The sequence below is a fragment of the Kitasatospora sp. NPDC114501 genome, from assembly GCF_055633695.1.
The window spans coordinates 57,672-108,813 of record NZ_JBVKDS010000002.1 but is presented as its reverse complement, the minus strand read 5'-3'; the positions used below and the strand labels follow the sequence as shown (position 1 = coordinate 108,813).

The following is a 51,142-nucleotide window of genomic DNA, read 5'->3' as shown; positions in this document are numbered from 1 at the left end:
CACCTCCCCTCGCTGTCTCGCCGGGACGGGGTACCGGGCTCGGCCGGCTCCGGCGTCCACCCGTGGACCGGGTGGGCGCCGGGGAGCAGGCACTGCCCGGGGCTCTTGGCGGCGGCCAGCGCCAGCAGGGCGCCGGCTGAGCCGGTGGCCAGGTCGGTCGAGAGCCGGATCAGCTGGTCCCCGTGCAGGACGCTGCCGTCCTGGTGCGGGGCCAGGTGCAGCTCCACCAGCCGGAGTTGCTCCTCCGCCTCGGCCCGCCAGTGCGGCAGGCGGGCGGCGACCTGGAACAGGGTGTAGGCGAGCCCGGCGCGGCCGTTGAACAGCCCGCCCTGGACGACCACCCGGACCGCTCCGGCCCGGGCCGCGGCCTCCAGCACCCGGTCGGCGCCGAGGGTTTCGGCCTGGGCGGCGGGCAGGGCCAGGACGGCGAGCGCCACTCCGGCGGATCCCTCCGCCAGGTACGGCAGCAGCCGGCCCGAGCTGTACGTCTGGAGCATGTCGTCGACCAGCCGGCCGTGCCGCAGGTCGCAGCGGACGGCGCGCTCGGCGGCCTCCGCCCAGGCCTGGTCGCCGGTGAGGCGGGCGCAGCGGGCGAACAGCACCGCCGGTCCGGACCAGCCGCGCAGCAGCCCCGGCCGGTCCAGCAGCCCGGCCTCGCCGATCCGCCCGGCGGCCTTGGCTGCCAGCGCGAGCGCCTCGTCGGTCGCACCGGCCTCCAGCAGCAGGTGGGCGACGCCCGTCAAGCCGCCGTGCAGGCCGAGTGAGGCGGGCAACGGGCCGGCCAGCAGCCGGTCCACCACGTTCGGGGCGTCCGGGTGCCCGAGCCGGTGGAACAGCCAGCCGGCTCCGGCCAGCCCGTCGTACAGCCCGGCGGGCGTGTCCGCCGGGGCGCGCCGCACGGCGGCGGCGAGCCAATCCAGGTGCTCCTCGTCCGGTGCGGCCCCGGCCAGGTGCCGCGCGAGCAGCACGCCGGAGGAGCCGTACGCCAGCCCGAGCGCACCCCCGGGACGCAGCCCGGCGGCGTCGCCGGGATGGAGGCGGTCCTCCCGCCCGGGGGTCGCCGACCGGTCGATGCCGCGCAGCAGCGCCGCGGCGGTGAGCCCCGCCGGGGTGTCGGCCGCGGGCCCGCCCCCGAGGTGGGGGCGCAGCGCCGGGGAGAGGGCGAGCCGCTCCGTCATCCGCTCGACGAAGCCGGCGGGCACCGTCGGGAAGGACTCCGAGACGAGGTCGAGGAGCCCGGTGACGACGGCCGGGTTGCGCCTGGTGAGCGTGGTCAGCGAGACGAAGGCGGCGAGCTGGCAGCAGCCCAGCGCGAACAGGTCGGCGTCGCGGGCGTCGGTGATCGCCGGGTCCGTGAAGCCGGGGGCACCGAGGGTGCGCCGGCGCGGGGTGTCCAGTGGCGTCGCGAGTTCGAAGTCGATCAGGGCGACGGTGCCGTCCGGGCGGATCATGATGTTGCGGTGGTGGAGGTCGCCGAACGCGACCCCCTCCCGGTGCAGCGCCGCGACGCACTCCTCGACCAGCGCGAGCCGGGTGGTCGCGAGCCCGGCGAAGTCGGCCAGGGCCCGGGCGTCCGGCCGGTGCCGGGTGAGCGGGTACTCCCGGCCGAGCCAGGCGCTGAAGGACTCGCCCGGGATGTACTCCATCACCAGGTAGTGGTGCTCCCAGCTGGTGAAGTACTCGTACAGCTCCGGCACGAACGGCAGGTGGCCGATCCGCTCCAGGACGTCCCGCTCGACCAGCAGCCGGGCCACCGCGTCCGTCTCCGAGGCGTCCAGCCCGGCGTGCGGGCGGGCCTCCTTGATGACGACCTGCCGGCCGTCCTCGTCCTCGGCGAGGTAGACCCCGCCGGCGTTGGAGAAGTGCAGCGCCTTGACCACCCGGTAGCGGCCCAGCCCGGCACCCGCCTCGGCGGAGGCCGCGGCGATCCGCTCGGCCAGGAAGTCCGGGGTGGCGGCCCACTCCGGGACGGTGAAGCGCGGGCGCCGCGCGTCCGGCACCAGCCGGCCGTCCGGGTCCTTCACGGCGGGCACCCTGGTGCCGTCCGGCAGCTCGCACCACATCAGGGCGAACCCGCCGTAGCGCACCGAGACCGGGCCCTGGTTCCACCGCAGGTCGGACAGGACGTACGGGCCCGGGCGGCCGCCCAGCGCCTCGTCCAGCTCGGCGAGGACCGTCTCCAGCTCCGCGGCCGTTCGCGGGTAGACGGTGACGGCCTTGCCGCTGGCGGACCGGTCGGCGTACTTGGCGTTCGTCACCGCGAGCACCAACCGGCTGCGCAGGTACTTCCAGGGCAGCCCGAGCCGGCGGCACACCTGCCAGGCCGTCTCGATCGTCTCCTCGGCGGATTCCGGCGTGGCGCTGACGTGGACCTTCCAGCCCTGCTCCGGCAGGTCCGGGGAGCCGGGAGGTGCCAGCACCTCCCACACCCCCTGGGTGCGGCTGCGCCAGCCCTCGGGCAGCACGCCCCCGCCCGGCGCGAACCGGGAGTCCCGGTCGTCACACCGGTCCAGGGCGTCGTACCACACGGGGTCGGCAATCGCATACGACTCGTACTTCGCGTCCATTTCGCCGCCCGCCCCCTTTCCGCATTCCGCTGAAGCCCATTCCGGTCCACGCCCGAATTCTCGAACTTCCGGCGCCCCGTTCCGACAGGAACCATCCTTCCCTGACGCTCCGCCATGTGACAACGGTGTTAAGCGGGAACTGAATCCGGCACAGACCAGGCGGAATCCGGGCCATCACATCGGACCGGCCGAAAGCCCGTGCGACCATGACGCCATGAAGACGCGTGTCGTGATCGCTGACGACCAGGCGAACGTCCGCCAGGGGTTCCGGCACATCCTGGCGGCCCAGCCCGACATCGAGGTGGTGGCCGAGGCCGCGGACGGCCTGGAGGCCCTGGAGGCCGTCCGCGCCCTGCGGCCGGACGTCCTGCTGGTCGACATCCGGATGCCGGAACTGGACGGGCTGGAGGTCACCCGCCGACTGGCCGGCATCACCCCCGAGGTGAAGGTCGTCGTGGTGACCACCTTCGACCTCGACGAGTACGTGCACACCGCGCTGCGCAACGGCGCCTGCGGCTTCCTGCTCAAGCATTCGGGCCCGGCCCTGCTGGCCGAGGCGATCCGCTCGGCGGTGGCCGGCGACTCGCTGATCAGCCCGCAGATCACCAGCCGGCTGCTGCGCCACTTCACCGGTCCGCGCCGGGTCGACCGCTCCCCGGTCGAGCCGCTGACGAGCCGTGAGGAGGAGATCGCCGTCCTGGTCGCCGAGGGGCTGACCAACTCCGACATCGGCGCCGAGCTGTTCATCTCGCTGAGCACCGTGAAGACCCACCTGGCCAACCTCCAGCGCAAGTTGAAGGCCCGCAACCGGGTGGGCATCGCCACCTGGGCCTGGGAGTCGGGCCTGACCGAGCGCGGCTGAGCCGGCTCGCCCGGGGCCGGCCGCGCGCCCCGGACACCTCACCGCAGCGCCCGCGGACGGCCCTCGGTCCACCGCGGCGCCGCGCCGCCGACGTGCCGGACCTCCCCGCCCGACGCCGCCTCGCCCCGCAGCAGCGCCCGCCCCAGCGACGTGGTGGTGTGCAGCACGCCGTTGCCGCAGCGCCGGGTGTCGATCAGCCCGGCCGCCCGAAGCACGGCGGTGTGCTGGCTGACCGCCGAGGCCGTCACGCCGAGCCGGCCCGCCAGTTCACCGGTGGTGCCACCGTCCAGCACTGCATGGAGGACCGCCGCCCTGGTCCGGCCGACCAGGGCGGCCAGCGGCTCCTCCCCGCCGCGACGCGCGGGCTCCGCGGCCTCCGGCACGCCCGCCGGCACCGGACCACCCGTCCGGTCGGGACGCATCGCGAAGAGCAGCGTCGGGGCCTCGTCCGGCTCGTCCCGCCGGGGGCGGAGCAGCACCCCGGCGCCCTGCAGGAAGAGTGACGGCGCCAGCCTCAACCCCTTGCCCCCGAGGTCGAGTTCGACGTCCCGCTCGGAGGGGACCTCCAGGACCGGGGCGTTCCAGCGGATCTGCGGGTGCAGCGTGCCGAGCAGCGCGTCCACCCCGCCGCGGCCGGCGATCCGACGGCGGACGTCCCGCTCCGCCTCCAGCCGGGACCGGACGTCCGCCCAGCAGGGCCGCAGCGCCACCCGGTGGAACTCGCGGACCGCCGCGGCGACGTCGGCCCGCCGGACCAGCGGCTCGGCCCCACGCCCGGACGCCATGATCCGGCCATTCGCCCACACTCTCAGTACGTCCCGGAAACCACCGTTGGCTCCCGAAAGGCGACGCAGCCGTTCGGCCAGCACCGGCTGCCCGGCCATCTGCCTGCGGACCGCCCGCTGCCAGGGGCCGAAGAACTCCCCGCCGTTGCGCCACGCCTCCAGTGCCAGCACCGCCTCCATCTCCTGGTCGACATTTCCGGTAATTCGTACACGAGCCAGATCTTCGACAGACATGGCAATGCGAATCACAGGCTGGTCCCCCGCTCGGGGTTCTGCGGTCATGACGGCCCAGGGGAACCCCCGCTCCCTGATCGCCGTACGTCATCCTTGCCCGCGCCGAGGCCCGCCGCCATCGGCCGATCGGCCCATTCGATCTTCCGGACCGCCGGATCAGCCGCCCCCGCATGTGCCGAACGGCCTGGTCCGGCCCGTGAGCAGGCTCCGAACGCCCCACCGGCAAGCCCGGAGCCCCACCGGCAAGCCCGCCGACGGGCCGGGAACTCCGGCACCGGCAGGCCCGGAACGACGCGCCGACCGGCCCGGTCAGCCTCCGGGCCCCGCCTCGCCCTCCGTCGGGAGCACCGCCGCCACCCGCCAGCCGCCCGCCGGCCCCGGTCCCGCCGTCAGCTCGCCGCCGGCCGCCTCCACCCGCTCCCGCAGGCCCGCGAGCCCGAAACCCCCGCCCTCCCGCTCCGCCCCGCCCAGCGCACCGCCGGCACCACCCGTGCCACCCGTGCCACCCGCACCATCTGCACCACCCGTACTGCCAGCACCACCCTCGCCCCCGGAGTCCCCCGCCCCGCCCGGCGCCCCGTCGTCGGTGACCGTGACCCGCAGCGCCGACCGCTCCCCGTGCCGGGTCGCACCGACCTCGATCGCCACCTCCCGGGCCCCGGGCGCGTGCCGGCGGACGTTGGTCAGCGCCTCCACCACCAGCCGGTAGCCGAGCCCGCTGACCGCCGCCGGCAAGTCTGCCAGCTCGGCCTCGGCCGGCGCCTCCAGCCGCACCCGCGCGGAGCCGCTACGGGTGAACCGCTCGGCCAGCGCGGGCAGTTCGCTCAGGTCGCGGCGCAGACTGCGCCCACCGGGCCCGCCCGCCGCCGCCCGTGCCGTCCCCCCGGCCGCCGCCGGGTCCGCGACCGCGGCCCCGAACCGCCCGCGCGGCTCCGGGTCGCCGTCGTCCGCCGCGAAGACCTGCACGGTCCGGTCCATGGTGATCAGCGCCTGCCGGCCGGCCGCCTCGATCCCGGCCAGCAGCTCGACCACCTTCCGGGGGTCCTGCTGGGCCAGCACCTGCGCGGCCTGGGCCAGCACCACCACCCCGGTGACGTCGTGCGCGGCGAAGTCGTGCAGGTCGCGGGCCAGGTCCAGGCGCTGCGCCCGCCGTTCGGCCGCCACCGCGGCCCGGGCCCGGGTGTCCATCGAGCGCAGGTAGCAGCCCACCCCGACCACCGCGCAGGACAGCAGGGCCGAGGTCAGGCAGAGCTTGGTGGTCACGGAGGGCGGGGCCGGCGGGTCGGCCCACACCCCGATCCGCAGCGGCACCAGCGCCACCGCCACGACCAGCAGCGCGCCGTGGCCGAAGGCGGCCGCCGCCGGGGGCCTGCGCACCGCGGGGACGATCAGGGCCAGCAGCGCCACGGTCTCCAGCAGCCACCAGGACTCGATGGCGCCGGACGCCGGTCCGCGGTAGCCGGCGGTCACCAGCAGCGAGACGACGCCGGCGGTCAGCACCGCGGGACCCACCGCGCGCACCCGCCCCGGGGCCCAGAGCGCCGGGAACAACCCGGCCACCACCGTCACCACGGCGGAGCCGACGATCAGCGGCCCCGGGTCCCCCAGCCCCGCCGCCCCGGCCGCCAGCACCCCCGCCGCCGCCGTTCCGTACCCCACCCTGCGCACCACGGAGTGCCACGACCACGTCATGGTTCGGGATCCTACGAAGCCGGGCGGTCCGGCAGGGCGGCTTCGCCGAAGGCCGGTTCCCCGCGGGGACCGGCCTTCGGCTCACTCCTTCGGGGCCTCCGGCTGCTCGACGAAGTCGACCTTCTTGAACTGCTTGTTCATCGACTTGGCCAGGAACCAGGTCGCGACGCCCAGGGCGGCGAAGACGACGAAGCCGAGGAGGCCGGGGGTGACCTTGGCGTCGTCGACGGCGAGGTCAGCGGCGAGGTGGACGAGGTTCACGGAGGCGCTCATATCTCTATGGTGGCCCGGCTCACGCGGAGCCGGGCCATCGGGGGGTCGTTCAGTCGCGCGTGTCGGCGGCCTCGGCCGCCAGGGTGGGGGTGCGCAGGCCGGCGAACAGGTCGTCCTCCGGCAGGTCCACGTCGACCAGGGTACGGGCGAGCTCGTAGTCCTCGGTGGGCCAGACCTCCCGCTGGACCTCCAGCGGGACGCGGAACCACGGGCCGTCCGGGTCGATCTGGGTCGCGTGGGCGATCAGCGCGCGGTCGCGGGTCTCGAACCAGTCGCCGCAGCGGACCCGGGTGGTGATCTCGCGCTCCTTGCGGCCGCTCTTCTCCCAGCCCTCGATCCACTCGCCGTACGGCGACTCGTGGCCGTGCTCGGTGAGGTACTCGTGCAGGGCCCGGATGCGGCCCATCGGGAAGCCGTGGTTGTAGTACAGCTTGAGCGGCTGCCAGGGCTCGCCGGCCTCCGGGTAGGCGTCCGGGTCGCCCGCGGCGTCGAAGGCCAGCATGGTGATCTTGTGGGTCATGATGTGGTCCGGGTGCGGGTAGCCGCCGTTCTCGTCGTAGGTCGTGATGACCTGCGGCTTGAACTCGCGGATCAGCCGGACCAGCGGCTCCGCCGCCTCCTTGACGTCCTGGAGGGCGAAGCACCCCTCGGGCAGCGGGGGCAGCGGGTCCCCCTCGGGCAGACCGGAGTCCACGAAGCCCAGCCAGGCCTGCTCGACACCGAGGATCGCCCGCGCCTCGTCCATCTCCTTGCGGCGCACCTCGTGGATGTTCTCCTCGATGTACGGGTCCCCCTGGAGCTTGGGGTTGAGGACCGACCCGCGCTCGCCCCCCGTGCAGGTGGCCACCAGCACGTCCACGCCCTGCTCGACGTACATGGCCATGGTGGCCGCGCCCTTGCTGGACTCGTCGTCCGGGTGGGCGTGCACCGCCATCAGTCGCAACTGCTCAGTCAACGCCTTGCGTTCCTTCCACACTCGTCGGGCGTTCCGCGGAGTCCGGGTCCGCCCACCGTACGAACCGCTCACAACGGGACCGCGTCGCCGCGGGGCCGGGCCGCTGAACGTCTCCGGCGCGGCCGAGCCCTGCCCCCGCCGGACCGGCCGCGGGCGTGCCCCTCCTATAGTGACGGACTGGAGGAGCGTCGCATTCCCCCGCAGCACCCCGCGCGGCCCCTCCCCCAGGAGAGGACGGAGTCCGATGAGTGCAGACACCACCGCCACCGGTCTGCCCGAGGGGCGTTACGGCCGCGGTGGCGACCGTGACCCGGACCGCCGCCTGAAGGTGGTCGGCGCGGTCTGCGGCGTGCTCGGCCTGGGCCTGGTCGCCTGGCTGGGCGGCTCCTACCTGCTGCGCGAGTCGAAGATCAACGGCTCGGTGCCGACCTTCCAGGTGCTCTCCGACTCCGAGGTCCAGCTGCACCTCACCGTGCGCAAGGGCGACGGGCAGGCCGGCACCTGCACGGTCCGCTCGCAGTCCGACGACCACGCGGTGGTCGGGGTGGCCGACTTCCCGGTCCCGGCGGCCGGCTCCAGCTACGACGCGGTGGTCACCCTGCGCACCACCTCGCGCGGCACCACCGCCGAACTGCTGGGCTGCACCCCGGCCAAGTAGCGCGCCCCTGACGACGCGCCCGAGCGGCGCACCCGGCACCGTCCCGCGCCGAGCGGCGCGCACCCCGGGCGACACGCGCCCCGGGCCGCCCGCCCGCCCCCGGTAGCGCGCATATTCGATCCGGACAGCGGGCATCCGTAGAGGGTCCCGCACTCCGTTGCCGTACACCCCGGCGTAACGCCGCCGTCAACGGCACGCAAACGGCCCTCCCGCTTGTCAGCGGGACTTGTTAGGCTCGTGGTTTCGCCCCTTCCGCACCGGATGGTACGGGAGCGGGCGTTGCTTTGTAGTTGAGACCGATATCACCACCGACCCTGCTGACGACTCACACCCTCAGCACAGCCCCAGCACCTACGAGGAGCACCTGTGACCCAGACCAGTGAGAACGTGACCTGGCTCACTCAGGCCGGCTACGACCAGCTCAAGGCCGAGCTGGATCACCTGACCGGGCCCTGGCGCATCGAGATCGCCCAGAAGATCGAGGCGGCGCGCGAGGAGGGCGACCTCAAGGAGAACGCCGGCTACCACGCGGCGAAGGAGGAGCAGGGCAAGTACGAGCTGCGCATCCGCCAGCTGACCCAGCTGCTGGAGCGCGCCAAGGTCGGCGAGGCGCCGGCCGACTCGGGCGTGGTGGCCCCGGGCATGGTCGTCACGGTCGCCTTCGACGGCGACGAGGACGACCTCATGGAGTTCCTGCTCGCCTCGCGCGAGGTCGCGGGCTCCGACACCCTGGACGTCTACTCGCCGCAGTCGCCGCTGGGCCGCGCGATCGACGGCAAGAAGATCGGCGACGAGGCCACCTACGAGCTGCCGAACGGCAAGCCGGCCATGGTGAAGATCGTCAAGGTCGTGCCGCACGCCGGCTGATCCGGCCGCACGACACACACGAGGGCGGCCGCGGAAGTCCGGGACTTCCGCGGCCGCCTCGCACGTTCCGGACGGTGTCCGGTCAGGCGGTGGAGGAGCGGTACTTGCGCACCGCCAGCCAGGAGAACACCGCGGTGATCACGACCGACCACAGCACCGACACCAGCGCCGCGTGCTGCATCGGCCAGGCGTTGTCCACCGGCCCGATCTGGTTGCCGAACAGCACCCGGCAGGCCTGCACGGTGGCGCTGAACGGGTTCCAGTACGCGACCCCCTGGAGCCAGCCCGGCATCGAGGTGACCGGCACGAAGGCGTTGGACACGAAGGTCAGCGGGAACAGCCAGATCAGCCCGGCCGAGGTGGCCGCCTCGGGGCTGCGCACCGACAGCCCGATCAGCGCGCCGATCCAGGAGAAGGCGTAGCCGAGCAGGAGCAGCAGCGCGAAGGCGCCGAGCGCCTTGAGCGCGCCCTCGTGGATCCGCCAGCCGACCAGCAGTGCGACCAGCGCCAGCACGACCAGGGTGAACGCGGTCTGGCACAGGTCCGCGAGGGTGCGGCCGACCAGCACCGCCGACCGGGCCATCGGCAGCGAGCGGAACCGGTCCACCAGCCCCTTGCTCATGTCCTCCGCGATGCCCGCCGAGGCGCCGGCGACGGCGAAGGTGACGGTCTGGGCGAAGATGCCGGCCATCAGGAACTGGATGTACGTGTCCGAGCTGGAGCTCGCGCCGGGGATCTTGATCGCCCCGCCCATCACGTACGAGAACAGCAGCACGAACATGACCGGCTGCATCAGCCCGAAGACCACGATCTCCGGGATGCGGGTCATCCGGCGCAGGTTGCGCTTGGCGACCACCCAGGAGTCGTGCAGGGCGGCGGCGGCCCCCCGGCGCTGCCGGGGCATCGCCGGGCCTATGGCGTGCTCGGTGGCGGTGCCCATCTCAGCTCTCCTTCCCGGCCGCGACGGCCGCCTGCTCGTCCGGGCCCGACCCGTTCGCGCCGCCCTTGCCCCGGCCGCGTCCGTCCGGGCCGGGGGCGCCCTCCTCCTCGGTCCGCTCCTCGGCGACGTGGCCGGTGAGGGTGAGGAAGACGTCGTCCAGGGTCGGGCGGCGCAGCCCGATGTCGTCCATCTCGATCCCGCGGGAGTCCAGTTCGCGGATCGCGTCGGCGAGCACCCGGGCGCCGCCGCTGATCGGCACGGTGATCCGGCGGGTGTTCCTCTCCACCGTCGGCTCGCCCAGCGCGTAGCCGGAGAGCGCGGCGACGGCGTCGGCGACCAGGCCGGGCTCGTGCACCACGACCTCGATCCGCTCGCCGCCGATCTGCGCCTTGAGCTGGTCGGCGGTGCCGCGGGCGATCACCCGGCCGTGGTCGACCACCGCGATGTCGTGGGCGAGCCGGTCGGCCTCCTCCAGGTACTGGGTGGTGAGCAGCAGCGTGGTGCCCTGCTCGACCAGCGTCTCGATGACCTCCCAGAGCGCGAGCCGGTTGCGCGGGTCGAGCCCGGTGGTCGGCTCGTCCAGGAACATCACCGGCGGCCGGACGACCAGCGCGGCGGCGAGGTCCAGGCGCCGGCGCATGCCGCCGGAGTAGGTCTTGGCGGTGCGGTCCTTGGCCTCGGTGAGGTTGAACCACTCCAGCAGTTCCAGCGCGCGGGCCTTCGCGGCGCGGTTGCTCATCTGGTAGAGCTCGCCGACCATGGTGAGGTTCTCGAAGCCGGTCAGGTACTCGTCGACCGCCGCGTACTGGCCGGAGAGGCCGATCAGGCTGCGGACCCGGTTGGGGTGCTTGAGCACGTCGACCCCGGCGACCACCGCGCGGCCGGAGTCGGGACGGAGCAGGGTGGTGAGGACCCGCACGGTGGTGGTCTTCCCGGCGCCGTTCGGGCCGAGCAGCCCGAGCACCGTTCCCTCGGGGACGTCGAGACTGACGCCGTCCAGGGCTCGTACGTCGCCGAAGGTCTTCACCAGGTTCTCGGCTTGGATGGCTGGCGCCATGGCCTTGCCTCATCTCCTCGAACGTTATGGGGCGATCTGTCCCACTCTGCCCTGTTTCCGGGCATGCGGGCGACTCGATTCCCGACCCGTGGGACCAGAACGCGATGTATCGCGAGTCTTCCAGTACGCGATATATCGCGTCAAGGGGAGCGGGCTCACTCGGAGACCACGTACCCCGCGTCCCGCAACTCCCCCACCACCAGCGCGCAGTGCTCCGGCCCCTTGGTCTCCAGGTGCAGGTCCACCTCCACCTCGGTCAACCCCAGCCGCGGGTCGATCCGCACGTGCGCCACGTCCAGCACGTTGGCGTCCACCCTGGTCAGCACCCCCAGCAGGTCCGCCAGCGCGCCCGGCCGGTCGGCCAGCCGCACCCGCAGCGACAGGTAGCGCCCGGCCGCCGCCAGCCCGTGCCGCAGCACCCGCTGCATCAGCTGCGGATCGATGTTGCCGCCGGACAGCACCGCCACCACCGGGCCCTCGAAGGAGTCCGGCTGCTCCAGCAGCGCCGCGATCGGGGCCGCCCCGGCCGGCTCGACCACCAGCTTCAGCCGCTCCAACCCGAGCAGCAGCGCCCGCGACAGCGCGTCCTCGGAGACCGTGCGGATGCCGTCCGCCAGCGTGTTGACCACCTCGAACGGGATGTCGCCGGGGCGCCCGACCATGATCCCGTCCGCCATGGTGGCGAAGTGCTCCAGCGACACCGGCCGCCCGGCCGCCAGCGAGGGCGGGTACGCCGCCGCGCCGGCCGCCTGCACCCCGACCACCCGGACGTCCGGCCGCAGCGGCTTGACCGCCGCCGCGATCCCGGCCAGCAGCCCGCCGCCGCCCACCCCGACCAGGATGGTCCGCACCTCCGGGCACTGCTCCAGGATCTCCAGCCCGACGGTCGCCTGGCCGGTGACCACGTCCCAGTGGTCGAAGGGGTGGATGAACACCGCGCCGGTCGCGTCCGCGTACTGCTGCGCGGCCTGTAGCGCCTCGTCCACGGTGGCACCGTGCAGCCGCACGTCGGCGCCGTAGTCCCGGGTGGCCGCGACCTTCGGCAACGGCGCCGCGACCGGCATGAACACCGTGGAGCGCACGCCCAGCAGCGCGGCCGCCAGCGCCACCCCCTGGGCGTGGTTCCCGGCGCTCGCCGCCACCACCCCGCCGGCCCGCTGCACCGGCGAGAGTCCCGCGATCCGCACGTACGCCCCGCGCAGCTTGAAGGACCCGGTGCGCTGGAGGTTCTCGCACTTCAGGTGGACCGGTGCGCCGATCAGCCCGGAGAGGTGCCGGCTGCCCTCCATCGGGGTCACCCTGGCGACCCCGGCGAGCATCTTCTGGGCACCGCGGACGTCGTCGAGGGTGATCGGCCAGTTGCGCATGGCGTCAGCCTACGGGCGGGGGCGGCGGCAATCCGGGATGCCGGTCCTGTTCCCGGGCCCGCCCGGCCCGCGTACCCTGCTGGTTCTGAGCCTCCCTCACCGCACGACGATCGTGAGCCGCGATGACGACGACCTCGCCCCAGGCCACCGACCGCACCGACCCCGTGCACACCCAACTCCAGTACCAGCTGGCGGTGTTCGCACGCCGCATGGAGCAGGTCCGGACCTCCGGCGGCGGGGTCGGGGCGCTGGACCGGGCCGCCTACCTGCTGCTCGACCGGCTGGAGCGGCACGGGCCGGCCAACGTCAAGGCGCTGGCCGAGGCGCTGGGCGTGGACTCCTCCACGGTGACCCGCCAGGTCGCCCCGCTGGTCGCCGCCGGGCTGGTCGGCCGGGTGCAGGACCCGGCCGACCGTCGTGCCGTACGACTCGCGCTGACCTCGCACGGCGCTGGCCGGCTCACCGAAGTCCGGGACGGCCGGGCCGAGTTGACCCGCCGCCTGGTGGCCGACTGGCCGCCGGAGGAACAGCGCGCGTTCTGCGCCCTGCTGGCCCGCTTCAACCTCGCGATGGAGTCGTACACGGCTGACCAGCAGGGCCAGTTCGGGGCCGCTGGGCCCCACCGGACTTAGCCGAGCGCCTGCTTGAGGTCGGCCAGCAGGTCGTCGATCGACTCGATGCCGACCGAGACGCGCACCAGGTCGGACGGCACCTCCAGGGCCGAGCCCGCCACCGAGGCGTGGGTCATCCGGCCCGGGTGCTCGATCAGCGACTCGACGCCGCCGAGCGACTCGCCGAGGGTGAACAGCTGCGCGCGGTTGCAGACCTCGACGGCCGCCTCCTCGCCGCCGGCGACCCGGAACGAGACCATGCCGCCGAAGGCCTTCATCTGCTTGGCCGCGATGTCGTGGCCGGGGTGCTCGGGCAGGCCCGGGTACAGCACCTGGCTGACCTTCGGGTGGCTCGCCAGCAGCTCGGCGACCTTCTCCGCGTTGGCGCTGTGGCGGTCCATCCGGACGCCCAGCGTCTTGATGCCGCGCAGCACCAGCCAGGCGTCGAACGGGCCGGAGACGGCGCCCATCGCGTTCTGGTGGTAGGCGACCTCCTCGCCGAGGGCCGCGTCGGCCAGCACCAGCGCACCGCCGACCACGTCCGAGTGGCCGCCCATGTACTTGGTGGTGGAGTGCACGACCGCGTCCGCGCCGAGCGAGATCGGCTGCTGGAGGTACGGGCTGGCGAAGGTGTTGTCGACCACCAGCAGCGCGCCGGCGCCGTGCGCGATCTCGGCGAGCGCGGCCAGGTCGGTGATGCCCAGCAGCGGGTTGGACGGGGTCTCCACCCACACCGCGCGGGTGTTGGGGCGCAGCGCCTCGCGGACGGTGGCCAGGTTCTGGGTGTCGGCCACCGAGAACTCGACGCCCCAGCGGGTCAGCACCTTGGCGAACAGCCGGAACGTGCCGCCGTAGGCGTCGTTGGGGATGACGATGTGGTCGCCCGGCTTGAGGACGGTGCGCAGCAGGGTGTCCTCGGCGGCGAGGCCGGAGGCGAAGGCGAGGCCTCGGGCGCCGCCCTCCAGCGCCGCGAGGCACTCCTCCAGCGCGGTGCGGGTCGGGTTGGCGCTGCGGCTGTACTCGTAGCCGCCCCGCAGGCCGCCCACCCCGTCCTGCTTGTACGTGGACACCTGGTAGATCGGCGTGACGACGGCCCCGGTCTGGGGGTCTGCTTCCTGACCCGCGTGGATGGCGAGAGTCTCGAAGCCCTGAGGAAGCTGGTGCTCGGTCATGGCTCCGAGCCTAGTGTGCGAATGCCGCCATGCCCGCACGAACCGGAAACCGGGACGAATCCGCAGGTGGGAGCGGGGGTGCGGTGGGCCGCCGCCGCGCCGTCCGGGGCCCGGGGCGGCTCCCGGAATCCGGCGGCCGCCGTCCGCGTTGGACCCTGCGCCAGGATTCCCGACCCGCTGGAGCAGGCCGTGCTGTTCAACCGCCACCAGACCTCGCTCGTCCCCGCCGACCAGGCGCTGCCCGGCCGGCCGACCCCGGCCTTCACCCTGACCGAGCCGCACACCGTGCTCGGGCACCCGCTGCCCGGCCCGTACCCGGAGGGCCTGGAGGTGGCCGACTTCGGTCTGGGCTGCTTCTGGGGCGCCGAGCGCACCTTCTGGCGGCTGCCCGGCGTCTGGACGACGCTGGTCGGCTACCAGGGCGGCCACACCCCCAACCCGACGTACGAGGAGGTGTGCAGCGGGCTGACCGGGCACACCGAGGCGGTCCGGGTGGTGTACGACCCGGCGGTGATCTCCTACGAGCGCCTGCTGAAGACCTTCTGGGAGGCGCACGACCCGACCCAGGGCAACCGCCAGGGCAACGACGTGGGCACCCAGTACCGCTCCGCCGTCTACACCCACTCCCCCGCCCAGGCCGAGGCCGCGGCGGCCACCCGGGACGCCTTCCAGCCGTCGCTGACCGCGCTCGGTTACGGCCCGATCACCACCGAGATCGCCCCGGCCGGCCCGTTCTTCCCGGCCGAGCCGTACCACCAGCAGTACCTGTCGGAGGCCAAGAACCCCAACGGCTACTGCGGTCTCGGCGGCACCGGCGCCTCCTGCCCGATCGGCGTGGCCCGCACCCAGGGCTGACCTCCCGCCCCGGGCCCGCCCCCCTGGAGCGGCCACTCAACGTGACCCGTCCCCGATCGGGGCGCAGACTGGAAGGGCCAGCAGGGCCGGCCCGGCCACCCGCTGGTGGCCGGGCCGTCCTCGTGGGAGAGGAGTGCGCCATGTCCGGTCTCTACCAGCGGAACTTCGACGATCCCGAGGAGGTCCGCCCGTTCGAGGAGGGCAAGGGGGAGCTGAAGCTGGTCAACCTGGACGGCGGCCCGGTGGGCCGGGCCGTGTTCGAGCCGGGTTGGCAGTGGTCCAAGCACGTGAAGCCGATCGCCGGGACCGACAGCTGCCAGGCCGCCCACGCCGGGTACGTGGTCTCCGGCCGGATGAAGATCGTCATGGACGACGGCCAGGAGGCCGAGATCGGCCCCGGCGACTTCATGGTCTGCCCGCCCGGGCACGACGCCTGGACGGTGGGTCCGGAGCCCTGTGTGATCGTCGACTGGCAGGGCTTCGCGGACTACGCGAAGCGGTGAGCCGATCGACGGCGGACCGGTCGACGGCGGACCGGTCGGCTCAGAGCACGGCCGGCGGCTGCTCCTCGGCACCGTCCACCGTGTGGCCGGCGCGACCGGCCAGCAGCCTGCCGTCGGTGTCGTAGGCCCCGACGGCGGGCGCCTTCCAACCCGGCTCCGGCGGGGGTTCGACCATCGGCAGGACGGCGTAGTAGCCGACCCAGTCCTTCATGCCCGCGGTGATGAGCAGGGTGGCGACGGTGACCCGGCCGCCCTCGAAGACCATGATCCTGGCCGGGTTCGGGCCCAGGTAGAAGCCGTGCACGAGGAGGCGGTCGGACGTCCGGCTGAGATCCATCAGGATGCCGGGCCCTTCGACCGGCATCTCGGGGCCGCTCAGGTCGACGCACGACAGGCCCTGGTAGTCGTCGGTCGTCCGGTCGACGGCGTCCTGGCAGCTCTTGGTCGCGGTCACCGACAGCCGGAACCCGGTGACCGGCTCGACCTCCTGCCCGGCGGCGACCCTCCACACCGGCGAGAGCGGCGGCCTGCTCGGGGTCGCCTGCGGGGCGGCGGGGGTGACGGCCGTGGCGGTCGGCGACGCGGTGACGGGCGACGGGGAGGCCGCCCCCACCGGGGGAGCCGCGGCGGGTGCGGGCCCGCCCGCGACCCGCCCGGCCGACCGGGTGCCTCCGACGGTCACCGCGGTGATCCCGCAGACCAGGGCCACCGCCACGGCGGCCGCCCCGGTCCCGGCTCTGCGCCTGGCCCGGCGGCGCCGGGCGGCGGCGATGATCGGCACCGGGTCCGGCCCGATCACGTACGGGTCCTCGTCCTTGAGCAGTTCGCCGAGCCGGTTCTCGAAGCTCATACCGTCACCTCGATGCGCGTCGTGGGGTCCGCCGCGCCGCCGGAGCGGTCGGCGAGTTGGGGGAGTGCGCGCAGCTTGGCCATCGCCCGGTGCAGGGTGCTCTTCACGGTGCCCGGGGCGATGCCCAGTTCGGCCGCGATGTCGGCCTCGGCGAGGTCCCCGTAGTACCGCAGCACGACGACCGTCCGTTCCCGGCGGGTGAGGGTGCCCAGTGCCTGGTGCAGCAGGGCCCGCTCGGCCAGCCGTTCGGCCAGGTCCTCGGCGAACGGCTGGTCTGGGGTCCGCTCGGTGGGCAGTTCGTGGTTGCGCAGCCGGCGCCACCAGTCGCGGTGCTGGTTGACCACGATCCGGCGGACGTAGGCGCTCGGATCGTCCGAGGTGATCCGGTGCCAGTTCAGGTAGGCGCGCTCCAGCGCGGACTGCACGATGTCCTTCGCCCGCTCCGGATCCCCGGTCAGCAGTTCGGCCAGCCGCAGCAGCCGGTGGCCGTAGCCGGCCACGAACGCGCTGAACTCGTCGTCCTGGCGCTGTCTCCGCTCGCGTTTCACACCTGTCCGACTCCTCGGGCGGGCCGTGGGGTTCGGTCCGCCCGAGGAGTTCTTCCGAGGAGTTCTTCCGACCGGGTCCTTCCGACCGGGCCGGGGAGCCGGGTCAGACGGCGCTGCCGGCCTTCCAGGCGGCCCAGCCCATGTTCCAGCCGTTCAGGCCGTTGTCCGGGGCGACCGTCTTGTCACCGGAGTTCACGACCTCGACCACGTCGCCGATCATCGAGGACTTGTAGAACTTGTAGCCGTCCGTACCGGTGTCCTGGGCGCCCTTGGCGTCCTGGAGGCCGATGCAGCCGTGGCTGGTGTTCTGGCCGCCGAAGATCGACGGCGAGGACCAGTAGTTGCCGTGGATGAAGGTGCCGGAGGTGCTGAGTCGCTGGGCGTGCGGCACGTCCGCGATGTCGTACTCGCTGCCCAGGTTGACGGTCTGCGAGTTCATCCGGGTCTGGGTGTACTGCTCGGAGATCACCATCTTGCCGCCCCAGGTGGTGTGCTCGGGCGAGCCGCCGGAGATCTTGTACACCGCGCTGACCTGGCCGTCGGTGGTGACGGTGAGCTTCTTGGTGGCGAGGTCGGCGACGCTGGTCTGGGCCCGGCCGATGGTGAAGCTCACGTCCTTGGACTGGGTGCCGTACACGCCCTTGGCGCCCTCGACGTCCTTGAGCCGGAGCTTGAGGGTGACCTTGGTGCCCTTGGCCCAGTAGTCCTGCGGCCGGAAGTCGAGGCGGGTGCTGGAGAACCAGTGGCCGACGATCTCGACCCCCGGCTCGGCCATCACGGTGATCGCCTGCTGGACGGCCTTGCGGTCGGTGATCGGCTTGCTGAAGTTGATCGAGACCGGCATGCCGACGCCGACCGTCGAGCCGTCCTCGGGGGTGAAGTAGCCGACGAAGGTGTTGGCCGGGGTCGCCGTGGTGAAGACGGCGTTGGAGTCCGCCTCCAGCTTGTCCTTGTCGAAGGCGGTCGCGGCGACGGTGTACTTGGTGCCGCTGGCGGGGGCGGCGGCCGACGTCCAGCTGGTGCTGTCGGCGGAGAGCTGGCCGGCCAGCTCCTTGCCGGTGGTGTCGGTGACCTTGACGCTGCTCAGGGTGCCGTTGGCGACGGTGACCTTGACCGGCTCGCTGAAGCTCGCGGAGGCGGCGCCGTCGGCCGGGGTGACGGTGATGACCGCGGTCGAGGTCTTCGGGGCGCTGCTCGCACCGCCGGAGCCCGGGGTGCCGCCCGTTCCGCCGGAGCCGGAGCCGGACCCGCTGCCACCGCCGCTACCGCTGCCGCCGCTGTCGTCGTTGCAGGCCGCCAGCAGCAGGACGGGTGCACCGATCAGTCCGGCGAGGACCCCGCGCCGGCTCCAGCTGCTTCCGGCCGCCCGTCCCTGACCGTCCCGTGCCGTCACGTCGCGTCTCCCTGCTGATCATCCCGGGCATTACGGATACAGAAACGCAATCCGCCCGTTCACGGTTCCATCACCGAAGGGTAAGCGATCGTATGAGATGACCCAACTTCCCACCGAACAGGGACGAAACGCCCGGTCCGCGAGGCGGACCGGGCGTTCAGGGGTGGTGACGGCGGACGCCGTCGACCGGCGATCGGGTCCTACTCGGCGGACTCGTCCACCTGGTACTCGTCCCACTCCTCGTTGTCCGGGTCGAACTCGGTCTGCGCCGACTCCCAGGTCGCCGAGGCGAGCTCCACGCCGGGCACCTCGCCCAGCAGTGCGACGGGGTCGATGAAGTGGGCGAGCGAACCCGACGGGTCGACCTCGATGGCCTCGACGGACTGGGCGCGCTCCTCGTCGTCGAGGTACTCGTCGGCGGTGACCGCCTCCAGCGCGGCCGCCTTGAGGGCGCCCTCGTCGGTGATCTCCGCGATGAGCTCGATCTTGACCCGGACGTAGCGCGGGGCGTCCTGGTCGGTCGTTTCAGTGCTGGTCATGCGTGCGAGCGTACGGGACGGCCGCGCCCGGCGTGCGGCACGGGCGGCCGCCCGGCGCACACCCCGCGCGCCCGGCACGAACAGCATGAACAGCGCGAACGGCGCAAACGGAAGGGCCGGCCCCTCGGAGAAGGACCGGCCCTACCGTTCCCCGCACCGGCTCCCCCACCCGGGAGCCACGGGGACCCGCGCCGTGCGGCGCGGTGCTGCCGCGGGAGCCGCCGCACCCTGTCAGCCGGCCGGAGCCGGGCAGGGGCGGGACGACGGCGCCTCCCGCGACGGAGGACACAGCGGCCGGGTCAGGGCCGCCCGGTGTGTCCGGGAGCCGACCGCGACCGCCGGGGAGCCGCTCCCGAACGGTTGCCGTCGCCTCACTCGGCGTCCTGCCGTTGACCACTACGATGCCCGAGCCGTGTTAACCACGTGCTGCGGACAGGTGACGCCGGTGTACCACTTCCCCCGTGGACGAATCCTCCGCATCCATCCGCGGAAGGGCGGTACGACGGCGTGGCGGTGACAGGACGTCGGTGACGGGACGTCGGTGACGCCGGGTCGGTGACGCCGGATCGCTGACGCCCGGTCGGGGCCGGCCGCGGGTCAGTGCTGGGCGCGCCCGGTCAGGAAGCCCAGCAGGTCCTGGCGGGTGACGATGCCCTGCGGCTTGCCCTCGACCAGCACGACGGCCGCGTCGGCCTTCTCCAACACTGTCATCAGGTTGGTGACGGTCTCGCCCGAGCCGACCACCGGCAGCGGCTTGGACATCACCTTGTCCAGCGTGTCGGTGAGCTCGATCTCCTTGGCGAAGATGCCCTCCAGCAGCAGCTTCTCCACCACCGAGCCGATCACCTCGCCGGCCATGATGTCCGGGTGCCCGGCCCCCGGGGAGACCACCGGCATCTGCGAGACGCCGTACTCGCGCAGCACCCGGACCGCCTCGGCGACCGTCTCGTTCGGGTGCATGTGGACGAACTGCGGGACGCCGCCCTGCTCGATGGACTCCTTGCGGGCCAGCACCTCGCCGATGTGCGCCTCGTCCGTGGAGGACGGCAGGAAGCCGTAGTCGGCCATCCAGTCGTCGTTGAAGATCTTCGACAGGTAGCCGCGGCCGCCGTCCGGCAGCAGCACCACCACGACGTCGTCCGGGCCGAGCTTCTTGGCCACCTCCAGCGCGGCCACCACGGCCATCCCGCAGGAGCCGCCGACCAGCAGGCCCTCCTCCTTGGCCAGGCGGCGGGTCATCTGGAACGAGTCCTTGTCGGAGACGGCGACGATCTCGTCCGCGACGGAGCGGTCGTAGGCGGTCGGCCAGAAGTCCTCGCCGACGCCCTCGACCAGGTACGGCCGGCCGGTGCCGCCCGAGTAGACCGAGCCCTCCGGGTCGGCGCCGATCACCTTGACCTTGCCGCCGGAGGCCTCCTTCAGGTAGTTGCCGGTGCCGGAGATGGTGCCGCCGGTACCGACGCCCGCCACGAAGTGGGTGATCCTCCCGTCGGTCTGCTCCCACAGCTCCGGGCCGGTGGAGTGGTAGTGCGAGGCCGGGTTGTCCGGGTTGGAGTACTGGTCCGGCTTCCAGGCGTTCGGGGTCTCCCGGACCAGGCGGTCGGAGACGTTGTAGTACGAGTCCGGGTGCTCCGGGGCGACGGCGGTCGGGCAGACGACCACCTCGGCGCCGTACGCGCGCAGGGTGTTGATCTTGTCGGTCGAGACCTTGTCAGGACAGACGAAGATGCACTTGTAGCCCTTCTGCTGGGCCACGATCGCCAGGCCGACACCGGTGTTGCCGGAGGTGGGCTCGACGATGGTGCCGCCCGGCTTGAGGGCGCCCGAGGCCTCCGCGGCCTCGATCATGCGCATCGCGATGCGGTCCTTGACCGAACCGCCGGGGTTGAAGTACTCGACCTTCGCCAGCACTGTCGCGCTGATGCCCTCGGTGACCTTGTTCAGCTTGACCAGCGGTGTGTTGCCGACCAGATCGATGATCGAATTGTGGTACCGCACGGGGGTCCTCCCGGTCTCTGGGCGTGCGAGTGCTTTTCGGTACTGCAAAGCGTAGGGCGTGGCAACCGCCCCGTGGTTCCCCTCCGGCACACCACCCCCAATGGCCCACCCCCGCCGGTGCCTCCGGTACTCCCGCCCCGTGCGCGGGTAAGAGCGCTGTGCAGGCATTGCCGTGGCCCCGAGGGGGCCGGCCGGAGCACGGGAAGGGGGCACCGGATGCCAGGGGCACAGGACTCGCGGGCCCGGGTGGCCCGTCGGATCGCCACCGCGGCGGCCTACGGCGGCGGCGGGCTCGGACTGCTCGGGGTGGGCCTGGTCGGCCTGCTGCTGACCGAGAGCAAACTCGCCGTCCAGGCCATCGGCGTCCTGGAGACCCACCCGCCCAGGGCCGACGGCGTCTACGGGGAGGCCTTCGCCGACCGCGCCGCCGCCCCGCAGGCCCCGCTGGTCCTGGCCGTCCTCGGCGACTCCACCGGCGCCGGCCTCGGGGTGGCCCGCTCCGGTGAGACCCCGGGCGCGCTGCTGGCCGCCGGCCTCGCCTCGGTGGCCGAGCGCCCGGTCCGGCTGGTCAACGTGGCCCGCTCCGGCGGCCGCTCCGCCGATCTCTCCGGCCAGCTGGAGCAGGCGCTGCCGCACCGCCCGGACGTCGCCGTGATCATGATCGGCGCCAACGACGTGACCCGGCACAGCCCGGCCCAGCTGGCCGTCCGCCAGCTCGGCGAGGCCGTCGCCGCGCTGCGCGCCAACGGCTGCGAGGTGGTCGTGGGCACCTGCCCGGACCTCGGCACGATCAAGCCGGTGCGGCCGCCGCTGCGCTGGGTGGCCCGCCGGCTGAGCCGCCAGCTGGCCGCCGCGCAGACCATCGCGGTGGTGGAGGCGGGCGGCCGGACGGTCTCGCTGGGCTCGCTGCTGGGCCCGGAGTTCGCCGCGCGCCCGGAGATGTTCGCCGCCGACCGCTACCACCCCTCCGCCCAGGGCTACGCGACCGCCGCGATGGCCGTGCTGCCCTCGGTCTGCGCCGTGCTCGGGCTCTGGCCGGAGGAGGAGCGCCCGGCCGCGGCCGTCCCGGGCGGCACCGTGCTGCCGGTCGCGGTGGCCGCCGCCGCGGCGGCCGGCCGGGAGGGCACCGAGGTGGCGGCCGTGCCGACGGAGGGCGCGGGCCGCCGCTGGGCCCAGCTGAGGCACCGGCTGCGGATCCGTCTGCCCGGCCCGGAGAACGGGAAGGAAGCCGGTACGGCCCCCGGGAACACGTCGGCCAGCTCACACGCCGGCGCGGGTGACGCCTGATCTACCAGGCGGTAACTTTCCTCCCGGACGTCAGGTCCGCCGTCACCCAGCGAGGAGCCCGCCATGCCCGAAGCCGTCATCGTCAGCGCCGCCCGTTCGCCGATCGGCCGGGCCTTCAAGGGCTCGCTCAAGGACGTCCGCCCCGACGACCTGACCGCCCACATCATCCAGGCCGCCCTGGCCAAGGTGCCGCAGCTCGACCCGCGCCAGATCGACGACCTGATGCTGGGCTGCGGCCTGCCCGGCGGCGAGCAGGGCCACAACCTGGCCCGCATCGTGGCCGTCCAGATGGGCATGGACTACCTGCCCGGCGCCACCGTCACCCGCTACTGCTCCTCCTCGCTGCAGACCACGCGGATGGCGCTGCACGCGATCAGGGCGGGCGAGGGCGACGTCTTCATCTCGGCCGGCGTGGAGACCGTCTCGCGCAGCGTGAACGGCACCTCCGACGGCCTGCCGGGCACCATGAACCCGCTGTTCGACGAGGCCCAGGCCCGTACCAAGCAGCGGGCGGAGGAGGGCGGCGGCGAGTGGCACGACCCGCGCGAGGACGGCCTGGTGCCGGACGCCTACATCGCGATGGGCCAGACCGCCGAGAACCTGGCCGCGCTCAAGGGCGTCACCCGCGCCGAGCAGGACGAGTTCGGCGTCCGCTCGCAGAACCTCGCCGAGGCCGCCATCAAGGCCGGCTTCTGGGAGCGCGAGATCACCCCGGTCACCACGCCGGACGGCACCGTGGTCAGCACCGACGACGGCCCGCGCGCCGGCGTCACCCTGGAGGGCGTCTCGGGCCTGAAGCCGGTGTTCCGCCCGGACGGCACCGTGACCGCCGGTAACTGCTGCCCGCTGAACGACGGCGCGGCCGCGCTGGTCGTCATGTCCGACACCAAGGCCCGCGAGCTCGGAATCACCCCGCTCGCCCGGGTGGTCTCCACCGGCGTCAGCGCGCTCTCCCCCGAGATCATGGGCTACGGCCCGGTCGAGGCCTCCAAGCAGGCGCTCCGGCGGGCCGGCCTGACCATCGGCGACATCGACCTGGTCGAGATCAACGAGGCCTTCGCGGCCCAGGTCATCCCGTCCTACCGCGACCTCGGCGTCGACCTGGACAAGCTGAACGTCAACGGCGGCGCGATCGCGGTCGGCCACCCCTTCGGCATGACCGGCGCCCGGATCACCACCACCCTGATCAACTCCCTGCAGTGGCACGACAAGCAGTTCGGCCTGGAGACCATGTGCGTCGGCGGCGGCCAGGGCATGGCGATGGTCCTCGAGCGCCTCAGCTGACCCTCCGGACACTTTCCGAAGGGTCTGGACCACCCATTTGGAGTGACGCAGCGTAATTGAGGGCCGGATCACACCGCGAGGTCGATCCGGCCCTCTTTTCTTTCGATTCCGGCCCGGAAATCGACACTGCGGAGCGGATCAACTCCACTGCGTAGAACGGTGTTACCTAACAATTTGGGGACAAGAGCGAAAGTCCCGGACCAATTGGACATTCGCCACTGCGGTAACACCCCCGGATGCGGCAGTGTGGACACGTAACCCCGTTCCGCTCCTCGCTAGGAGTACGTTCCGTGAGCGCCGTCTACACCATCCTGCTGCTGGTCCTGATCACCGTGTCGACCGCCGTGCTGCTGCACCTCCGCGGACTCTCCCGCCGACTGGACGCCCAGGCCGCGGCCCCGGCCGCGCCCGCACCGGTGGACGAGGCCGCGATACGCCGGGCCGTCGCCGAGGCGCTGGCCGCCGACCGCGAGCGGGAGATCACCGAGGCCCGGGCGTTCTGGGCCGAGCAGGAGGCCCGCGCGGCCGAGGACGCCCCGCTGTTCGACTCGCCGTTCTCCGGCACGTTCGCCGGCACCGACGAGTGGCCGCTCTTCTTCCCCCGCCCCACCGGCCCGCAGGACGCCGTCGACAACGCGGGGACGATGGACCCGGAGTTCGGCGAGGCGCTGCGCTCCGCGCTGGAGGACCTGATCAGCGAGGGCGGCTCCGCCCCGGCCGAGCCCGGCAGCGACGGCGGTGTGCCGCTGCGCCCCGGCCACCCGGCCGGCGAGACCAAGGAGGCCCGGGCCCGCCGCGAGGCCGACCTGCTGGCCACCGGCCTGGAGGCCGGGCTGCTGGACACCGACCCGGCCGTCGAGGAGGCCCCGGTCGCCGCCGCGCCCGACCCGCGCCGCCACCCCTCGCACCCCGACTTCGTGCCCAGCCAGGCGCCGTCCCGGGAGTGGACCGACACCCGGCTGGCCACCCTCGCCGAGGAGGCCGTCGCCCTGGTCGACGTCCGCCCGGGCCCGCTGGGCACCCTGGACGTGTACGCCTTCGCCGACGGCACCACGCTCTGCGTGGCCCCGGGCGACCGGGAGGCCGCCTACCGGCTGATCGACGCGGTCCGCGCCGGTGAGCACGTCCGGCTGCTCGGCGGCTCGCGCTTCTCCGGCTCGTACTCGCTGACCTTCTCCACCGACGAGGAGGCCGTGTACGTGCTGGCCGACCGGGTGGTCGCCAGCATCTGACACCAGCTCACCGGCGCGCGGACCACAGCGCGCCGAAGGCCGGCCCGGGTCAGGGGTTACGACCCGACCGGCCTTCGGCCTGTCCGGCCCCGTCCGCCGCGCGCCCGTCCGGGCTCAGCCGCAGAGCGCCGCCGTCTCCCGCACCGCGGCCACCGCCCCGGCCAGCACCTCGGCCGCCGCCACCGGCCCGTCCGGCAGCGCCACCTCCGCGCCCTCCGGCAGCGCCGCGAGCGCGGCCGCCAGGTCGTGCCCGGCGACGGCCAGCTGGTCCCCCGCCGCGAAGGCCCCGGCGTCCGGGAGCTCCCGCTGCGGACCGCCCTCGGCCGCCAGCGCCGCCGCGGCCAGCCGCCGGGCCAGTTCCAGCGCGGCCGCCGCCCGCGAGGGGTGCCCGGGCACGGCGCCCAGCAGCTTGCTCTGCGGCAGCGAGCGGAAACGATCCGCCAGTTTGTCGACAGCTTCGACCAGGGGCTCTACGTCATGCATGACAGCGAGCCTAGGCGAGAAAGCCGCCGGGCCCCGGAGCGAGTGCTCCGGGGCCCGGCGGCAGTGGTTCACGGCGGGAGGGACCGTCAGTCGTCGCCGCGCAGGATCGCGATCAGGCGCAGCATCTCCATGTAGATCCAGACCAGCGACAGGGTCAGCCCGAAGGCGGCCCGCCACGACTCCCGCTGCGGGGCGCCCTGGGCGATGGCCGTCTCGATCTCCGCGAAGTCCAGCGACAGGAAGAAGGCACCCAGGCCGATGCCGATCAGGCCGACCACGATGCCCAGCGGGCCGGAGCGCAGCCCCATGTCGGCGCCGAAGGCCATCGCGACCACGTTGACCAGCATCAGCAGCACGAAGCCCATGGCGATCGCGATGCCGATCCGCTGGTAGCGCGCGGTGACCCGGATCCGGCCGCTCTTGTAGGCGAACAGCATCGCCGCGAAGACCGCCGCGGTGCCCAGCACGGCCTGGATCACGATGCCGTTCAGCATGGTGTTGAAGGCGTGCGAGACGGCGCCCATCGCGAAGCCCTGGAGGGCCGCGTAGGTCAGGATCAGCGGCGGGCTGACGCTGCGCTTGAACGAGACCACCAGGCCGACGACCATGGCCACCAGGCTGGCGGCGATCGCGAAGCCGAAGTTCTCGAACGGCAGCGCGAACCAGGCCACCGCGCCCGCGGCGACCAGGGTCAGCAGCGTCATGCCGGTGCGGGCGACCACGTCGTCCAGCGTCATCCGCCCGGTGGCCGCCGGACCGGCCGACGGGCCGTTGTACAGCTCGTAGAGCTGCTCGTCCGTCATCGGGGCCTGGCCCTGCGGCTGCTGGGCGTAGGGCGTCCCCGCGTAGGGGTTGTTGCCGTACGGGCTCCCGGCCTGCGCGGTGTTACCGAACCCCGCGTAGCCGGTGTCGCGGGTGAAGGACCCCTCCCGCGAGAAGACCGGGTTGCTGCTTCTCATTGCTCATTCCCTCCGTGGCGGCACTGCACCGCTCCATTGCACAAGGGTAATGGCTTGGCAAAAATTCCGGGATACGCCGCGAGGAGGATCCGGTGAACAACGTCCGGCGGGGACGACGTCGGCGCCCCCGCCGGGTGAATCGGTGCCCGGAGCCGGACTCGAACCGGCACGGCCTCGCGGCCAAGCAGTTTTAAGCTGCCCGTGTCTGCGTTCCACCATCCGGGCGTCTGCGAAACCACCCTGAGCCTAGTCGCCCGGCTCACCCTTTCGCATGTTCCCAGCCCGGGAAGTTGTCATGTTTCCTTGCCATCTGACGATCTGTCCGGGATTCGGCCACGAAGGATATCCGTTCCGGCCATCCGTTCCACCTCAGGGTTCACGTCATACCGCAGGAGGAGGGGCCCACCCCTCCCCTACGCCCAGCGGCGGTAGGGCCAACCGTCCGGCGGAGCGACGCAGAACCATGATCACATCGAGGAACATGGAGGTACGAATCCGCGAGCACAAGGAGCACCCCGTGACCACGCCGACCGCAACCGCCGTCCGCACCGGCCTGGCGGCCGCCCGAGCCACCGGCCTGAACAAGGTCTACGGGGAGGGGGAGACCCGCGTCGTCGCCCTCGACAACGTCAGCGTGGTGTTCCCCCAGGGCGAGTTCACCGCCATCATGGGCCCCTCCGGCTCCGGCAAGTCCACCCTGATGCACTGCATGGCCGGCCTCGACACCGTCACCTCCGGCTCCTCCACCATCGGCGACACCGAGCTCGTCGGCCTCAAGGACAAGCAGCTCACCCAGCTGCGCCGCGACCACATCGGCTTCATCTTCCAGGCCTTCAACCTGCTCCCCACCCTGACGGCCCTGGAGAACATCACGCTCCCGATGGACATCGCCGGCCGCAAGGTCGACAAGCCCTGGCTGGACCGCGTCGTCGACACCGTCGGCCTCTCCGGACGCCTCAGCCACCGCCCCTCACAGCTCTCCGGCGGCCAGCAGCAGCGCGTCGCCTGCGCCCGCGCCCTGGCCGGCAAGCCCGACATCATCTTCGCCGACGAGCCCACCGGAAACCTCGACTCCCGCTCCGGCGCCGAGATCCTCTCCTTCCTGCGCAACTCCGTGCGCGAACTCGGCCAGACCGTCGTCATGGTCACCCACGACCCGGTCGCCGCCTCCTACGCCGACCGCGTCGTCTTCCTCGCCGACGGCCGGATCGTCGACGAGCTCCACAACCCCACCGCCGACACCGTCCTGGACCGCATGCGCCGCTTCGACGCCAAGGGCCGCACCAGCTGACCCCGCCGCAGCCGTAGCCCGCTCACCGACCCCCTTCCCAGGACACCCCATGTATCGCACCGCACTACGCAACGTGCTGGCCCACAAGGGCCGCCTGCTGATGACGGCTCTGGCCGTCATGCTCGGCACCGCCTTCGTGGCCGGCACCATGGTCTTCTCCGACACCTTCGGCAAGGCCATGCGGGACAGCAACTCCAAGAGCTACTCCGACGTCTCGGTCCAGGTGGTGGACCGCGCCGCCGGCTCCAACGCCTCCGCCCGGCAGAAGAGCGAGGGCGGCTCGGCCACCCTCACCGACGCCACCGTCCAGCAGCTGGCCGCCCTGCCGGGCACCGCCGGCGCCCGCGGCGTGGTCAGCGGCTTCACCGGCGTCGCCGACCGGAAGGGCGACCTGATCGGCCAGGTCTGGGCCGCCAAGGGTGCCAACTTCGCGCCGGGCCAGGACGGCAAGGACCCGCGCTACCCGATGGTCGAGGGCCAGGGCCCGAAGGCCGCCAAGGAGGTCGCGCTCGACCGGAAGACCGCCGACAAGGGCGGCTACAAGGTCGGCGACACCGTCCGGGTCGCCGCCAACGGCCCGGTCGTCGAGGCGAAGCTCACCGGCGTCTTCACCACCGACGACCCGGTCGTGAACACCGGTGGCACGCTCACCCTGTTCGACAAGGCCACCGCCCAGCAGACCCTGCTGGAGCCGGGCCGCTTCAGCAGCATCGTGCTCACCGCCAAGGCCGGCACCAGCCAGGACGCGCTGCTCGCCGAGGTCCAGCCCAAGGTGCCGTCCGGCCACCAGTTCGACGTCGAGACCGGCGCCAAGCTCAAGGCCGACGAGCAGGAGCTGATCACCCAGGGCACCAGCAGCATGCGCACGATGCTCCTGGTCTTCGCCTTCATCTCGCTCTTCGTCGGCATCTTCATCATCGCCAACACCTTCACCATGCTGGTCGCCCAGCGCACCAAGGAGCTGGCCCTGCTGCGCGCCATCGGCGCCAGCCGCAAGCAGGTCACCCGGTCCGTACTGATCGAGGCCCTGCTGATCGGCACCGTCTCCGCGGTGGCCGGCCTGCTCGCCGGCATCGGGATCGGCGCCGGGATGCAGTCGCTGATCGGCTCGCTGAACGAGAACATGCCGAACGGCTCGCTGGTGATCAAGCCGCTCACCGTGGTGGTGACGGTCGTGGTCGGCATCGTGGTGACGGTCATGTCGGCCCTGCTGCCCGCCATGCGCGCCTCCCGGATCGCCCCGGTGGCCGCGATGAGCAGCGGCGACCAGCCGGTCTCCCAGAAGAGCCTGGTGGTCCGCAACACGATCGGCTCGGTGCTCGCCGGCGGCGGTCTCGCGCTGATCGGCTACGGCGCCTCGCTGGGCAACTCCGACGGCCGGCTGCCGGTCGGCCTGGGCGCCTTCCTGGCCCTGATCGGCGTGTTCGTCCTGCTGCCGCTGCTCTCCCGTCCGGTGGTCGCGCTGGTCGGCCCGCTGCTGCGCGGCCTCGGCGGCACCCCGGGCAGGCTCGCCCAGCAGAACGCGGTGCGCAACCCGCGCCGCACCGCGGCCACCGCCGCCGCGCTGACCATCGGTCTGACCCTGGTCACCGGCCTCACGGTGATCGGCGCATCGGTCAACGACACCGTCGACCGGGCCGTCACCAGCTCGATGAAGGCCGACTACATCGTCGGGGCCGCCAACGGCATGAGCCTGTCCGAGCAGGTGCCCGCCCAGATCGCCAAGGCCCCCGGGGTCGCCGCCTCCTCGGCGATGACGACCGCGTACTGGGAGCTCGACGGCACCACCAAGACGGTCAACGGCCTGGACGCGGCCGTCCTGGACCAGCTCGCCGACGTCGAGCTGACCAGCGGTTCCACCGCCGGCTTCGGCAAGGGGCAGCTGCTGCTCGACGAGGACGCCGCCAAGAAGCTGAACGCCACCACCGGCTCGGTGCTGAACGTGGCCTTCCCGGACGAGTCCACCGGCCAGCTCACCGTGGGCGGCGTCTACAAGTCGGGCGGCATGCTCGGCCCGGCCATGCTGGCCAACAGCGAGATCGCCAAGCACGAGCCGAAGCCGTACATCTCCGACGTCCTGGTCAAGGGCCGGGACGGCGCCACCGACGGCCTCAAGCAGGCGCTCAAGGACGCCACCGGCGCCAACCCGGTGATCGACGTGAAGTCCAAGCAGGACGTCCGGGACGAGTTCAGCCAGACCATCACCTTCGCGCTGAACCTGATGTACGGCCTGCTGGGGATGGCGGTCCTGATCGCGATCCTGGGCGTGGTCAACACGCTGGCGATGTCGGTCTTCGAGCGCAAGCGCGAGATCGGGATGCTGCGGGCGATCGGCCTGGACCGCTCCGGCATCAAGCGGATGGTCCGTCTGGAGTCGGTGGTGATCTCGCTGTTCGGCGCCGGCATCGGCCTGCTGCTCGGCTGCTTCATCGCCTGGGCGATCAACGGCACCCTGAAGTCCAGCCTCTCCGGGCTGACCACGGTCCTGCCGTACGGCCAGCTGGCGCTGTTCCTGGCGCTGGCCGGGGTGGTCGGCCTGGTGGCCGCGATCTGGCCGGCCCGCCGGGCGTCCAAGCTGGACATCCTGTCGAGCATCAAGACCGACTGACCGGTCCCGCGACGAGAAAGGTCCCCTGCCGGAGAGTTTCGGCAGGGGACCTTCTACTTCTGTACTCCGCCCGGTCGCACGGCCGGCTGAGCACCACGGAGGTCGTGGTCCGGCAACGCTGCCGGGCGGAGGGCCTCCGACTCATACCCCGGTGCTCCCACACCGGGGTCTCAGTCGCCTACTTGCTCGCGAGTTCCTTGTCGGCGGCCGGCTTGGCGGCCTCGACGGGCTTGGTGGGCGGGGTGACCTCCTGGATCGGCAGCTGCGGCCGCTCCATCTGGGAGAGGCCGACCATCTCGCGCTTGAGGAACATCGCGAGCGTCCAGTCGGTGAAGACGCGGACCTTGCGGTTGAAGGTCGGCACCATCGCACCGTGGTACAGGCGGTGGAACCACCAGGCCGGACGGCCCTTCAGCTTGTACTTGCCGAAGAGGATCGCCACGCCCTTGTGCAGGCCGAGACCGGCGACCGCACCCAGGTTCTTGTGCTTGTACTCCTTCTGCGGGAAGCCGCGCATGCCGGAGATCACGTTGTCGCCGAGGACGACGGCCTGGCGGCAGGCGTGCTGCGCGTTCGGCGGGCACCAGGCGCCCTCGCCCGCGGCGAGGTCCGGCACCTGGGCGTTGTCGCCGGCCGCCCAGACGTAGTCGAAGCCCTGGACCTGGAGGGTCGGCGCGGTGTCGACGTGGCCACGCGGGCCCAGCGGCAGGCCGAACTCGGACAGCACCGGGTTCGGCTTCACGCCGGCCGTCCACACGATGGTGGAGGCGTCCATCTCCATGCCGTTCTTCAGCATGACGTGGCCGTCGACGCAGGAGTCCATGGAGGTCTCGATGTAGACCTCGATGTTGCGCTCCTCGAGCTTCTCCTTGGTCCACAGACCGAGGTCCGGGCCCATCTCGGGGAGGATGCGGTTGGCCGCCTCGACCACGACGAAGCGCATGTCGTCGCGGCTGACGGTCTTGTACAGCTTGGCCGCGTCGCGGGCCATGTCCTCGATCTCGGCGACGGTCTCGATGCCGGCGAAGCCGCCACCGATCACGACGAAGGTCAGCGCCTTGCGGCGGACCTCCGGGTCCGTGGTGGACTCGGCCTTGTCGAGCTGGGCCATGACGTGGTTGCGGAGGCCGATGGCCTCCTCGACCGTCTTCATGCCGATGCCGTTCTCCGCCAGACCCGGGATCGGGAAGGTGCGGGAGACCGAGCCGGTCGCGACGACCAGGTACTCGAAGGGCAGCTCGTAGCTGTCGCCGGCCGCCGGCTGGATGGTGGCGACCTTGCGGGCGTGGTCGATGCCGGTGACGGACCCGGTCAGCACCTCCGCCTGCTTGAGGGCGCTGCGCAGCGGCGCGACGAGGTTGCGGGGCGCGACGTTGCCGCCGGCCGCCTCGGGGAGGAAGGGCAGGTACGTCATGTACGACCGCGGGTCCACGACCGTGACGGTCGCTTCGCCGTAACGCATCTTCTTGAGGATGCGCATCGCGGCATACAGGCCGACGTAACCACCGCCGACAATGAGGATGCGAGGACGCTCCGTGGTGCTCATATCCGAAAGTATCCAGCACCGTCCGGAGCAGCCTTCGTGAGGCCGGTCACAAGTTGACGGACCCCCCGTGATACACTGCGCGGCCGCAAAAACGGGTCCGGCACGGCGGCCCCCACCCCTGGGCGGCCCCGCGCGGACGCACGCCGGAGCACTACCGGTCTGAGCAGCAACGATCCGCACAGGGCCCGGGTTCCCGCGCGTGATTTCGATTTTCAAACCTCAAGCGAGACCTGACCTGCGATCCCATGGGCCACCCGGTCGGCGGGCCTTCGGTCCCGCATTTCGGACGTAGCGGGCGAGCCGGTGCGGCGAATGGCCGGATCGCCATGTGAAGAAATTCACGAACTTTCCCACCCGGGTCCGGGCGCGCCCCGGCCCCGACCCCCTGAAAGGGGTGCCGGGGCCGGTTCGGGTAAGTCCCGCACGGGGTCAGCGGGCAATACCCCAGGCGATGCCGTCGAGGATGTCGTGTTCGCTGACGACCACCTCGGCGGCGCCGGTGCGCTCCATGATCTCCAACAGCTCCAGCGCCCCGGCCGCGATCACGTCCACCCGGCCCGGGTGCATCGACGGGATGGCCGCCCGCTCGGCGTGGGTGGCGGCCAGCAGCTCCCGGGTGATCTCGGCGACCCGCTCCCGGCCGATCCGCGAGTGGTGGATCGCCTCCGAGTCGTAGCCGGGGAGGTCCTGGGCGATCGCGGACACCGTGGTGACCGTCCCGGCCAGGCCCACCAGGGTGGCCGCGCCGGTCAGCGGGACCGCCTCCTCGGCCCGGTCCAGCTCGGCGCGGACGTGCGCCCGGGCGGCCGCGACCTGCTCCTCGGAGGGCAGCTCGGCGTCGCCGAAGTACCGCTCGGTGAGCCGCACGCAGCCGATGTTCACCGAGCGCGCCGCCTGCACGTCGTCCGTGCCGAGCACGAACTCGGTGGAGCCGCCGCCCAGGTCGAACACCAGGTACGGGCCGGGGAACTGACCGCCGGTCAGCTCCTTGGTGGCGCCCACGAAGGACAGGTGCGCCTCCTCCTCGCCGCTCACCACCTCGGGCTCGACGCCCAGGATGTCGCGCACGCCCTTGACGTACTCGTCGCTGTTCTCGGCGTCCCGGGAGGCGCTGGTGGCGACGAAGCGGACCCGTTCGGGGCCGACGCCGAAGCCGGAGATGATCTCCTGGTACTCCCGGCAGGCCGCGAAGGTGCGGGCCAGTGCGTCCGGGTGCAGCCGGCCGGTCTGGTCCACGCCCTGGCCCAGCCGGTTGACGATCATCCGGCGGTCCAGGTCGGTGATCGCGCCGGTCTCGGGGTCGAGGTCGGCGACCAGCAGGCGGATCGAGTTGGTGCCGCAGTCGATCGCGGCCACGCGGGTCGTGCTCACTCGGACTCCTGCTCCGCCGCGGCCTCCTCGGCGGCCCGCTTCCGCGCGGCGCGCTCGGCGGCCTTCTGCTCCTTGGCGGCGATCACGGCCTCGTGGTCCTGCTCCTTGGCGCGGTTGCGGGCGACCCGCTCAGCGGCGGCCTCGACCTCGGCCGGGGAGACGCACGGGCCCTTGGCCCACCAGTCCTCCAGCATGCCGATCGCCTCGTCGCCGAGCGGGTTGACGCCCTCGCCGGCCGCCAGCGAGTGGCCGACCAGCACGTGCAGGCACTTCACCCGGTCCGGCATGCCGCCGGCGCTCGGGAAGCCCTCCAGCACCTCGATCGCGTCGCGCCGGGCGATGTAGTCCTCGTGCGCCTTCTGGTAGGCGGCGGCCAGCTCCGGGTCCTCGGCGAGCCGGGCGCTCTGGTCCTTCATCACGCCCTCCGCCTCCAGGGTGCCGATCAGCGAGGCGGCCTTGGGGCAGGTCAGGTAGTAGAGCGTGGGGAACGGCGTGCCGTCCGGCAGCCGGGGAGCCGTCTCCACGACGTCCGGGTTGCCGCAGGGGCAGCGGTGCGCCACGCCGCGCAGGCCGCGCGGCACCCGGCCGAGCTGGGCGGCGATGGCCGCGACGTCGGCGTCGGAGACGGTGGGGTGGTTCTCAGTGGTCATGGGAGGAGGTGTCTCCAACGGGGGACGGTGGGAGGGGAAGGGGGGCGGCGGGGGCCGCCGCGGCGGTGTCGGCGGCGTCCACCGAGTCCCAGATGCTGGCGTACCAGGGCTTGGCGGCCTGCGCCGTACCGCCGGAGGAGGCGGGTGCGGCGGGCCCGGAGGATCGGGCGGCCTGGCCGGCCGGGTCCACCGCGATGTACGGGGTCTCCCCCGGCACCGCGTAGTGCAGCCGGGCGCGGGCCTGCGCCTTGACGTACTCCGGGTCCTGCCAGCGGGCCTTCTCCCGGCGCAGCTGCTCGACCTGCTGGCGCGCGTGGTCGGCCTTCGCCCGCTGGGCGGAGATCTCGGCGCGCTGGGAGATGAACTGCCGCGTCGGGTAGGCGAGGATCGCCACCAGCGAGCAGAGCACCAGGACGAGGACGGTCGCCCGGCTCGTGAACCGGGGCCGGGCCGAAAAGCCCGGGATCCTCCAGCCAGCCATCTCCCGTATCCCCTCCTGGTCGCGACGGTGCCCCGCCGTCCACCCTACGGGGTGAACGGCGGGGCACCGGTCAGGCGTGCGCTACCGGGAGCGCCCGGCCCTCGTGCGGGCCGTGCGCGTCAGCCCTCGTGCTTGAAGCGCGGGAAGGCGCCGCGGCCGGCGTACTCGGCGGCGTCGTCGAGGATCTCCTCGATGCGCAGCAGCTGGTTGTACTTGGCGACGCGCTCGGAGCGGGCCGGGGCACCGGTCTTGATCTGGCCGCAGTTGGTGGCGACGGCCAGGTCGGCGATGGTGACGTCCTCGGTCTCGCCGGAGCGGTGCGACATCATGCAGCGGTAGCCGTTGCGCTGGGCCAGCTCGACGGCGTCCAGGGTCTCGGTCAGCGAGCCGATCTGGTTCACCTTCACCAGCAGCGCGTTGGCGGTGCCGGTCTCGATGCCGCGGGCCAGGCGGGCCGGGTTGGTGACGAACAGGTCGTCGCCGACCAGCTGGACCTTGTCGCCCAGCTTGTCGGTCATGGCCTTCCAGCCGTCCCAGTCCGACTCGTCCAGCGGGTCCTCGATGGAGACCAGCGGGTACGCGGCGACCAGCTCGGCGTAGTACTCGATGAGCTCGGCGGACGTGAGGTCCTTGCCCTCGAACTGGTAGGCGCCGTTCTCGTAGAACTCGGAGGAGGCGACGTCCAGGGCCAGCGCGACGTCACGGCCGGGCACGTAGCCGGCCTTCTGGATGGCCTCGACGATGAGGTCCAGGGCCTCGCGGTTGGAGTCCAGGTTCGGGGCGAAGCCGCCCTCGTCGCCCAGGCCGGTGGACAGGCCGCGCTCCTTCAGCACGCCCTTGAGCGTGTGGTAGACCTCGACGCCCCAGCGGACGGCCTCGGAGAAGGACTCCGCGCCGATCGGGGCGATCATGAACTCCTGGATGTCGACGTTGGAGTCCGCGTGCGACCCGCCGTTGAGGATGTTCATCATCGGGACCGGCAGGACGTGGGCGTTCGGGCCGCCCAGGTAGCGGAACAGCGGCAGGTCGCTGGCCTCGGAGGCGGCGTGCGCGACGGCCAGCGAGACGCCCAGGATGGCGTTGGCGCCGAGCGAGGACTTGTCCGGGGTGGCGTCCAGGTCCAGCATGGCCTGGTCGATCAGGCGCTGCTCGGTGGCGTCGTAGCCGACCAGCTCCGGGCCGATCTGCTCGATGACGGCCAGGACGGCCTTCTCGACGCCCTTGCCGAAGTAGCGGTTCTTGTCGCCGTCGCGCAGCTCCAGGGCCTCGAAGGCACCGGTGGAGGCACCCGACGGGACAGCGGCACGACCCGTGCTGCCGTCGTCGAGGCCGACCTCGACCTCGACCGTGGGGTTGCCGCGGGAGTCGAGGATCTCACGGGCTACGACGACATCGATGGACGGCACGAGGCATCTCCTTGCGGAAGCAGGGTCCGGTCTGACGGTGGTGCTGTCAGCAGGACGATTGCGGAGTCGTTACGACCAGAGCCTAACCGCCCGGGCTCCCGGGACCACCTCCGCCTCGGTCCCGTCTCAGCGTGTGGCCCCGCTACGCACCGGTAGTTCACCTGCTTGTCCCAGCTTGTCCCACCGGAGCGGGCGAATACGGACGAAGGGGGCCGGTAGGACCGGCCCCCTTCGGACGGCGGGGTGGAACGGTGTCGGCGTCGTGCGCCGACGGGCGTCGGCACCGGAGCCGACGGCTCAGCCGAGGTGCAGCACCTGGCCGGGCATGATCAGGTTCGGGTCGCCGCCGACGGTGGCGTGGTTCTGGTCGTACAGCGCGTGCCAGCCGCCGGACACGCCCTGGGCGGCGGCGATGGTCGACAGGGTGTCACCGGTGCGGACGGTGTAGTCGTGGCCGCCGGCCTGCGGGGCCGACTGCGCGGCCTGCGGGGCGTACTGCGGCTGGGCGGCGGCCTGGCCGGCGTACTGCTGGTAGACGCTCTGGTGGCTGGTCCAGTACCAGGCGCCGTTGTTCTGGTACCAGTACACCTTGGCGTCGGCGTCCCAGCCGGCCTGGCCGGAGAAGCCCGGGGTCTGCGGCTGTGCCTGCTGCTGCGGGGCGGCCTGCTGGACCGGCTGCGCGGCGGGCTTCTGCACCGGCTTCTGGGCGACCGGCTTCTGCACGACCGGCTTCTCGGCCGGCTTGGCGGCGGGCTTCGGGGCCTGCTGCTTGGGGGCGGACTGCGGCTTGGCGTCCGAGGAGGTGTCGACCACGGCCGGGGCGCCGCCCTTGGTCAGGCCGGCCTTCTGGGAGCAGACCGGCCAGGCGCCCGGACCCTGCGAGGCCAGGACCTTCTCGGCGACCGCGATCTGCTGGGCCTTGCCGGCCTGGTTGGCCTGCGCCGCGTAGGCGGTGCCGCCGTACGCCTTCCAGGTGCTGGAGGTGAACTGGAGGCCGCCGTAGAAGCCGTTGCCGGTGTTGATGCTCCAGTTGCCGCCGCTCTCGCACTGGGCGACGGAGTCCCAGGTGGAGGCCGGGGCGGCGGAGGCGCCGGTGGCGGTGAGGAGCGGCATCGCGAGTCCGACGCCGGCCACACCGGCGACGGCGATGGCCTTCTCGGTCTGGGTGCGACGACGGTGACGGCCGGTTCCGACGAACAGCATGAAGAGGTCCCTCTCCGCACGCCTGCGAGGTGAGCTGTCGGGTTCGGACCGGGAGGTGGCCCGGCCGCCGTAAGCGGAAACGATTCCGCTCGGGCGGCTTCACCCCAAGCCGTGGGAGACGGCAACAAACCTGGGTCCCCCGCCCCTGCCCAGGGTCTGGTCGGTTTCCCGTGGCGCGGCGGGCAGGATTCGGCGTTCCGCGCACGAGGTCCGCAGCTGCGAACTCCAGGGAGAGTAGACAGAACATCAGACCAATCACAAGCTCATATCGTCGATATCACACGACAATTACGGCCCGTGTCCGATCGCCTACCAACAGCGGGGTTATGTCCGGATTGATGGTTGTTCACACCCCCGCCGGCAGGCGATCGGCGACGCCCCGTCAGCGTGGTCTCAGCGGCTCGCGGGCCCGGACGGGGCCTGCGGAGGCGTGTGCGGGGAGCGGCTCTCCGGACTGAATTCCACCGGCAGTTCGCGCAGCCCACGCATGATCAGACCACCGCGCCAGCGCAGGTTCTCCGGGCTTTCCGCGAGCCGCAGATCGGGCAGCCGGGAAAGCAGTGTGGCCAGCGCGGCACGCCCCTCCAGCCGGGCGAGCGGGGCGCCGATGCAGTAGTGGATGCCGTGCCCGAAGCCCAGGTGGGGATTGTCCGTCCGGGCCAGGTCCAGGGTGTTCTCGGCCGCGAACCGGGCCGGGTCGCGGTCCGCCGCGGCCAACACCACCAGCACCGGGTCGCCGACCGGGATGTCCACCCCGCCGATGGTCAGCGGGCGGGTCGCGAACCGCCAGGTCGCCAGCTCCACCGGCCCGTCGTAGCGCAGGAGTTCCTCGATCCCGGTCTCCAGCAGCGCGCTCTCCCCACGCGCCACCGACTCCTGCAGCAGCCGGCGCTGCTCCGGGTTGCGCAGCAGCGCGTACGTGCCGTTGCCGATCAGGTTCACGGTGGTCTCGAAGCCCGCGAACAGGAGGATGAAGGCCATCGCCGCGGCCTCCTTCTCGGTCAGGTGCTCGCCGTGGTCACTGGCCCGGATCAGGCCGGAGATCAGGTCGTCCCCGAGGTCCGCGCGCTTGCGGTGGATCAGCTCCAGCAGGTACGCCCGCATCCGCTTCACCGCCCGCCCCACGCCGCCGCGTTGGCCGCCGCCGTGCCGGATCATCATGCCGGCCCAGTCGCGGAAGTCGTCCTGGTCCTCGGACGGCACCCCGAGCATGTCGCAGATCGCGTAGATGGGGAGCGGGAAGGCGAACTCGTGGATGAGGTCCGCCGAACCGCGCTGTGCGAAGCCGTCGATCAGCCGGTCGGTGAGCTGCTGCACCCGCGGCTCGAACTCGGCCACCCGGCGCGGGGTGAACGCCTTCGACACCAGCCGGCGCAGCCGGGTGTGGTCCGGCGGGTCGATGTTCAGCAGGTGGGTCATCAGGTCCGCCTGCCGCTCCCCCGGGATGCCCACCCGGCCGGTGCGGTGCGCCTGCTCGCTGTGGTGCGCCGGGTTCTTCGACAGCCGGCCGTCCGCGAGCGCCTGCCGGGCGTCCGCGTACCGGGTCACCAGCCAGGCCTCGACGCCGCTCGGCAGGGTGGTGCGGTGCACCGGGGCGTGCTCGCGCAGCCAGGCGTAGGCGGGGTACGGGTCGGCGGCGAACTCCCAGGTGAACAGCTGCGGGGCGGGGGCGTCGGACGGCGCGGCGGCGGGCCGGGCGGGGTGGGGCTGAGCTGGCATGGACCGACCGTATCCGGTGCGACGGGACCGCCCTCCCCCGACGGACCGCGGCCGGCGCGCCAACGGCCGGTGGCCGCTCCGTTGCCGCCCCGTGGCCGGTTCCTGGACGGTCCGTGGCCGGTCCGTGGACAGCTCTTGGCCGACTCTTGGCCGCGGGGCGGGCGTGAGTCTGGTCACCTGAGGGGTAATCCCTGTTGCGGGGGGTCGGGACGTGCCTACGATCCTCCGCAGTACGCGTGGGCGCCGGTGCGGTGTCGCCCACAGGGAGGAGCAGACCATGCGGGTCAGCGGGTCAGTCGTCGTCGTCGCGGTCCTCGACGGCGGGTCGGGCGCGGGCCTCGCCCGCCGGTTCGCCGCGGCCGGCACCGTCGGCATGCTGATCGCCGACCAGCACGTCGGCATCGCCGAGGACCTCGCCGCCGAACTCGACCGGCCGGGCTGCCCCGTCGTCGGCGTCTGCGGCGACATCCGCCGCCCCAGTGACGTCGCCGCCCTCGTGGACACCGCCGAGAAGCACCTCGGGCCGATCGACCTGTTCGCCGTGGCCGGCCCGGGCGGCGAGCGGATCATCTCGCTGGCCGAGCTGCCCGACCACCTCGACCTGGAGCGGCTCGCCGAACTGGTCGTCCTCGTCGGTGAGGCCATCGGCGAGCTCGTCCCGCCGCAGCGGCGCCCCGAGCCCGCCGCCAAGGCGGCCTGAACCGCTACTCCCCGTCCGGCCCGAGGCCCTCGGCCGCGCGCACCGCGTCCCGGTAACCGCGCGCGGCCGACCGCAGCGCCGCGTCCACGTCCACCCCGGCGTCGTGCGCCCGCTGCGCCACCGCGAGCAGCAGCCGGCCCGCCGAGTCGGCGGTCAGCTCGGCCGGCAGCTCGTACGGCTCGTCCGGCACCCCGGTGAAGCCCGCCCGGCGCACCCGGGACACCAGCTTCGCCGCGTACGCCAGCGAGGGCAGCCCGGCCGGCACGCCGTCCAGCACCGACTCGCGGTCCGCCTTCTCGGCCGCCTTCAGCTGCTCCCAGTTCGCCTCCACCTCGGCGGCGCCAACGGCCTCGGCATCCCCGAACACGTGCGGGTGCCGGTACATCAGCTTCTCGACGATGTCCCCGGCCACGTCGTCGACGGTGAACGGCTCGGTCGGGTGCTCCTCGGCGATCCGGGAGTGGAAGAACACCTGCAACAGGACGTCGCCCAGCTCCTCGCGCAGCGTCCCCCGGTCCCCCTCCTCGATCGCCTCGACCAGCTCGTACGCCTCCTCGACCAGGTACTTCACCAGGCTCTCGTGCGTCTGCTCGGCGTCCCAGGGGCAGCCGCCCGGGGAGCGCAGCCGGTCCATCACCGTCACCAGGTCCAGCAGCCGCGACCCCGGCAGGTCGTACGAGCCCGGCAGCACCTCGATCTCCGGCACCTCGCCGGCGTGCTCCACCGCGAGCCGCGCCAGCGCGTCCGTCAGCCCCGGATCCCCGTCCGGGCTGCCCAGCCACACCGTCGGCCCGGCCCCGGCCGGCTGCCCGATCAGCAGCCGCGCCAGCGCGGGCGCCGACCCGGGCGGCACGGCCTCCACCGCCACCCCGGCCTGCCGCACCGCCGCCACCTGCGGATGCCCCTCGTCCCCCACCAACACCCGCCCCGCCGACCGCAACGCCTCCCACGCCGGCCACGCCAGCAGGCCGGGAGCCACCCGGTGGGTGGTGGTCAGCAGGATCAGCTTCGCGCCCGGGACATTCGTCGGCACAGCATTCGTCGTCACACTCCGAACCTACTCTGCCGCCCTCCGGGGGTGCGGCGGTACGGCGGTGCCGGACGGGATCCGCCGGGCCACCGGAGCGAGGCGGCGGGGGCCGAACTGACCGTCGGCGGAGCCCCGATCCCCGACCACCTCCCCCGGGACGGCGACCGCGCCGCCCGGGCCGAGGCCGCCGCCTGCGCCGCCCTGCACCGCCGCGCCGTCCGGCTGCTCCCCTGTCGGTTCGCCCTGGCCCTTCAGTCCGACGACAGGCTGCTGCCCGCCGTGGGGCGGTTCACCGAGTCGGTCGCGTCCTGCGAGGAGACCGTCGCCCTGTTGGAACGGTACGGGGGCACCCGACGATGCCACCGCGCTGGCGGACGCCCTCGACGACCTGGCGCTACGGCTCCGCGAGGCAGGCCGAACGGGAACGTGGCCCCGTTCCGCGAACTCGTCGACCGCGACCCGGAGGCCGGCCTGACCGGTCTCGGGTGGGTACTGCGAACCCTGGACCAGCGGCTGACCGCGGTCGGGGCGGAGGACGACGCCCTGGACGACTCCACCCGGCGAACCCCGGGGAACACCGCGGTGGTCCCGCCCATGGCCTCGGCAACCTGGCGCACCCGCTCACCCGGGCGGGGCGCCCGCTGCCCGCGCCGGCCGCCGGCGGGGAGGCGATCGCCCTGGTCGGCGGGCTCGGAGGAGTCGGCCGAGGCGCAGCCGTTCCCCGCCTGGGCCGTGTGGACGCGAGCCAGGACCCTCCGGGACCTCGCCCGGCCCGCCGAGGCGCTCGATCCGGCACGCGAACACGTCGGCGTACTCCGGCGCCTCCTCCGGCACGACCGGGCGTACGCCGCCGACCTCGCGAGGCCCTGCGCGACCTGGCCGGCCTCGTCGACCTGCTCGCCGGGGCCGGGGCGGACCCGGCCGAGGCGGCGGCCGCGCGGCGGGAGGCCGACGCCCTGGGCGCCGCGCCGGCCGAGGAGTCGCGGGTCAGCGCGGCGCCGGGGGCCAGGGCGTGGCGGCGGGGGTGAGGGTCGCGAGGGACTGGCGGAGGCGGCGGACGGCGGGGTGGTGGGGGCCGTCGCGGCGTTCGCGGTCGAGGAGCAGCGGGAGCAGCCACTGCCAGGCGTTGTGGGCGTCGCCGGTGGCGGCGAGCTGGAGGCCGATGCGTTCGCGCAGGTCGTAGCCGCGTTCGGGGTCGGTGTCGAGGCCGGACTCCAGGCGGGCGGTGTGGGCGGTGAGGAGTGCCTGGTACTCGGCGAGGGCCTCGGCGCCGTGGCCGAGCCGGTCGAGGCAGACGGCGGCGCGGTAGCGGTGGTCCAGGCCCTCGGGGCCGTGCGGGCCGCCGTCGGCGGTCGCGGCGAGGCGGCGGTACTCGGGGAGGGCCTGTCGGGGGTGGCCCTCGTGCAGCAGGGTGCGGGCGTAGATGGTGCGGATGGTGCGCACCAGCGGCGCGGCTTCGCCGAGTTCGGCCTCGGCCCGGGGCAGCAGGCGGGCGGCGAGGCCGAGCACCTCGGCGTGGCGGCCGGCTTCGACCAGGTCGGAGAGCCGGGCGCATTCGGCGCCGAGGTCCGGGCCCGCCGGGACGGGCTGAGCGGCCGGGACGGGAGGGGGTGTCGGTGGGGCGGGAGGGGGTGTCGGCGGGGCGGGCGGCATCAGGAAGGGCCGCGGCTCGGAGCGGACCGGCGGTGCCGGTACGGCCGCCGCGACCGGCGGCTGCGGCTGGTGCGGGTAACGGAAGGGGCGGGCCGGGTCCGGCAGCGGCGTGTGGCGGGGCTGCGGGGCCGCCTCGGCCAGGGGCAGCAGCGGGAGCAGCCGCGCGTACACGGCCCGGGCGTCGGCGGGACGGTCGGCGGGCCGCTTGGCGAGCAGGTCGAGCACCAGCTGTTCCAGCGGCTGCGGCACTTCGGGGCGCAACTCCCGTAGCGGGACGGGCGGTTCGTCGACGTGTCGGCGCAGGACGCCGAGCGCGGTGGGGGCCCGGAACGGCTCCTCGCCGGCCAGCATCTCGTGCAGCAGGCAGCCGAGCGCGTAGAGGTCGCTGCGCGGGTCGGTGGTGGCGGCGAGGGCCTGTTCGGGCGCCATGTAGGAGGGACTGCCGACCGGCACACCGGTGAGGGTGAGCCGGGTGGTCTCGGTGTCCAGGGCGGTGGCGATGCCGAGGTCGAGCAGGACGGTGCGGCCGTCCTCGCGGACCATGACGTTGCTCGGCTTGAGGTCGCGGTGGACCACCGGGATGGCGTGGACGGCGGCCAGCGCGGCGCACAGCTGCGCGGCGACGGCCGCCGCGCGCTCGATCGGGAAGGGCGCGTCCTCGGCGATGAGGTCGGCCAGGCTGACCCCGGGGACGCGCTGCATGACGAGGTAGAGCTCGCCCTCGTCCTCGCCCGCGTCGAAGACGGTGACCAGCCCGGGGTGGTCGAGCGCGGCCGTGACCCGGCACTCGCGCAGGAAGCGGCGACGCAACTCGTCGCCGTGACGGGCCCGTTCGCCACCCGAGCCGCTCCCTCCGGGGAGCAGGTGCTCGGGCCGGAGCAGCTTGACCGCGACCGGGCGGTGCAGCCGTTCGTCCTGGCCGGCCCAGACCTGGCCCATCCCGCCGTGGCCGATCTTCTCGGTGAGCCGGTAGCGGCCCGCGATCAGCCGGGCTGCGGTCACGGGCGGTCCTCGCGGGCCTGACGGCGCAGCAGCTCGCCCAGCTCGCGCAGGTCGTGGTCGGTCTCGGGGGCCGGGCGCGCGGGGGTCGGTGTCACGGGGGCCGGGACCACGGGCGCGGTCGGAGCGTACGGGGAGACGTTCGGTGCCGCGTACGGCGGGACGGGCCGTGGGACGGGCGACGGCACCGGCGGCCCGGCCAGCCAGACCGCGCGGCTGTCCATCAGCAGGTAGTGCACGGGGGGCAGGAGCCAGAGCACGGCCAGCGTGACCGAACCGGTGGTGTCGGCGGTCGGGTTCTTCAGAGTTCCCGCGACCCCGGCGGAGACGATCATGGCGAGCAGCAGCGCGCAGAACACCACCGCACCGGCGATGTCGTACGCCCTCCGGCGCCGGACCGCCAACAGCAGCGAGGGGACGGCCCCGAGCAGGCCGAAGGTGATCAGCGGGGCCGCCGTGCACAGCACGCGCGCGGTCACCCCGAACCGTCCGGGAATCGGGGCCTGCCCGCCCACCGCCGCCGCCCCGGGCGGCACCCCCGGCACGGTGCCCGGCGGGTACCCCGGCCCGTACGGCGTGCCGCCGGGCGGCGGCCCGAACTGCCCGGGGTACTGCCCTGACATGCGCACTCCTGAGCTGGTGAGGACCGGCACCGAGGGCGGTGCGAACGGTTCCGCACACCGTACCGCCCGACCCGCCCGCCCCGGAGGCCTTCCGCCCGGCCGCAGCCGCATCGATACCGCGCCCCACCGGCACCGGCGGACAACGCCGCTGAGTCCGGGTCACCTCCCCGGCAGCCGTCAGGCCGGCGCTGCCGACGGCGGCCCGGGCGAGGCCGAGGACGGTGTGAACGATTCGCCCACCCCGCCTCCCGCCCCGGACGGCATCCACCCGACCACCGCCACGCCGGCATCACCTCGCGACACCGGCAGCGGCGGCTCTCAGGCCGGTGGTGCCAGGGTGCCGGTCGCCAGGGCGTCGGTCGCGGCCTGGGTGAGGGTGCGACCGAGGGCGGCGGCCTGGGCGAGGGCGGTGTCGAAGGCGGCGAGGCGGGCGAAGGCGGCGCCGAGGCGTTGCTGGGCGGGGAGTGGGAGGCGGGGCAGTTCGACCCGGCGGATGTCGAGTCGGGCAGTGGTGGTGGCGTGGCTGGCGGCGCGCCGGGTGCCGGCGGTGGAGCGGAACTGGCCGGCCAGGAACTCGGGGTCGAGGGCGGCCGGGTCGGGCCGCAGGAGGTGGAGCTGGCGGCCGAGTGCGGCGCCGACCAGCGGCCCGTCGGCGGGGACGACCCGGGCGGTGCCGCCGCCGAGGGCGGGGACCAGGACGTCGCCGGGGCGGGTGCGGACGTCGCCGGCCGGGCCGGGGCCGGCGGCCAGGACGGCGCTGGGCGCGGCGCCGGTGGCGAGGTCCTGGTCGGTGACGACGGGGGTGCCGCCCGCCCCCGCCCCGGCCGGTCGGGTGGCGGCGCCGGTGCCGGAGGAGAACACCTCCAGCGCGCCTCCGCGGACCAGCTCGCCGATGGTGGTCGTCCCGGCCGGAGCCGCCCCGGACGCCCCGCCGCCGGCCCCGCCGGGCGACCCGCCGGACGTGGCCGTCGGCTGCGGCAGCAGGGTGGCCGGGTCGGGCAGGCCGGCCAGCAGTTCGGCCAGCCGCCCGCCGAGGTGGCCGAGTTCGGCCGCGCCACCGAGCGGGGCCGCGGGCGGCACGTGCCGGGCCGGGGAGAGGTCGGTCTCGTCGTCGAGCAGGTCGATGGCGGCCATCGCGCGGTGGACGCCGGGGCGGTCGTCGGGGACCGGCAGGCCCTCACGCGCGGCGAGGTCGAAGCCGCGCCAGGCCTCCAGGACGGTGCGCCGCAGCTCGGTCCAGTCGACCTTGTCCCGTCCGCCCTCGGCGGTAGGTGCCCCGGCGGCCCCGGCCGGACCGGAGGGTGCCGCCCCGGCGTCGAGCAGCAGCACCTGGCGGAAGTCGTCCCCCGGCCGGGGCGCCCGCAGCACCCACAGGTGCAGCGGGACGCCGTACGGCGGGGCGGCGCCGGCCGGCAGCGCGATGACGGCCCGCAGCGCGCCGGAGCGGAGCAGTTCGGCCCGGATGCGGCGGCCGGCCCGGCGGGCGGCGACGGTCGGTGGGAGCAGCAGCGCGGCGAGGCCGCCGGGGCGGGTGCGCGCGAGGCAGTGCAGCACCCAGGCGAGCTCGGACTCGCCGCGTGGCGGGACGAGCCCGCCGGGCCAGCGGGTGTCGAACTGCAGCTCGTCGTGGCCCCAGTCGCGTTCGTTGTACGGGGGCTGGCAGAGCACGGCCTCGAAGGTGTCGCCGGGGAAACCGTCGGCGCGCAGGGCGTCGCCGGCCCGCAGGTCGAGCGGGAGCGGGCCGGGCTCGTCGGCGGGGGTGTGCAGGGCGATCCGGAGCCGGGCGAGGGCGGCGGTCACCGGGTCGGCGTCCTGGCCGTAGCGGCCGGTGGTCGGCGGGTGGGCGAGCAGGACGGCGCCGAGGCCGACGGCCGGGTCGAGCACGGTGGCGGGCACACCGGCGACGGCGGCGAGCAGTTCGGCGGCCTCCGGCGGAGTGGGGCTGAGCTGCCGGGTGTTGGCCTCGGCGTACCGGTTGAGCAGTTGCTCGTACGCGCCGACCGGGCCGGTCCGGGCGGCGAGTTCGGCGAGCAGCCGGGCGAGGTCGAGCTGGGTGCTGCCGAGCAGGCCGGGGAGGCCGAGGGTGCGGGCACCGTCCGGGCCGAAGGCGTGCACGGCGGTGCCGGTGACGGCCCGGGGCAGCGCGAGGGCGAGCCGGGCGTCCGGCCGGTCGGCGAGTTCGGTCCACCGCCCGGGCTCGCGGTGCAGCAGCAGGAGCAGGGCGCCCGCCTCGACCAGCGGGGCGGCGGGGTGGCCGGTGGGGTCGCGGAGGGTGTCGACGAGCTGCCAGACCCGCTCCAGCAGCGGGAGTTCGGCGATCTTGCCCTGGGCGCGCAGCCAGGACTCGACCTCGGGGAGCGCGAAGGCGGGGCTGGCGTCGGTGCCGCCGACCGGGCGCGGGAAGTCGGGGTGGCGGCGGCGCCAGTTGCTGACCGCGGCACGGCCGACGCCGGCCAGCCGAGCGATCTCGGCAGCGGTCACTTCGGGACGGTCCGGCACGGGGGCTCCTTCGGTGGGGCTGCGACCGCACAGCAGGGGCGGGGTGTGACCACACAGCATAGCGACGCACCCCGCCGCCGCAGTTCACATGTGAACAGAGAAGTTTTGTGAAATTCCATTGACGCGGTTCACAACCGGGTGGTGTGATCTCTTTGTCGCCGCCGAACGGGGGCGACGCAGGGGAAGCCACCGATCCGCCGGGAGACATCCATGTCCGCGAACGCCCGCCGCACCGCCGTCCACCGCACCGCCACCCGCCGCTCCGCCCTGCTGCTGGGCGCCGCCCTGGTCGCCCTGACCGCGACGGCGTGCGGTTCCACCAGCGGCCCCGCCGTCTCGACGGAGCCGAAGCAGACCGCGGCCGCCACCGGCTCCGAGGCCGCCAAGCCGGCCGACAGCAAGCCCGCCGACACCGGCAAGGCCGCCGCCAAGGTCGGCGACACCATCGCGCTCAAGGGCAACGACCCGGCCGACACCGCCGACGTGACGGTGGTGAAGGTGGTCGACAACGCCGAGGGCGAGGACGAGTTCACCCACCCGGCCGAGGGCAACCGCTTCGTCGCGGTCCAGTTCCGGATCAAGGCGAGCGGCAAGAAGGCCTACAGCGACGTCCCGGGCAACAGCGCCAAGGTGGTGGACACCCAGGGCCAGGCCTTCGGCACCACGATCGCGGACACCAAGGCCGGCCCGAGCTTCCAGGTCCCCGCCAACATCGCCCCCGGCGAGAGCGCCCTCGGCTTCGTCACCTTCGAGGTCCCGAAGGACGCCAAGCTCGACAAGGCCCAGTTCGGCCTCGACAGCGGCTTCGCCCCGCAGACCGGCCAGTGGAAGCTCGGCTGACACATCGACTGACACGTCGGCTGACACACCGGTTCACAGTCCGGCCGGCGGGCCGCGTTCCGTCCACGACGGTCGGCGCCCGTACACACGGAACGGCGGCCCCGGGGCAGAGCCCGAGACCGCCGTGGACCACCCAGGGGGCGGACGCTACTTCTTCGCCCCCGCCAGGTCGTCGAACATGGCCGACAGGAACTCGGTGCACCAGCCCAGCAGTTCCCTCCCGACCAGCGGCTTGCCGCCGATCCGTCCGGTGCTCGGGCGCGGCACCAGCAGTTGCTGGGCCGCCGCCTTCACCTGGCTGCGCGGGTAGAGCCGGTTCAGCCGCAACTGCTGGGACTCCCGCAGCTCCACCGGCCCGAAGCGGACGTTGGAGCCCTGAAGGGTGATGTCCGCGATCCCGCAGCGCCGGGCGTACAGCCGCAGCCCCGCGACCATCAGCAGGTTCTCCACCGGCTCGGGCAGCTTGCCGTAGCGGTCCACCAGCTCGTCCCGGACCTGCTTGATGTCCTCCTCGGAGTTGACCGCCGCGATCGAGCGGTACGCCTGTAGCCGCAGCCGCTCGCCGGGCGCGTAGTCGTGCGGCACGTGGGCGTCGACCGGCAGCTCGATCTTCACCTCCAGCGGCTCCTCCTCCGGCGCCCCGCCGTTGGCCAGCGACTCGCGGAACTCCGCCACCGCCTCGCCGACCATCCGCATGTAGAGGTCGAAGCCGACGCCCGCGATGTGCCCGGACTGCTCGCCGCCGAGCAGGTTGCCCGCGCCGCGGATCTCCAGGTCCTTCATCGCGACGTACATGCCGGCGCCCATCTCGGTGTGCTGGGCGATGGTGGCCAGCCGCTCGTGCGCGGTCTCGGTGAGCGGCTTCTCCGGCGGGTACAGCATGTACGCGTAGCCGCGCTCGCGGCCGCGCCCGACCCGGCCGCGCAGCTGGTGCAGCTGGGAGAGGCCAAAGGTGTCGCCGCGCTCCACGATCAGGGTGTTGGCGTTGGAGATGTCGATGCCGGACTCCACGATCGTGGTCGACACCAGGACGTCGAACTCCTTCTCCCAGAAGTCGACGACGACCTTCTCCAGCTGGGTCTCCCCCATCTGCCCGTGCGCGGTGGCGATCCGCGCCTCGGGCACCAGGTCCTTCAGCCGGGCGGCCGCCTTGTCGATCGACTCCACCCGGTTGTGGATGTAGAACACCTGGCCCTCGCGCAGGAGTTCACGCCGGATCGCGGCCGAGATCTGCTTCTCGTCGTACGGCCCGACGAAGGTCAGCACCGGGTGCCGCTCCTCCGGCGGGGTGGTGATGGTGGACATCTCGCGGATGCCGGTGACCGCCATCTCCAGGGTGCGCGGGATCGGGGTCGCGGACATGGTGAGCACGTCCACGTTGGCGCGCAGCTTCTTCAGCTGCTCCTTGTGCTCGACGCCGAAGCGCTGCTCCTCGTCGACGATGACCAGGCCGAGGTCCTTGAACCTGGTCTCGGAGGAGAACAGCCGGTGGGTGCCGATGACGACGTCCACCGAGCCCTCGAACAGCCCCTCCAGGACGGCCTTGGCCTCGCTGTCGGTCTGGAAGCGGGACAGCGCCTTCACCGTCACCGGGAAGTTGGCGTAGCGCTCGGCGAAGGTCGAGAAGTGCTGCTGCACCAGCAGCGTGGTCGGCACCAGCACCGCCACCTGCTTGCCGTCCTGCACGGCCTTGAACGCGGCCCGCACCGCGATCTCGGTCTTGCCGTAGCCGACGTCGCCGCAGATCAGCCGGTCCATCGGGACGGACTTCTCCATGTCCGACTTGACCTCGGCGATGGTGGTCAGCTGGTCCGGCGTCTCCGCGTACGGGAAGGCGTCCTCCAGCTCCCGCTGCCAGGGGGTGTCCGGGCCGAAGGTGTGGCCGGGGGCGGCCATCCGGGCCGAGTACAGCCTGATCAGGTCGGCGGCGATCTCCTTGACCGCCTTCTTGGCCCGCTGCTTGGTCTTCGCCCAGTCAGCGCCGCCGAGCCGGTGCAGCGTCGGGGCCTCGCCGCCGACGTACTTGGTGACCTGGTCGAGCTGGTCGGTCGGCACGAACAGCCGGTCGCCGGGGTGGCCGCGCTTGGCCGGGGCGTACTCCAGCACCAGGTACTCGCGGGTGGCGCCCTGGACGGTGCGCTGCACCATCTCGACGTACTTGCCGACGCCGTGCGCCTCGTGGACGACGTAGTCGCCGGCCACCAGCGCCAGCGGGTCGATCGCGTTGCGGCGGCGCGAGGGCATCCGGCGCATGTCCTTGGTGGAGGACCTCTGGCCGGACAGGTCGGTCTCGGTGATGACCGTGAGCTTCAGGTTCTCGTCGACGAAGCCGTGCTCGATGGAGCCGCAGGAGACGTGGACGACGTCCCGGGTGGGCGCCTCGGCGAGGTCAGCGACCAGCCGGGCCGGGATGCCCTCGTTGCCCAGCACCTCGGCCAGCCGGGAGGCCGGGCCGTGCCCCTCGGTCACCATGACCACCCGCCAGTCGGCGGCCAGCCGCTCCTTGGCGTCGGCGATCGCCCGGGCGGTGTCGCCGCGGTAGGCCTCGACGGCGTGCATGCCGAGGGTCAGCGTGTTGGCGTCGAACTCCAGGATGCCGTCGACGGTCGACTCGCTGGTCGCGAACGGGCTGACGGACCACCAGGGCAGCCCGATCTCGTCGGCGTGCTCGCGCACCTCGGCGAGCGAGCGCAGCGAGGCGGCGGAGACGTCGATGGCCTCCAGGTCGATCGGACGGTCCCCGCCGGACGCGGCCGCGACCCAGGAGGCGTGCAGGAACTCCTGGCTGGTCGCCACCAGGTCGGCGGCCCGGGTGCGGACCCGCTCCGGGTCGCAGACCACCGCGACGGAGCCGAGCGGCAGCACGTCCAGCAGCAGCTCCATGTCGTCCACCAGCACCGGCGCCAGCGACTCCATGCCCTCGACCGCGATGCCCTCGGCGATCTTGTCCAGGATCTCGGCCAGCCCGGGGTGCCCGGCGGACAGCTCGGCGGCCCGGGCGCGCACCTCGTCGGTGAGCAGCAGCTCCCGGCAGGGCGGCGCCCACAGGCCGTGCTCGGCGATCTCCAGCGAGCGCTGGTCGGCGACCTTGAAGTACCGGACCTCCTCGACCTCGTCGCCCCAGAACTCCACCCGCAGCGGGTGCTCCTCGGTCGGCGGGAAGACGTCCAGGATGCCGCCGCGGACGGCGAACTCGCCGCGCTTCTCGACCAGTTCGACGCGCGCGTAGGCGGCGGCGGAGAGCCGGCGGGCCACCTCCTCCAGGTCGTACGACTCGCCGCGTTGCACGGCCACCGGCTCCAGCTCGGCCAGCCCCTTGACCTGCGGCTGGAGCACCGAGCGGACCGGGGCGACGATCACCTGGACCGGCCCGGCCGCCGGATCGTCCGCCCGCGGGTGCACGATCCGGCGCAGCACGGCCAGCCGGCGCCCGACGGTGTCCGAGCGGGGCGACAGCCGCTCGTGCGGCAGGGTCTCCCAGGCCGGGAACTCGGCGACGGCGTCGGCGGGCAGCAGCGAGCGCAGCGAGGCCGCGAGGTCCTCAGCCTCGCGGCCGGTGGCGGTGACGGCGAGCACCGGGCGGCCGTGGTCCCCGGCGGCCTGCCCGGCGAGCGCGCGGGCCAGTGCGGCGATGGCGAACGGCCGGGCGGCGGGCGGGCCGACCAGGTCCAGGTGGCGGCGTCCGCCGGCCGCGGCTCCGGGGGCGGTGGCCGCGTCGATCGCCTCGGCGAGCGCCGCGTCCCGCGCGACGACATCGAGCAGTCCGGTCAGACTCATCTGGGGTCTCTTCTTCGTCCCGTGGCTGGTGCTGCCCCCGGGCGGCGAAGGCCCGCCGGGGCAACGCGAACGGCCCGGCACGCCGAGCGGCCGGGGGTCTCCAGCCTACGCCGAGGCACGGACACGCACGCGGTCCACGCCTTCGGCGGGGCCGGACGGGGCCACGGCGGGCCGGATCGGGGCCGGGTCAGTACTGAGTCAGGGCCGAACCGCCGACCGCCCCGCCGCCCTCCCCACGCGAATCCGTCAGGAGCACATCCGGGAACGAACGACTGGACGGAACGCCGGACCGCCCGGTGGACGAACCAACCGGGAGCCGCACCGGACCGGGCACGGCTATCCGCCACGAACTGGACATACTCCTGTCACTGGCCGTCCATGGAGATCGAGCACCATGGTGAACGTGCCCGCCGCACCCAACCGTGGGGGATGGCTGTGGGGGCACTGTCGCACCGCCGATGGGGGTCGGAGGTGCGAGGCCGGGCGGCCCTGGGTGGGGGCGCCCGCCCAAGCGCCGGGAACCGTGGCGCCCTTTCCTGGAGGGCGCCACGGGTCTCGGCCTCTTTCGTCCCCGGGGCCGACCCCGCCGGCCGCCCCGCCGCCCGGCACGGCGAAGGCCCCGGCCGCACCCGAGGCGGGGGCGGTCGGGGCCTTCCCAACGCCGGGACGGACGGCGGCCGGTCAGCGGCGGTGGTAGCTCACCGTGTGCGGGGTCGCGTAGTCGCTGCCGTCGTCCACGATGATGATCTTCGGCACGATCCGGGTCTCGGCCTCC

41 protein-coding genes, 1 tRNA gene, 1 pseudogene and 1 riboswitch (1 of these 44 running past the window's edge) are annotated in these 51,142 nt (G+C 73.4%); of the genes and pseudogenes, 13 read left to right on the top strand and 30 right to left on the bottom strand.

Annotated features, from left to right (window positions below):
- Positions 1 to 2,567 (bottom strand): class III lanthionine synthetase LanKC (gene lanKC, locus ACZ7RU_RS04055; RefSeq protein ID WP_470339392.1); only part of this gene is annotated, 2,567 nt, incomplete at its 3' end.
- 214 nt (positions 2,568 to 2,781) lie between these two features.
- Between lanKC and ACZ7RU_RS04050 the strand changes: the two genes are divergently transcribed.
- Complete coding sequence (locus ACZ7RU_RS04050) at positions 2,782 to 3,429, top strand: response regulator (RefSeq protein ID WP_464335074.1); 648 nt, start codon at positions 2,782 to 2,784, stop codon at positions 3,427 to 3,429.
- Positions 3,430 to 3,467: 38 nt separating this feature from the next.
- Here ACZ7RU_RS04050 and ACZ7RU_RS04045 read toward each other — a convergent pair whose 3' ends face one another.
- The 4 genes from ACZ7RU_RS04045 to mca form a co-directional block, all read right to left on the bottom strand.
- On the bottom strand, positions 3,468 to 4,448 hold the full coding sequence (locus tag ACZ7RU_RS04045; RefSeq protein WP_470339391.1) for an ArsR/SmtB family transcription factor: 981 nt from the start codon (positions 4,446 to 4,448) through the stop codon (positions 3,468 to 3,470).
- Positions 4,449 to 4,757: 309 nt separating this feature from the next.
- On the bottom strand, positions 4,758 to 6,140 hold the full coding sequence (locus tag ACZ7RU_RS04040) for a sensor histidine kinase (RefSeq protein WP_470339390.1): 1,383 nt from the start codon (positions 6,138 to 6,140) through the stop codon (positions 4,758 to 4,760).
- 81 nt (positions 6,141 to 6,221) lie between these two features.
- The gene (locus ACZ7RU_RS04035) at positions 6,222 to 6,413 is read right to left on the bottom strand and encodes a hypothetical protein (RefSeq protein WP_387749670.1); all 192 of its coding nucleotides are present in this window, start codon (positions 6,411 to 6,413) and stop codon (positions 6,222 to 6,224) included.
- A 49-nt stretch (positions 6,414 to 6,462) separates the two neighbouring features.
- Positions 6,463 to 7,368 (bottom strand): mycothiol conjugate amidase Mca, encoded by a 906-nt coding sequence (gene mca / locus ACZ7RU_RS04030; RefSeq protein ID WP_387749668.1) that lies wholly within the window; start codon positions 7,366 to 7,368, stop codon positions 6,463 to 6,465.
- A 244-nt stretch (positions 7,369 to 7,612) separates the two neighbouring features.
- Between mca and ACZ7RU_RS04025 the strand changes: the two genes are divergently transcribed.
- Entirely contained in the window at positions 7,613 to 8,026 is a 414-nt protein-coding gene (locus ACZ7RU_RS04025) for a DUF4307 domain-containing protein (RefSeq protein ID WP_470339389.1), read from the top strand.
- 366 nt (positions 8,027 to 8,392) lie between these two features.
- On the top strand, positions 8,393 to 8,893 hold the full coding sequence (gene greA, locus ACZ7RU_RS04020) for a transcription elongation factor GreA (RefSeq protein ID WP_387749662.1): 501 nt from the start codon (positions 8,393 to 8,395) through the stop codon (positions 8,891 to 8,893).
- An 82-nt stretch (positions 8,894 to 8,975) separates the two neighbouring features.
- Here greA and ACZ7RU_RS04015 read toward each other — a convergent pair whose 3' ends face one another.
- From ACZ7RU_RS04015 to ilvA, 3 genes are all read right to left on the bottom strand, one after another.
- Positions 8,976 to 9,833 carry an ABC transporter permease gene (locus tag ACZ7RU_RS04015; protein ID WP_470339388.1) on the bottom strand — a complete coding sequence of 286 codons (858 nt, stop codon included), beginning with the start codon at positions 9,831 to 9,833 and terminating at the stop codon, positions 8,976 to 8,978.
- A 1-nt stretch (position 9,834) separates the two neighbouring features.
- Positions 9,835 to 10,890, bottom strand: a complete 1,056-nt coding sequence (locus ACZ7RU_RS04010) for an ATP-binding cassette domain-containing protein (RefSeq protein WP_470339387.1) — start codon at positions 10,888 to 10,890, stop codon at positions 9,835 to 9,837.
- A gap of 155 nt (positions 10,891 to 11,045) precedes the next feature.
- A complete protein-coding gene (gene ilvA, locus ACZ7RU_RS04005; protein WP_470339386.1) occupies positions 11,046 to 12,257 on the bottom strand; it encodes a threonine ammonia-lyase in 1,212 nt (403 codons plus the stop codon).
- Between the two features lie 122 nt (positions 12,258 to 12,379).
- Here ilvA and ACZ7RU_RS04000 point away from each other — a divergent pair, with 122 nt between their 5' ends.
- Complete coding sequence (locus tag ACZ7RU_RS04000) at positions 12,380 to 12,889, top strand: MarR family winged helix-turn-helix transcriptional regulator (RefSeq protein ID WP_470339385.1); 510 nt, start codon at positions 12,380 to 12,382, stop codon at positions 12,887 to 12,889.
- Here ACZ7RU_RS04000 and ACZ7RU_RS03995 read toward each other — a convergent pair.
- A complete protein-coding gene (locus ACZ7RU_RS03995; protein ID WP_470339384.1) occupies positions 12,886 to 14,040 on the bottom strand; it encodes a cystathionine gamma-synthase in 1,155 nt (384 codons plus the stop codon). The two genes, ACZ7RU_RS04000 and ACZ7RU_RS03995, sit on opposite strands and share 4 nt — an antisense overlap.
- A gap of 189 nt (positions 14,041 to 14,229) precedes the next feature.
- On the opposite strand from ACZ7RU_RS03995, the gene msrA reads away from it, so the two are divergent.
- Both msrA and ACZ7RU_RS03985 read left to right on the top strand, forming a co-directional pair.
- Positions 14,230 to 14,895 (top strand): peptide-methionine (S)-S-oxide reductase MsrA, encoded by a 666-nt coding sequence (gene msrA, locus ACZ7RU_RS03990; RefSeq protein WP_470339383.1) that lies wholly within the window; start codon positions 14,230 to 14,232, stop codon positions 14,893 to 14,895.
- A 140-nt stretch (positions 14,896 to 15,035) separates the two neighbouring features.
- Entirely contained in the window at positions 15,036 to 15,398 is a 363-nt protein-coding gene (locus ACZ7RU_RS03985) for a cupin domain-containing protein (RefSeq protein ID WP_470339382.1), read from the top strand.
- Between the two features lie 40 nt (positions 15,399 to 15,438).
- Here ACZ7RU_RS03985 and ACZ7RU_RS03980 read toward each other — a convergent pair whose 3' ends face one another.
- The 5 genes from ACZ7RU_RS03980 to ACZ7RU_RS03960 form a co-directional block, all read right to left on the bottom strand.
- Positions 15,439 to 16,248 (bottom strand): hypothetical protein, encoded by an 810-nt coding sequence (locus ACZ7RU_RS03980; protein ID WP_470339381.1) that lies wholly within the window; start codon positions 16,246 to 16,248, stop codon positions 15,439 to 15,441.
- Complete coding sequence (locus tag ACZ7RU_RS03975; RefSeq protein ID WP_470339380.1) at positions 16,245 to 16,796, bottom strand: SigE family RNA polymerase sigma factor; 552 nt, start codon at positions 16,794 to 16,796, stop codon at positions 16,245 to 16,247. Before ACZ7RU_RS03975 ends, ACZ7RU_RS03980 begins: the two co-directional genes overlap by 4 nt.
- A gap of 103 nt (positions 16,797 to 16,899) precedes the next feature.
- A complete protein-coding gene (locus ACZ7RU_RS03970) occupies positions 16,900 to 18,189 on the bottom strand; it encodes a L,D-transpeptidase (protein WP_470339379.1) in 1,290 nt (429 codons plus the stop codon).
- 200 nt (positions 18,190 to 18,389) lie between these two features.
- Positions 18,390 to 18,728, bottom strand: a complete 339-nt coding sequence (locus tag ACZ7RU_RS03965) for a hypothetical protein (RefSeq protein WP_387749632.1) — start codon at positions 18,726 to 18,728, stop codon at positions 18,390 to 18,392.
- Positions 18,729 to 19,325: 597 nt separating this feature from the next.
- The gene (locus tag ACZ7RU_RS03960) at positions 19,326 to 20,726 is read right to left on the bottom strand and encodes a cystathionine beta-synthase (protein ID WP_470339378.1); all 1,401 of its coding nucleotides are present in this window, start codon (positions 20,724 to 20,726) and stop codon (positions 19,326 to 19,328) included.
- 216 nt (positions 20,727 to 20,942) lie between these two features.
- On the opposite strand from ACZ7RU_RS03960, the gene ACZ7RU_RS03955 reads away from it, so the two are divergent.
- The 3 genes from ACZ7RU_RS03955 to ACZ7RU_RS03945 all read left to right on the top strand — a co-directional run bounded on the left by ACZ7RU_RS03955 (position 20,943) and on the right by ACZ7RU_RS03945 (position 24,529).
- Complete coding sequence (locus ACZ7RU_RS03955; RefSeq protein ID WP_470339377.1) at positions 20,943 to 22,013, top strand: SGNH/GDSL hydrolase family protein; 1,071 nt, start codon at positions 20,943 to 20,945, stop codon at positions 22,011 to 22,013.
- Positions 22,014 to 22,076: 63 nt separating this feature from the next.
- Positions 22,077 to 23,297, top strand: a complete 1,221-nt coding sequence (locus ACZ7RU_RS03950; RefSeq protein WP_470339376.1) for an acetyl-CoA C-acetyltransferase — start codon at positions 22,077 to 22,079, stop codon at positions 23,295 to 23,297.
- A gap of 290 nt (positions 23,298 to 23,587) precedes the next feature.
- Complete coding sequence (locus tag ACZ7RU_RS03945) at positions 23,588 to 24,529, top strand: hypothetical protein (RefSeq protein ID WP_470339375.1); 942 nt, start codon at positions 23,588 to 23,590, stop codon at positions 24,527 to 24,529.
- 114 nt (positions 24,530 to 24,643) lie between these two features.
- Here the strand turns inward: ACZ7RU_RS03945 and ACZ7RU_RS03940 are convergent, their stop codons facing one another.
- From ACZ7RU_RS03940 to ACZ7RU_RS03930, 3 genes are all read right to left on the bottom strand, one after another.
- Positions 24,644 to 25,012, bottom strand: coding sequence for a hypothetical protein (locus ACZ7RU_RS03940; protein ID WP_470339374.1), 369 nt, complete (start codon positions 25,010 to 25,012; stop codon positions 24,644 to 24,646).
- Between the two features lie 86 nt (positions 25,013 to 25,098).
- Positions 25,099 to 25,971, bottom strand: a complete 873-nt coding sequence (locus ACZ7RU_RS03935; RefSeq protein WP_470339373.1) for a Bax inhibitor-1/YccA family protein — start codon at positions 25,969 to 25,971, stop codon at positions 25,099 to 25,101.
- Between the two features lie 143 nt (positions 25,972 to 26,114).
- Positions 26,115 to 26,196 (bottom strand) — tRNA-Leu (locus ACZ7RU_RS03930).
- Positions 26,197 to 26,452: 256 nt separating this feature from the next.
- Between ACZ7RU_RS03930 and ACZ7RU_RS03925 the strand changes: the two genes are divergently transcribed.
- Together ACZ7RU_RS03925 and ACZ7RU_RS03920 are read left to right on the top strand one after the other, a co-directional pair.
- On the top strand, positions 26,453 to 27,262 hold the full coding sequence (locus ACZ7RU_RS03925) for an ABC transporter ATP-binding protein (RefSeq protein ID WP_470339372.1): 810 nt from the start codon (positions 26,453 to 26,455) through the stop codon (positions 27,260 to 27,262).
- A 49-nt stretch (positions 27,263 to 27,311) separates the two neighbouring features.
- The gene (locus ACZ7RU_RS03920; RefSeq protein WP_470339371.1) at positions 27,312 to 29,870 is read left to right on the top strand and encodes an ABC transporter permease; all 2,559 of its coding nucleotides are present in this window, start codon (positions 27,312 to 27,314) and stop codon (positions 29,868 to 29,870) included.
- 178 nt (positions 29,871 to 30,048) lie between these two features.
- Here ACZ7RU_RS03920 and ACZ7RU_RS03915 read toward each other — a convergent pair whose 3' ends face one another.
- The 7 genes and pseudogenes from ACZ7RU_RS03915 to ACZ7RU_RS03885 form a co-directional block, all read right to left on the bottom strand.
- On the bottom strand, positions 30,049 to 31,416 hold the full coding sequence (locus ACZ7RU_RS03915; protein WP_387749608.1) for an NAD(P)/FAD-dependent oxidoreductase: 1,368 nt from the start codon (positions 31,414 to 31,416) through the stop codon (positions 30,049 to 30,051).
- 429 nt (positions 31,417 to 31,845) lie between these two features.
- A complete protein-coding gene (locus ACZ7RU_RS03910) occupies positions 31,846 to 32,787 on the bottom strand; it encodes a Ppx/GppA phosphatase family protein (protein WP_470339370.1) in 942 nt (313 codons plus the stop codon).
- Positions 32,788 to 32,921: 134 nt separating this feature from the next.
- Positions 32,922 to 33,455 (bottom strand): annotated as a pseudogene (locus ACZ7RU_RS03905) (DUF501 domain-containing protein); the annotation flags it as partial.
- Positions 33,427 to 33,918, bottom strand: a complete 492-nt coding sequence (locus ACZ7RU_RS03900) for an FtsB family cell division protein (RefSeq protein WP_470339369.1) — start codon at positions 33,916 to 33,918, stop codon at positions 33,427 to 33,429. The pseudogene ACZ7RU_RS03905 and the gene ACZ7RU_RS03900, both read right to left, overlap by 29 nt.
- A 119-nt stretch (positions 33,919 to 34,037) precedes the next feature.
- Complete coding sequence (gene eno / locus ACZ7RU_RS03895; protein ID WP_470339368.1) at positions 34,038 to 35,324, bottom strand: phosphopyruvate hydratase; 1,287 nt, start codon at positions 35,322 to 35,324, stop codon at positions 34,038 to 34,040.
- Between the two features lie 297 nt (positions 35,325 to 35,621).
- Positions 35,622 to 36,527, bottom strand: coding sequence for a LysM peptidoglycan-binding domain-containing protein (locus ACZ7RU_RS03890; RefSeq protein WP_470339367.1), 906 nt, complete (start codon positions 36,525 to 36,527; stop codon positions 35,622 to 35,624).
- A gap of 5 nt (positions 36,528 to 36,532) precedes the next feature.
- Positions 36,533 to 36,699: riboswitch (cyclic di-AMP (ydaO/yuaA leader) on the bottom strand.
- A 221-nt stretch (positions 36,700 to 36,920) separates the two neighbouring features.
- Positions 36,921 to 38,246, bottom strand: a complete 1,326-nt coding sequence (locus ACZ7RU_RS03885; RefSeq protein ID WP_470339366.1) for a cytochrome P450 family protein — start codon at positions 38,244 to 38,246, stop codon at positions 36,921 to 36,923.
- A 277-nt stretch (positions 38,247 to 38,523) separates the two neighbouring features.
- On the opposite strand from ACZ7RU_RS03885, the gene ACZ7RU_RS03880 reads away from it, so the two are divergent.
- Positions 38,524 to 38,946, top strand: a complete 423-nt coding sequence (locus tag ACZ7RU_RS03880; protein ID WP_470339365.1) for an SDR family NAD(P)-dependent oxidoreductase — start codon at positions 38,524 to 38,526, stop codon at positions 38,944 to 38,946.
- Positions 38,947 to 38,950: 4 nt separating this feature from the next.
- Here the strand turns inward: ACZ7RU_RS03880 and ACZ7RU_RS03875 are convergent, their stop codons facing one another.
- The 4 genes from ACZ7RU_RS03875 to ACZ7RU_RS03860 form a co-directional block, all read right to left on the bottom strand.
- Positions 38,951 to 39,994: a nucleoside triphosphate pyrophosphohydrolase gene (locus ACZ7RU_RS03875; protein WP_470339364.1), complete on the bottom strand. Its 1,044-nt coding sequence runs from the start codon at positions 39,992 to 39,994 to the stop codon at positions 38,951 to 38,953.
- Positions 39,995 to 40,963: 969 nt separating this feature from the next.
- A complete protein-coding gene (locus ACZ7RU_RS03870; protein WP_470339363.1) occupies positions 40,964 to 42,631 on the bottom strand; it encodes a protein kinase domain-containing protein in 1,668 nt (555 codons plus the stop codon).
- Positions 42,628 to 43,251: a hypothetical protein gene (locus ACZ7RU_RS03865; protein ID WP_470339362.1), complete on the bottom strand. Its 624-nt coding sequence runs from the start codon at positions 43,249 to 43,251 to the stop codon at positions 42,628 to 42,630. The genes ACZ7RU_RS03870 and ACZ7RU_RS03865 overlap by 4 nt, the downstream gene beginning before the upstream one ends.
- Before the next feature lie 318 nt (positions 43,252 to 43,569).
- On the bottom strand, positions 43,570 to 45,732 hold the full coding sequence (locus ACZ7RU_RS03860) for an N-6 DNA methylase (RefSeq protein ID WP_470339361.1): 2,163 nt from the start codon (positions 45,730 to 45,732) through the stop codon (positions 43,570 to 43,572).
- Between the two features lie 228 nt (positions 45,733 to 45,960).
- Here ACZ7RU_RS03860 and ACZ7RU_RS03855 point away from each other — a divergent pair, with 228 nt between their 5' ends.
- Positions 45,961 to 46,590 carry a DUF4352 domain-containing protein gene (locus tag ACZ7RU_RS03855; RefSeq protein ID WP_470339360.1) on the top strand — a complete coding sequence of 210 codons (630 nt, stop codon included), beginning with the start codon at positions 45,961 to 45,963 and terminating at the stop codon, positions 46,588 to 46,590.
- A gap of 147 nt (positions 46,591 to 46,737) precedes the next feature.
- On the opposite strand, the gene mfd is transcribed toward ACZ7RU_RS03855, so the two are convergent.
- Positions 46,738 to 50,367, bottom strand: a complete 3,630-nt coding sequence (gene mfd / locus ACZ7RU_RS03850) for a transcription-repair coupling factor (protein WP_470339359.1) — start codon at positions 50,365 to 50,367, stop codon at positions 46,738 to 46,740.
- A 681-nt stretch (positions 50,368 to 51,048) separates the two neighbouring features.
- On the bottom strand, positions 51,049 to 51,142 hold the end of the coding sequence (locus ACZ7RU_RS03845; protein WP_470339358.1) for a hypothetical protein. The gene runs 1,313 nt beyond the window's last position; the window shows 94 of its 1,407 coding nt (coding positions 1,314–1,407); the start codon falls outside the window, past its right edge — the gene reads right to left on this strand; the stop codon is at positions 51,049 to 51,051.

Excerpts from the sequence above, each read along its gene's own strand:
- ACZ7RU_RS03915 (WP_387749608.1), bottom strand. The coding sequence starts at position 31,416 with ATGAGCACCACGGAGCGTCCTCGCATCCTCATTGTCGGCGGTGGTTAC.
- ACZ7RU_RS03920 (WP_470339371.1), top strand. The coding sequence starts at position 27,312 with ATGTATCGCACCGCACTACGCAACGTGCTGGCCCACAAGGGCCGCCTG.
- ACZ7RU_RS04010 (WP_470339387.1), bottom strand. The coding sequence starts at position 10,890 with ATGGCGCCAGCCATCCAAGCCGAGAACCTGGTGAAGACCTTCGGCGAC.
- ACZ7RU_RS03955 (WP_470339377.1), top strand. The coding sequence starts at position 20,943 with ATGCCAGGGGCACAGGACTCGCGGGCCCGGGTGGCCCGTCGGATCGCC.
- mfd (WP_470339359.1), bottom strand. The coding sequence starts at position 50,367 with ATGAGTCTGACCGGACTGCTCGATGTCGTCGCGCGGGACGCGGCGCTC.
- ACZ7RU_RS03965 (WP_387749632.1), bottom strand. The coding sequence starts at position 18,728 with ATGACCAGCACTGAAACGACCGACCAGGACGCCCCGCGCTACGTCCGG.
- ACZ7RU_RS03985 (WP_470339382.1), top strand. The coding sequence starts at position 15,036 with ATGTCCGGTCTCTACCAGCGGAACTTCGACGATCCCGAGGAGGTCCGC.
- ACZ7RU_RS04025 (WP_470339389.1), top strand. The coding sequence starts at position 7,613 with ATGAGTGCAGACACCACCGCCACCGGTCTGCCCGAGGGGCGTTACGGC.
- ACZ7RU_RS03925 (WP_470339372.1), top strand. The coding sequence starts at position 26,453 with ATGGAGGTACGAATCCGCGAGCACAAGGAGCACCCCGTGACCACGCCG.
- ACZ7RU_RS04050 (WP_464335074.1), top strand. The coding sequence starts at position 2,782 with ATGAAGACGCGTGTCGTGATCGCTGACGACCAGGCGAACGTCCGCCAG.
- ACZ7RU_RS03880 (WP_470339365.1), top strand. The coding sequence starts at position 38,524 with ATGCGGGTCAGCGGGTCAGTCGTCGTCGTCGCGGTCCTCGACGGCGGG.
- ilvA (WP_470339386.1), bottom strand. The coding sequence starts at position 12,257 with ATGCGCAACTGGCCGATCACCCTCGACGACGTCCGCGGTGCCCAGAAG.
- ACZ7RU_RS04040 (WP_470339390.1), bottom strand. The coding sequence starts at position 6,140 with ATGACGTGGTCGTGGCACTCCGTGGTGCGCAGGGTGGGGTACGGAACG.
- ACZ7RU_RS04015 (WP_470339388.1), bottom strand. The coding sequence starts at position 9,833 with ATGGGCACCGCCACCGAGCACGCCATAGGCCCGGCGATGCCCCGGCAG.
- ACZ7RU_RS03935 (WP_470339373.1), bottom strand. The coding sequence starts at position 25,971 with ATGAGAAGCAGCAACCCGGTCTTCTCGCGGGAGGGGTCCTTCACCCGC.
- ACZ7RU_RS03865 (WP_470339362.1), bottom strand. The coding sequence starts at position 43,251 with ATGTCAGGGCAGTACCCCGGGCAGTTCGGGCCGCCGCCCGGCGGCACG.
- ACZ7RU_RS03900 (WP_470339369.1), bottom strand. The coding sequence starts at position 33,918 with ATGGCTGGCTGGAGGATCCCGGGCTTTTCGGCCCGGCCCCGGTTCACG.
- ACZ7RU_RS03940 (WP_470339374.1), bottom strand. The coding sequence starts at position 25,012 with ATGCATGACGTAGAGCCCCTGGTCGAAGCTGTCGACAAACTGGCGGAT.
- ACZ7RU_RS03890 (WP_470339367.1), bottom strand. The coding sequence starts at position 36,527 with ATGCTGTTCGTCGGAACCGGCCGTCACCGTCGTCGCACCCAGACCGAG.
- ACZ7RU_RS04045 (WP_470339391.1), bottom strand. The coding sequence starts at position 4,448 with ATGTCTGTCGAAGATCTGGCTCGTGTACGAATTACCGGAAATGTCGAC.
- ACZ7RU_RS04035 (WP_387749670.1), bottom strand. The coding sequence starts at position 6,413 with ATGAGCGCCTCCGTGAACCTCGTCCACCTCGCCGCTGACCTCGCCGTC.
- ACZ7RU_RS03885 (WP_470339366.1), bottom strand. The coding sequence starts at position 38,246 with ATGCCAGCTCAGCCCCACCCCGCCCGGCCCGCCGCCGCGCCGTCCGAC.
- ACZ7RU_RS04000 (WP_470339385.1), top strand. The coding sequence starts at position 12,380 with ATGACGACGACCTCGCCCCAGGCCACCGACCGCACCGACCCCGTGCAC.
- ACZ7RU_RS03980 (WP_470339381.1), bottom strand. The coding sequence starts at position 16,248 with ATGAGCTTCGAGAACCGGCTCGGCGAACTGCTCAAGGACGAGGACCCG.
- ACZ7RU_RS03855 (WP_470339360.1), top strand. The coding sequence starts at position 45,961 with ATGTCCGCGAACGCCCGCCGCACCGCCGTCCACCGCACCGCCACCCGC.
- ACZ7RU_RS03950 (WP_470339376.1), top strand. The coding sequence starts at position 22,077 with ATGCCCGAAGCCGTCATCGTCAGCGCCGCCCGTTCGCCGATCGGCCGG.
- ACZ7RU_RS03995 (WP_470339384.1), bottom strand. The coding sequence starts at position 14,040 with ATGACCGAGCACCAGCTTCCTCAGGGCTTCGAGACTCTCGCCATCCAC.